Annotated in this window: 52 protein-coding genes and 3 tRNA genes; 41 read left to right on the plus strand and 14 right to left on the minus strand. The window is 60.4% G+C overall.

Annotated elements, in window-relative coordinates; all coding sequences use genetic code 11:
• The first annotated feature begins 163 nt into the window (after positions 1–163).
• Positions 164–1399, plus strand: a complete 1236-nt coding sequence (locus tag JJE47_01905; protein MBK5266166.1) for a histidine phosphatase family protein — start codon at positions 164–166, stop codon at positions 1397–1399.
• Here JJE47_01905 and JJE47_01910 read toward each other — a convergent pair.
• Positions 1396–1617, minus strand: coding sequence for a hypothetical protein (locus tag JJE47_01910; protein MBK5266167.1), 222 nt, complete (start codon positions 1615–1617; stop codon positions 1396–1398). The two genes, JJE47_01905 and JJE47_01910, sit on opposite strands and share 4 nt — an antisense overlap.
• Before the next feature lie 319 nt (positions 1618–1936).
• On the opposite strand from JJE47_01910, the gene JJE47_01915 reads away from it, so the two are divergent.
• The 3 genes from JJE47_01915 to JJE47_01925 are packed head-to-tail and all read left to right on the plus strand — an operon-like array spanning position 1937 to position 3681.
• Positions 1937–3247 carry a PhoH family protein gene (locus JJE47_01915; protein MBK5266168.1) on the plus strand — a complete coding sequence of 437 codons (1311 nt, stop codon included), beginning with the start codon at positions 1937–1939 and terminating at the stop codon, positions 3245–3247.
• Positions 3248–3293: 46 nt separating this feature from the next.
• Positions 3294–3473, plus strand: a complete 180-nt coding sequence (locus JJE47_01920; GenBank protein ID MBK5266169.1) for a hypothetical protein — start codon at positions 3294–3296, stop codon at positions 3471–3473.
• The gene (locus JJE47_01925) at positions 3418–3681 is read left to right on the plus strand and encodes a pentapeptide repeat-containing protein (GenBank protein ID MBK5266170.1); all 264 of its coding nucleotides are present in this window, start codon (positions 3418–3420) and stop codon (positions 3679–3681) included. Before JJE47_01920 ends, JJE47_01925 begins: the two co-directional genes overlap by 56 nt.
• 35 nt (positions 3682–3716) lie before the next feature.
• On the opposite strand, the gene JJE47_01930 is transcribed toward JJE47_01925, so the two are convergent.
• The 4 genes from JJE47_01930 to topA form a co-directional block, all read right to left on the minus strand.
• Positions 3717–4409: a hypothetical protein gene (locus tag JJE47_01930; protein MBK5266171.1), complete on the minus strand. Its 693-nt coding sequence runs from the start codon at positions 4407–4409 to the stop codon at positions 3717–3719.
• Between the two features lie 6 nt (positions 4410–4415).
• Positions 4416–5546, minus strand: a complete 1131-nt coding sequence (locus tag JJE47_01935) for a zf-HC2 domain-containing protein (GenBank protein MBK5266172.1) — start codon at positions 5544–5546, stop codon at positions 4416–4418.
• Positions 5543–6016 carry an RNA polymerase sigma factor gene (locus tag JJE47_01940; protein ID MBK5266173.1) on the minus strand — a complete coding sequence of 158 codons (474 nt, stop codon included), beginning with the start codon at positions 6014–6016 and terminating at the stop codon, positions 5543–5545. The genes JJE47_01935 and JJE47_01940 overlap by 4 nt, the downstream gene beginning before the upstream one ends.
• A gap of 132 nt (positions 6017–6148) precedes the next feature.
• A complete protein-coding gene (gene topA / locus JJE47_01945) occupies positions 6149–8683 on the minus strand; it encodes a type I DNA topoisomerase (GenBank protein MBK5266174.1) in 2535 nt (844 codons plus the stop codon).
• 120 nt (positions 8684–8803) lie between these two features.
• On the opposite strand from topA, the gene JJE47_01950 reads away from it, so the two are divergent.
• From JJE47_01950 to JJE47_01965, 4 genes are read left to right on the plus strand one after another with little or no spacing between them, the layout of a single operon-like run.
• Positions 8804–10105 (plus strand): MFS transporter, encoded by a 1302-nt coding sequence (locus tag JJE47_01950; protein ID MBK5266175.1) that lies wholly within the window; start codon positions 8804–8806, stop codon positions 10103–10105.
• Positions 10102–10692 (plus strand): dTMP kinase, encoded by a 591-nt coding sequence (gene tmk, locus JJE47_01955; protein MBK5266176.1) that lies wholly within the window; start codon positions 10102–10104, stop codon positions 10690–10692. The genes JJE47_01950 and tmk overlap by 4 nt, the downstream gene beginning before the upstream one ends.
• Positions 10689–11732, plus strand: a complete 1044-nt coding sequence (gene holB / locus JJE47_01960) for a DNA polymerase III subunit delta' (GenBank protein MBK5266177.1) — start codon at positions 10689–10691, stop codon at positions 11730–11732. Before tmk ends, holB begins: the two co-directional genes overlap by 4 nt.
• Positions 11725–12345 carry a 1-acyl-sn-glycerol-3-phosphate acyltransferase gene (locus JJE47_01965; protein ID MBK5266178.1) on the plus strand — a complete coding sequence of 207 codons (621 nt, stop codon included), beginning with the start codon at positions 11725–11727 and terminating at the stop codon, positions 12343–12345. The genes holB and JJE47_01965 overlap by 8 nt, the downstream gene beginning before the upstream one ends.
• A 32-nt stretch (positions 12346–12377) precedes the next feature.
• Here JJE47_01965 and JJE47_01970 read toward each other — a convergent pair.
• A tRNA-Thr gene (locus JJE47_01970) sits at positions 12378–12452 on the minus strand.
• 99 nt (positions 12453–12551) lie between these two features.
• Between JJE47_01970 and JJE47_01975 the strand changes: the two genes are divergently transcribed.
• From JJE47_01975 to lysS, 16 genes are all read left to right on the plus strand, one after another.
• Positions 12552–13124 carry a sigma-70 family RNA polymerase sigma factor gene (locus JJE47_01975; GenBank protein ID MBK5266179.1) on the plus strand — a complete coding sequence of 191 codons (573 nt, stop codon included), beginning with the start codon at positions 12552–12554 and terminating at the stop codon, positions 13122–13124.
• Entirely contained in the window at positions 13121–13360 is a 240-nt protein-coding gene (locus JJE47_01980) for a zf-HC2 domain-containing protein (protein MBK5266180.1), read from the plus strand. Before JJE47_01975 ends, JJE47_01980 begins: the two co-directional genes overlap by 4 nt.
• 41 nt (positions 13361–13401) lie before the next feature.
• Positions 13402–13692 (plus strand): hypothetical protein, encoded by a 291-nt coding sequence (locus tag JJE47_01985; protein ID MBK5266181.1) that lies wholly within the window; start codon positions 13402–13404, stop codon positions 13690–13692.
• Positions 13685–14707, plus strand: a complete 1023-nt coding sequence (locus JJE47_01990) for a zinc-dependent metalloprotease (GenBank protein MBK5266182.1) — start codon at positions 13685–13687, stop codon at positions 14705–14707. The genes JJE47_01985 and JJE47_01990 overlap by 8 nt, the downstream gene beginning before the upstream one ends.
• Before the next feature lie 26 nt (positions 14708–14733).
• The gene (gene tilS, locus JJE47_01995) at positions 14734–15972 is read left to right on the plus strand and encodes a tRNA lysidine(34) synthetase TilS (protein ID MBK5266183.1); all 1239 of its coding nucleotides are present in this window, start codon (positions 14734–14736) and stop codon (positions 15970–15972) included.
• A complete protein-coding gene (gene hpt, locus JJE47_02000; GenBank protein ID MBK5266184.1) occupies positions 15879–16496 on the plus strand; it encodes a hypoxanthine phosphoribosyltransferase in 618 nt (205 codons plus the stop codon). The genes tilS and hpt overlap by 94 nt, the downstream gene beginning before the upstream one ends.
• 106 nt (positions 16497–16602) lie before the next feature.
• Complete coding sequence (gene ftsH / locus JJE47_02005; protein ID MBK5266185.1) at positions 16603–18492, plus strand: ATP-dependent zinc metalloprotease FtsH; 1890 nt, start codon at positions 16603–16605, stop codon at positions 18490–18492.
• Positions 18493–18509: 17 nt separating this feature from the next.
• A complete protein-coding gene (folE, locus tag JJE47_02010) occupies positions 18510–19073 on the plus strand; it encodes a GTP cyclohydrolase I FolE (protein ID MBK5266186.1) in 564 nt (187 codons plus the stop codon).
• Positions 19070–19900, plus strand: a complete 831-nt coding sequence (gene folP, locus JJE47_02015; protein ID MBK5266187.1) for a dihydropteroate synthase — start codon at positions 19070–19072, stop codon at positions 19898–19900. Before folE ends, folP begins: the two co-directional genes overlap by 4 nt.
• Positions 19897–20379: a hypothetical protein gene (locus JJE47_02020; GenBank protein MBK5266188.1), complete on the plus strand. Its 483-nt coding sequence runs from the start codon at positions 19897–19899 to the stop codon at positions 20377–20379. Before folP ends, JJE47_02020 begins: the two co-directional genes overlap by 4 nt.
• Positions 20376–20735: a dihydroneopterin aldolase gene (folB, locus tag JJE47_02025; protein MBK5266189.1), complete on the plus strand. Its 360-nt coding sequence runs from the start codon at positions 20376–20378 to the stop codon at positions 20733–20735. Before JJE47_02020 ends, folB begins: the two co-directional genes overlap by 4 nt.
• Positions 20736–20744: 9 nt before the next feature.
• Complete coding sequence (gene folK / locus JJE47_02030) at positions 20745–21674, plus strand: 2-amino-4-hydroxy-6-hydroxymethyldihydropteridine diphosphokinase (protein ID MBK5266190.1); 930 nt, start codon at positions 20745–20747, stop codon at positions 21672–21674.
• Positions 21675–21746: 72 nt separating this feature from the next.
• Positions 21747–22529 (plus strand): DUF2520 domain-containing protein, encoded by a 783-nt coding sequence (locus JJE47_02035; protein ID MBK5266191.1) that lies wholly within the window; start codon positions 21747–21749, stop codon positions 22527–22529.
• Positions 22526–23407 carry a pantoate--beta-alanine ligase gene (locus tag JJE47_02040; protein MBK5266192.1) on the plus strand — a complete coding sequence of 294 codons (882 nt, stop codon included), beginning with the start codon at positions 22526–22528 and terminating at the stop codon, positions 23405–23407. Before JJE47_02035 ends, JJE47_02040 begins: the two co-directional genes overlap by 4 nt.
• Complete coding sequence (locus JJE47_02045; protein ID MBK5266193.1) at positions 23407–24159, plus strand: type III pantothenate kinase; 753 nt, start codon at positions 23407–23409, stop codon at positions 24157–24159. Before JJE47_02040 ends, JJE47_02045 begins: the two co-directional genes overlap by 1 nt.
• A 36-nt stretch (positions 24160–24195) precedes the next feature.
• On the plus strand, positions 24196–25713 hold the full coding sequence (gene lysS / locus JJE47_02050) for a lysine--tRNA ligase (protein MBK5266194.1): 1518 nt from the start codon (positions 24196–24198) through the stop codon (positions 25711–25713).
• A gap of 24 nt (positions 25714–25737) precedes the next feature.
• Here the strand turns inward: lysS and JJE47_02055 are convergent, their stop codons facing one another.
• Positions 25738–26733 carry a polyprenyl synthetase family protein gene (locus JJE47_02055; protein ID MBK5266195.1) on the minus strand — a complete coding sequence of 332 codons (996 nt, stop codon included), beginning with the start codon at positions 26731–26733 and terminating at the stop codon, positions 25738–25740.
• Between the two features lie 172 nt (positions 26734–26905).
• Between JJE47_02055 and JJE47_02060 the strand changes: the two genes are divergently transcribed.
• Together JJE47_02060 and JJE47_02065 are read left to right on the plus strand one after the other, a co-directional pair.
• Positions 26906–29404 carry an ATP-dependent Clp protease ATP-binding subunit gene (locus JJE47_02060; protein MBK5266196.1) on the plus strand — a complete coding sequence of 833 codons (2499 nt, stop codon included), beginning with the start codon at positions 26906–26908 and terminating at the stop codon, positions 29402–29404.
• A gap of 233 nt (positions 29405–29637) precedes the next feature.
• Complete coding sequence (locus tag JJE47_02065) at positions 29638–30270, plus strand: transglycosylase SLT domain-containing protein (protein MBK5266197.1); 633 nt, start codon at positions 29638–29640, stop codon at positions 30268–30270.
• 23 nt (positions 30271–30293) lie between these two features.
• Here JJE47_02065 and JJE47_02070 read toward each other — a convergent pair whose 3' ends face one another.
• A complete protein-coding gene (locus JJE47_02070) occupies positions 30294–30959 on the minus strand; it encodes a hypothetical protein (protein ID MBK5266198.1) in 666 nt (221 codons plus the stop codon).
• Between the two features lie 345 nt (positions 30960–31304).
• On the opposite strand from JJE47_02070, the gene radA reads away from it, so the two are divergent.
• The 12 genes from radA to JJE47_02130 all read left to right on the plus strand — a co-directional run bounded on the left by radA (position 31305) and on the right by JJE47_02130 (position 41441).
• Positions 31305–32600 (plus strand): DNA repair protein RadA, encoded by a 1296-nt coding sequence (gene radA / locus JJE47_02075; GenBank protein ID MBK5266199.1) that lies wholly within the window; start codon positions 31305–31307, stop codon positions 32598–32600.
• A gap of 51 nt (positions 32601–32651) precedes the next feature.
• Positions 32652–33725, plus strand: a complete 1074-nt coding sequence (gene disA, locus JJE47_02080) for a DNA integrity scanning protein DisA (GenBank protein ID MBK5266200.1) — start codon at positions 32652–32654, stop codon at positions 33723–33725.
• Positions 33726–33777: 52 nt separating this feature from the next.
• Positions 33778–34323, plus strand: a complete 546-nt coding sequence (locus JJE47_02085; protein MBK5266201.1) for a CarD family transcriptional regulator — start codon at positions 33778–33780, stop codon at positions 34321–34323.
• Between the two features lie 12 nt (positions 34324–34335).
• Positions 34336–35394, plus strand: coding sequence for a TRAM domain-containing protein (locus JJE47_02090; GenBank protein ID MBK5266202.1), 1059 nt, complete (start codon positions 34336–34338; stop codon positions 35392–35394).
• Positions 35391–35864, plus strand: a complete 474-nt coding sequence (ispF, locus tag JJE47_02095; protein MBK5266203.1) for a 2-C-methyl-D-erythritol 2,4-cyclodiphosphate synthase — start codon at positions 35391–35393, stop codon at positions 35862–35864. Before JJE47_02090 ends, ispF begins: the two co-directional genes overlap by 4 nt.
• A 48-nt stretch (positions 35865–35912) precedes the next feature.
• Positions 35913–37328 carry a cysteine--tRNA ligase gene (locus tag JJE47_02100; GenBank protein MBK5266204.1) on the plus strand — a complete coding sequence of 472 codons (1416 nt, stop codon included), beginning with the start codon at positions 35913–35915 and terminating at the stop codon, positions 37326–37328.
• Positions 37303–38025, plus strand: a complete 723-nt coding sequence (rlmB, locus tag JJE47_02105; GenBank protein ID MBK5266205.1) for a 23S rRNA (guanosine(2251)-2'-O)-methyltransferase RlmB — start codon at positions 37303–37305, stop codon at positions 38023–38025. The genes JJE47_02100 and rlmB overlap by 26 nt, the downstream gene beginning before the upstream one ends.
• A gap of 33 nt (positions 38026–38058) precedes the next feature.
• Positions 38059–38131: transfer RNA gene (locus JJE47_02110), tRNA-Thr, on the plus strand.
• A 105-nt stretch (positions 38132–38236) separates the two neighbouring features.
• Positions 38237–38479 (plus strand): DUF3263 domain-containing protein, encoded by a 243-nt coding sequence (locus JJE47_02115; protein ID MBK5266206.1) that lies wholly within the window; start codon positions 38237–38239, stop codon positions 38477–38479.
• The gene (locus JJE47_02120) at positions 38480–39109 is read left to right on the plus strand and encodes a LytR C-terminal domain-containing protein (GenBank protein MBK5266207.1); all 630 of its coding nucleotides are present in this window, start codon (positions 38480–38482) and stop codon (positions 39107–39109) included.
• Positions 39106–40218 carry a hypothetical protein gene (locus JJE47_02125; protein MBK5266208.1) on the plus strand — a complete coding sequence of 371 codons (1113 nt, stop codon included), beginning with the start codon at positions 39106–39108 and terminating at the stop codon, positions 40216–40218. Before JJE47_02120 ends, JJE47_02125 begins: the two co-directional genes overlap by 4 nt.
• A gap of 14 nt (positions 40219–40232) precedes the next feature.
• Entirely contained in the window at positions 40233–41441 is a 1209-nt protein-coding gene (locus tag JJE47_02130) for an AI-2E family transporter (GenBank protein MBK5266209.1), read from the plus strand.
• Here the strand turns inward: JJE47_02130 and JJE47_02135 are convergent, their stop codons facing one another.
• Positions 41442–41750 carry an AzlD domain-containing protein gene (locus tag JJE47_02135; GenBank protein MBK5266210.1) on the minus strand — a complete coding sequence of 103 codons (309 nt, stop codon included), beginning with the start codon at positions 41748–41750 and terminating at the stop codon, positions 41442–41444.
• Positions 41747–42394: an AzlC family ABC transporter permease gene (locus JJE47_02140; protein MBK5266211.1), complete on the minus strand. Its 648-nt coding sequence runs from the start codon at positions 42392–42394 to the stop codon at positions 41747–41749. The genes JJE47_02135 and JJE47_02140 overlap by 4 nt, the downstream gene beginning before the upstream one ends.
• A gap of 123 nt (positions 42395–42517) precedes the next feature.
• On the opposite strand from JJE47_02140, the gene JJE47_02145 reads away from it, so the two are divergent.
• The 3 genes from JJE47_02145 to JJE47_02155 are packed head-to-tail and all read left to right on the plus strand — an operon-like array spanning position 42518 to position 44610.
• A complete protein-coding gene (locus JJE47_02145) occupies positions 42518–43228 on the plus strand; it encodes an alanyl-tRNA editing protein (protein MBK5266212.1) in 711 nt (236 codons plus the stop codon).
• Positions 43229–44197: a CvpA family protein gene (locus JJE47_02150; GenBank protein MBK5266213.1), complete on the plus strand. Its 969-nt coding sequence runs from the start codon at positions 43229–43231 to the stop codon at positions 44195–44197.
• Positions 44194–44610 carry a hypothetical protein gene (locus tag JJE47_02155; GenBank protein ID MBK5266214.1) on the plus strand — a complete coding sequence of 139 codons (417 nt, stop codon included), beginning with the start codon at positions 44194–44196 and terminating at the stop codon, positions 44608–44610. The genes JJE47_02150 and JJE47_02155 overlap by 4 nt, the downstream gene beginning before the upstream one ends.
• On the opposite strand, the gene JJE47_02160 is transcribed toward JJE47_02155, so the two are convergent.
• The 4 genes from JJE47_02160 to JJE47_02175 all read right to left on the minus strand — a co-directional run bounded on the left by JJE47_02160 (position 44587) and on the right by JJE47_02175 (position 46798).
• On the minus strand, positions 44587–44832 hold the full coding sequence (locus tag JJE47_02160) for a DUF1298 domain-containing protein (protein MBK5266215.1): 246 nt from the start codon (positions 44830–44832) through the stop codon (positions 44587–44589). The two genes, JJE47_02155 and JJE47_02160, sit on opposite strands and share 24 nt — an antisense overlap.
• Positions 44769–45968, minus strand: a complete 1200-nt coding sequence (locus JJE47_02165) for a wax ester/triacylglycerol synthase family O-acyltransferase (GenBank protein ID MBK5266216.1) — start codon at positions 45966–45968, stop codon at positions 44769–44771. Before JJE47_02165 ends, JJE47_02160 begins: the two co-directional genes overlap by 64 nt.
• Positions 45969–46145: 177 nt before the next feature.
• Positions 46146–46218 (minus strand) — tRNA-Arg (locus tag JJE47_02170).
• 169 nt (positions 46219–46387) lie between these two features.
• Positions 46388–46798, minus strand: a complete 411-nt coding sequence (locus JJE47_02175; protein ID MBK5266217.1) for a hypothetical protein — start codon at positions 46796–46798, stop codon at positions 46388–46390.
• Positions 46799–46832: the final 34 nt, after the last annotated feature.

A 46832-nucleotide genomic window follows, 5' to 3' on the forward strand; every position in this document is an offset into this window, starting at 1 on the left:
ACACTTCGGGTCCGGCCATGAATATCGTTATCAAGGTTATGACAATTGTGAGCCTGATCTTCGCCTCGGCGTTCGTCTAACCGTTTACCAACAAGTGCATTGAGGGGTCGACCGGTTGGTCGGCCCCTTTTTGTTTGGTGAGGACGCGCGCTACTTTGGTCTGATGCGAATCACGCTCATGCGCCACGGCGAAACCGATCTGAACGCTTTGAACGTATGGCAGGGCCATTCCGTTGGTGAGCTATCGGATCTCGGGAAGGACCAGGTACGAAAGGCGGCGGATCGTATCGACCCGAGCGCCTATGACGTGGTGGTCGCATCGGACCTCACGCGGACGGTCCAATCAGCTGAGTTGCTTGGACTGCCGTTTGAAGTCGATCGTGCGTGGCGGGAGATCGACGTCGGCGAGTGGAGTGGGCGTACGTACCGCGAGATTGCCGAGTCTGAGCCCGAGGTGATGGCCGCGGTCATGCGTGGCGACGACGTGGTGATTGGTGGTGGGGAATCTTTTGGTCAACTGTCTGAGCGCGTCTTGGAAGCCTTTTCGAGTCTGGCGGCCCGGATCGGCGATGACGGTTCGGCCCTCGTGGTGACCCACGGAGGATCGATTCTGAGCCTGGTTGCCGATCACTGGAACATCTCAAGAGGATTCGACGCTCCAGTGATCGCCCCGACCAATACGTCCTTCACCACATTTGAACATGACTTTGGGTCGTGGAAGCTCAACCGTTACAACGATGGCAGCCATCTTGGGCTTCTCCATGGCCAAGCTGCCGACTATGCCAGAGGCGGGAGTTCCATTCTCACGTTCGTTCGCCATGGCGAAACTGAGGCGAACGTCAGACAAGTGTGGCAAGGGCAAGGTGACTGGGGTTTGAATGACCATGGACGATTGCAGGCGTCGGCTCTTGCGGTGCTCTTCTCGCCCACTGGCCCGATCTACGCCTCCCCTTCGGGTCGGGCTGCTCAAACGGCGGCGACGCTCGACGGCCACGGAGTTACCCATGTCGATGGTCTCATGGAGATAGCAATGGGCCGATGGGAAGGACTTGAGGTCGAGGCCGTCAAGGCGGGGTGGGCAGACCATTTTGAGCGCACGTTCGCGGGTGGCGAAGACCTCAAACGAGGAGAGACCGGGGAGAACGTGGCGGAACTCATGGTCCGGCTTCGGAACACGGTCGATGAAATCATGGCCGGCCATCCGTCCGAACACGTGACGTTTGTCTCACATGGCTCGGCGATTCGCTCGTTTGTCGTGTCGGTGTTGGGTGGAGCCAATCGCGAATTCCGTAACACGGGAATTGTCCCAAACACTGGTTTGACGCACGTGGTGCTGACCGACGGTCGGTATCGACTGGCCGATTACGGGGTTGCCCCTCATCTTGAGGCCCTGCGCTAACTGGTTCGTTTCTGGGCGTCTGTGGACGGGGCGCTGGTGGTGAGTGGTGAAGTCTCGTCAGCAATGGCATGGGCGACGGCATCGGCGGTCGCATTCACATTCTTGAGTGCCTTGCCGGCCCGGTGCGCCGTGATGTGGGTGATGGGCTTATGAAGCTTAAATGACTGCTCGTCGTAGATACGACTCTTGCGTAGCTTCCTAAGTGCTTCCCAGTCCATTGTTTTATTTACCTACTGTTGGCTGACGCCTCCGTCCAGATTCTCCAAGAGTCAATGGCCGGGAAACGCCTCGTTCGGTTCTGAACGACTGTCCACCGACAGTCGGTGGCACCAAGGAATATGTCGGCACTGAATGGCCGCTACTTGACGATTAGCTCGTGAGATGTGCCAAAAGTCCACGCTGCCCTTCCGGTATGCCCTGGCTCGATTTGGTCGCCGGAGCTCCCGTCTGACCACGCAGCCGAGCGAAATCCTTGGAGTTGCGCGCGCTGGGTCGTACTTTGGGGGAATACGTTGGCAATCAAAGAGGGTGAACGAGTTGACCCGCACCTATGTGCTTGACACCTGTGTCCTGTTAGCCGATGCTCATGCCTTGCTTCGATTCGACGAGCACCACGTTGTGCTGCCGCTCGTCGTCGTCGAAGAGCTCGATCGAAAGAAGACTCGATTCGACGAGGTAGGTGCGAACGCTCGCAAGGTCCTTCGACTGCTCGAGGAACTCGGGGCGTCTCGCTCCGGAGGCCTCCGGGAACCGGTGAATCTCCCCGGCGGTGGGACGTTGCGGATTGAACTGAACCGGGTCCGCTCGCCGAGACTCCCTGACATTCTCGACCCATCAACACCGGATCATCGGATACTGGCGTGTTGCCTCAATCTCGCCGACGATGGACTGGAAGCCGTGCTGGTTACCAAGGACACGGCCCTGCGCATCAAAGGGGCTCAACTTGAACTTGAGGTTGAGGATTACCGCGCCGACACCGCCCAGGTTGAGGAGCTCTACTCGGGTGTCGCTGAGATCAACGTCGAGCCAGGCCTCATCGACCGTCTCTTTGAGAAGGGGAAACTGACGCTGCCCGGCGTGCACCTGATGGTCAATCAGTTTGTGGTCCTCAAGTCGGGTACGTCCCAGTCGGGGATGGCCCGAGTCGTCCAACACGAACCGGAGGTGGTGGTGACGAGGGTTCCCGGAGCCAAGCATGCATTCGGCATCGAGTCGAAGAACGTGCGCCAGACGTTCGCGCTCGATCTCATGCTCGATCCGGACATTGCGTGTGTTTCCTTGATGGGGCTGGCGGGAGCCGGCAAAACGTTTCTTGCCCTGGCAGCCGCCTTGGAACAGGTAATCGAGCAAAACCGGTATCGGCGGGTGTCGGTGTATCGACCGATGATCGCGGTGGGGCGCCAGGAGATCGGCTATCTCCCCGGCGATCTCGACGAGAAACTATCGCCCTGGATGGCAGCTATCTATGACAACCTCTACGCGCTGTTCTCCGACTCGACTCCCGACGAAGCAAGGGCGGCGATCCAGGACCTCATCGATCACAACGAGATGGAGATGGCGGCCGTTACCTACCTGCGGGGCCGTTCGATCACCGGTGAAATCGTCATCATTGACGAGGCCCAGAACCTGGAACTGTCGACTCTGAAAACCATTCTCACTCGAATGAGCTCTGACTCGAAGGTGATTCTCTGCGGCGATCTCTCACAGGTAGATAACCCGTACATTTCGCCGTACGGTGGCGTGGCGGCCATGATCGAAAAACTCAAGGGCCAGCCCATGTTCGGACATGTCACCCTTGAACGGTCGCTCCGCAGCCCGCTCGCCGAGGTTGCCGCGACGATCTTGTAGATGCGTGTTGTCGGCCCGGTAGTTGCTACGACAGTACAGTCTCGGGATGCCCTGGATCGACCCGATCGAGCTCTACGCCAAACCTCCGCGCCATGAAGATCAACCTGCTCCGCTCGGAGACTGGTCACGTGAGATAGAGAGCGGACCCGATGGTGGCTTGATCGAGGGGTATTTCATTACCGGCGGCGTACTCGACGCGGTCGCCGCGGACGGGCTGCAAGCTTGAAGAGGCCGACTTCAATAGCGCAATACTGATCGATGTGACGTTTGAAGGTTCGGAGCTTCGTCTGGTCGACCTGGTCGGGGCCTCTTTCGAACGCGTCGATCTGCGACGCTCAGGTTCAGGAACTCGCTTACGGGTTGGCGCTGGGCGCCGGCGCTTCGATCGAACGGTCCTGAGCGGCGAAAAGTCTGAACGGCCGCGGCCCCGCTAGACGAGGGCCGCGACCGTTGGGCGAGGCGGTGTCGTCTAGGAGGCCGGGCTGGCTGGCTCGAACTTCAGACTTTCGGAGGTTGGCCAGCGCCTGGCGACCCCGACCACGGCCGCGCTGGCGGCTATCGACAGGAGAGCCTCCCACCAGACCACCGTGTTCGAGTCACAGTTCTCCGATACCGAGCCAGTGCCGCCCGGCGAAGAAGCGCTGCCGCTGCTAGTCGAATACGACGACCCGAATTGCCATCCGCTGGCAAATCCACCGCTTGTTCCGATCACCGTCTCGGTGTGACCATCGGCATACGTCGTCGTACACACCGGGTCGAGATGCATGAACAGGATGAATACGGGTACCGCCACCATCAGTGCCAACAGCGGCCGGCCCCAGGTCATCCAGCGGGCCTCGACGGCCGGCCGTGGGCGGTTGCGGGAAGCGAACCCCCACGCGATGGCAACGACGATCCACACCGGACTCAGCTCGATGACGGCGAAGCCGGCTACCAGAGCGGCCATCCAGGCCACGGTCAACAGCGACGGGCGCTGGTTCAGCGACAGTAGAGCCAACGTTGCCGGCAGGGTAAAGGCCACGGCCAGGGCGATGGCCTGGTAGACGCCGATGCCTCCCGAGCTGATACCGGCGACGAGGGCGAAGGCGGTGATGAGATAGACGGCTCCGGCGCCGATCATCACGATCCGACGGTTTCGTTTGATGGTTTCGAAAACGTTCATGATGGATTACCTCCCACAGATCGGAGTAGACCAGTTGTAGAAATCGACGCCGAGCAGTCCGGCTATGGGTACCCCGGCTTCTTTGAGAAAGCCGGCGAGTTCCACCGATGGTCCGGTGACGACCAGGCTGGTAACCCCCGGATCGTCGTCTGCCAGATAGTCCGCTGCGGCCCGGACTTGCTCCGATCCGTTCGGGCCGAACGTGGCGACATCGGAGACCGCCGGACTCGCCTCAAGATTGACCAAACTGCGTCGAACCTGATCAAGGGCACCCTGGATCGAAGCTGGTTCATTCATACCATTGCCGGAGAAGCTTGCAGATGTTGCTCCGAAAAAGTCTTCCTCCGGGAAACTGGTTCCGCAGGTTGCATAGCCGAGGATTCCCATGCCCAGACCATCCGCCTTTCCAGGGTCCGACCATCCGTCCGAGGTTGGAAACCCTGCCCAGATAACCCGGACGTCACTGGCTGGCGAATCGGCGAACTGCTGAGCCCTGGCCAGTGAAATGGGTTCGTCGAACCAGACTTGGACGGTGGCGACGGTGGCGTCGCCCAGGCGTAACAGTCCGGGAGAGTCAATCGTGGTGGAGCTGTCGCTATTGACGTACGGGAAGAAGCTATTTCCTGCCTCACCACCGAACCTGAACGCACCGATCCTGCTCGTGATCGTGCCGGCCGGTTCGGTCGAGGCTCCCACCGACATGGCGACTTCGGCGGTGACGAGGCGAGAAAGCCAGTTGGAGTCGATCTGGACATCGGTGATCGTTATGCCCGGGTTGAGCATGATCGCCATGTCGACCGTGGCACGGGCCGCGCTGGCGGCTCGCCCTGATCGGTTGACCACCAGCGGTTGAAGGAGGGCGGCACAGATGAACCAGACGACGATGAAGCCGGCGACCAGAACGAGGACGGCGTCGGCGATCGTGCGGCGCATTGCTTTGCGAACCGACCGTTTCAGTAGCTTCTCGTCGACGACGCCGCCAGACAATCCGCTGAGGTCGACTTCGGCGACGTCGTCGAGAATGGCCTGACATTCCGCACATCCGGCGATGTGCGATTCAACAAGCTTTCGAGTGGGACGATCGAGTGCGTCGTCCACATAGGCTTCGAGTAGATCCTGGATTTCTGAGTGCGTCATGCGCTCGTCTCCGTGTAGTGGGAACGGAACGAGATCCGTGCCCGGTGAATGAGGACTTTGGCGGCCGCCGGGGTGATGCTCATGGCATCGGCTACCTCGGCGTAACTGAGATCGGCCCGATCGCACAACAAGAGCGCGGTGCGCTGGCGTTCGGGGAGCTTGGCAAGGGCAGCTTCAATGGCGTCGACTTCGGCGACGTCGGGATCGGACACGCCCGCCTCGTCGATCGTATCGACCGGAGTGGGCCGCTTGCGGCGCACGTCGTCGATGAAAACTGATCGAGCGATGGTGAATAGCCAGGAGCGGGGGTTGCCGCCGTGATAGCCGATCATTGATCGGGTGGCTTTGACGAAGGTGTCCTGCATCAGATCCTCCGCCCAGACCCGATCACGGCACAACGAAACCAGGAAGGCGTAGACCGCCATCGAATGGTCCCGGTAAAACTCTTCAATCGTGGTTTGTGTAGCCACACGTGTCCCGTCCTCCACAGTAAAGGGAATGTTCTACCGGGGAGACGGATTTCGGAGTCGAAACGTTACGGTCGGTTTAGGAAACCTGATCGACCGGTTGAGCTGGGCGCAGCCGGTCGATTCGTATGCGGACTAGTCGCGGTCGCGACGCATCTGGAGCAGCTCGAAGGCTCTTTCCTGGGTGATGGTTTCGGGGTCGTCGTCCTTGCGGAGCGACCCATTCGTGATTCCATCGGTTACGTACGGACCGAACCGTCCATTCTTCAGCACGACAGGCTTGCCAGACACCGGGTCATCGCCGAGTTCTTTCAGGGGAGGGGCAGCCTGCTGGCCTCGCCGGCGCTTCGGTTCTTTGAAGATCGCGACCGCCTCGTCAAGGGTGATCGTCAAGAGCTGATCCTCGGACTCGATCGTCCGGCTATCGGAACCCTTCTTGATGTATGGGCCATACCGACCGTTGAGGGCCTGGATCTCCTGGTCATCCTCCGGATCGATGCCAACGACGCGGGGAATTTTGAGAAGCTCAATGGCCTGATCGAGCGTGACGTCATCCAGGCTCATGGTCTTGAACAATGAGGCGGTCTTGGGCTTCTTCTTGGAGCCTTCTTCGATCTCACCCAACTGGATGTATGGGCCATACCGACCGGCCCTGGCGAGGACGGTGAGTCCTGACTCGGGATCGGTTCCGAGGATCTTGTCTCCCGACGGAGCGTCAAGCAGTTCGGTGGCCCGTTCGACGGACAATTCGTCAGGTGGCAGTTCGTCTGGAAGCGACGCCCGGTCTTCGCCACGCTGGAGGTACGGGCCGTACTGTCCAACCCTGGCAACGATCTCCCGGCCAAGATCGTCCGTTCCGACGGTGAACGAATTAACAACGCGTGGGTCGATCTGTTCGAGTCGGTCCTCGGCAACGGAGGCTTTGAGCCCGTTGTCTCCAAAGTAGAAGTTGTGGAGCCACGGCTTGGGGTCCTCGGTACCGGTCGAGATTTCGTCAAGATCCGATTCCATCTTGGCGGTGAATTCGTAATCAACGAGGGTCGGAAAGTGATCCTCGAGCAGGCCGACGGTGGCAAAGGCAGTGAACGACGGAACGAGTGCCGAACCCTTCTTCCATACGTATCCGCGGTTTTGGATCGTGGACATGATCGAGGCGTAGGTGGACGGTCGGCCGACGCCGAGTTCCTCAAGGCGCCGGACTAGCGAGGCTTCCGTATAACGAGCGGGAGGTTTCGTTTCATGGCCTTTGGCCTCAAGCGAGTTGACGTCCACATCGTCGCCTTCGACGAGGTTTGGCAATGGCCGTTCCTGGTCATCAAGCTCGGCGTCTGGATCGTCCGATCCTTCGACGTAGGCGCGTAGGAATCCCGGGAAGTGGATAACTTTTCCGGAGGTCGCAAACTCGACATCGCGGCCATCGGTGGCGGTGGTTCCCAACCGGACTTGCACGCTCTCGCCGCGGGCATCTTTCATCTGCGAGGCGATCGTTCGCTTCCAGATGAGTTCGTAGAGCTTGGCTTCGTCGTCATTGACCTGGGCGGAAACGACGTCTGGAGTCTTGAAGGCGTCGCCGGCCGGGCGGATCGCTTCGTGGGCTTCCTGAGCTCCCTTGACCTTCTTTGAATATTCGCGGGGCTTGTCAGGCACGTTATCGGCTCCGTACATTTCCAGGATTTGAGCCCGGGCCGCGGCGACCGCTGTCTCGGACAGAGAGGTCGAGTCGGTTCGCATGTAGGTGATGAACCCGTTTTCGTAAAGCCTTTGAGCCGCGGACATGGTCCTGGCTGACGAGAAGTGCAGTTTGTGGCCGGCTTCCTGTTGAAGCGTTGAGGTGCGGAACGGGGCGTATGGCTTGCGGGTATACGGCTTGGCCTCGACCGACCGAACGGTCATCAAGGTTCCTGCCAACACGGCCACGAGCTCGTTGGCGTCGGACTCGGACAGTACGACTACGTCTTTCCGGGTGACTTCGCCAAGCGAAGAAAAATCCTTCCCGGAGGCGACCCGCGTCTGGTCGATGGAGACAAGTTTGGTTCCGAAGCTTTCTTCTTTCGAAAACTCGCCTTCCACGTCCCAGTAGCCCGCGCCCCGGAATGCGATGCGCTCGCGCTCGCGCTCGACGACGATTCTTGTGGCAACCGACTGGACTCGACCTGCCGATAGTTTCGGTTTGACTTTGCGCCACAGGACCGGCGAAACCTCGTAGCCATAGAGGCGGTCGAGGACCCGACGAGCTTCCTGGGCGTCGACGAGTTTGTCGTCTATCTGGCGAGGGTTGTCGATCGCTGCCTGGATCGCAGCGGGAGTGATCTCATGGAAGACCATCCTCTGGATTGGCACGGTGGGCTTGAGGACTTCGGTCAGGTGCCAGGCGATGGCTTCCCCTTCACGATCCTCATCAGTCGCCAGGTAAAGGGCGGAAGCGTCGCTAAGGAGTCGCTTCAGTTCTTTGACCGTCTCCCGCTTTTCCTTTGAGACGATATACAGGGGTTCGAACCCGTGATCGACGTCCACCGCGAGACGTGCCCACGGCTCGCCCTTGTATTTGGCGGGGATATCTGCGGCCTTCGACGGTAGGTCGCGGATATGACCGACGGACGAAGTGACGACATAGTCGGACCCGAGAAAACCGGCAATTGTTCGGGCTTTCGCGGGTGACTCAACGATGATGAGGGGTTTGGACACGAGACAAGTGATAACCGGGTTGGTAGCTCATTGTCAAGACGAGATCGTGGCATGGGTCGAAGCAATGGCTTCGCTGAACCTCCTGGCCACTAACGTTGGACGGGTATGCAAGACAAACAACCTCCCCGGACGCGGTCTCAGCTTTTGCGTCGTGGCGAGTTCGCCAAATTGTGGTGGGCGGGGACGATCTCCAGCTTTGGTGACTGGGTCTCCTTGTTCGCAACGCTCGCCCTCGGTGACCATATTGGCGGTGGGTTGGGTACCCTCGTTCCGCTGGTTGGCCGGTTTGTGCCTGCCATATTGTTCGGACCGATCGGTGGCGTCCTCGCTGACCGGGTGAACCGTAAGACGATCATGCTCGTAGCCGACATCGGCCGGGGGTTCCTGGTCCTCTCCTTGATCCTGGTCAAGACCCTTCCCCAGTTATTTGCGGTCTCATTCGTGATTGAGGTCCTGTCGTTGCTCCGGCAACCTGTTCGGGAGTCGGTGGTGCCAGAACTCGTGCGACAAGAGGAACTGATCACCGCCAACAGCCTGTCGGTGGTCGGGTCGTACGGCATCTTCCCGCTCGGGGCAATCGCCTGGTCGGCGATTTCCAAGTTTCCTCAGTGGGTTGGTTGGGACGTGGAGTCACCGTTCACGGCAGGCTTCACCCTCGACTTCTTAACCTTCATGATCTCGGCTGCCATTGTGGCGATTACCACAATCCCGATCCGGCCGCCGGTGGCAGGACGCGAGCAGTGGAACTGGAGGGCCCCGTTCGCCGACCTTGCAGAAGGGGTCCGGTTCGTCGTTGGGCATCGAGGGGTCCGGGTCGTCATCATCGGTATGTCATTTGCACTGTTCGGGAGCGGGGCCATCATCACACTCGGCCAGACCTTCGCTCGTTCCTTTATCTTCGGTGATGACTCCGGGTTTGCGCTGCTCGCGACCGCCATGGGGGGAGGCGGGGCGATCGGGGTCATTCTCGTCAACCGTATCGACCGGGTAGCGGTGCACCGGATGGTGGTGTTCTCTGCCGCGATCACGCTGACGGGGACCGCTCTGGCTGCCCTGGCTTTCTCGACCACTGTCATCATGGCAGCGACCTTTTCGTTCATGTTCGGGTTTTCCGCAGGGATCGGGTACGTAGTAGGAATCACCTATCTTCAGGTGGGTTCCACGGAGGAAGTTCGGGGGCGCACCTTTGCTGCCCTGTTCCTCGTCGGTCGATCGGCGCTGCTCGTGTCGATGACCGTGGCTGCCTTCGCAGCGACATTCCTGCATGGTCGTTTCCCTGATCCGCTCGACGACGGTGTGCGGCTGATTTTCGTTTTGGGCGGAGCGATCACGGTTCTTGCGGGGCTGGTCACGTTGTGGGTCGTGCGAGAAGTGTGGGTCCCCCGATTGGAACGAGACAGCGTTTGAGGTACATCGCTTTTGAAGGAGTTGAAGGGGCCGGGAAGAGCACCGTGGTGAGGGCACTGGCCGGGCGGCTGCGGGCGGCCGGGAACGAGGTGGTCGAGGTTCGCGAACCAGGCGGCACGGGGCTGGGCGACGCCATCCGGGGCTTGCTGCTCGACGGAGACAGTCCCATGGCTCCCTGGGCGGAGGCGGCTCTATTTGCCGCGGCGCGAGCCCAGTTGGCTGTCGAGGTCGTTCGCCCCGCACTGGACCGGGGCGCCTGGGTGCTTTCGGACCGAACCGTGTATTCGTCACTCGCCTACCAGGGGGGAGCGAGGCGGCTTGGAGTCGAAGAAGTTCGGACCCTCAACAGCTTGGCCCTCGACGGGACGTGGCCAGACTTGGTTGTCTGGCTCGATGTCGACGCCGAGGTTGGCCTGAAACGGCAGGAGAACGGGGACCGGATCGGCTCGGAAGACCTGTCGTTTCACCAGAGGGTTGCTGATACCTTCGCTGCACTTGCCGAGGTCGAATTGGACAGACTCGTCCGCATCGATGCCTCCGCCGATATCGAGGCCGTTGTCGACCAGGTCTGGGATCTTGTGACATGAACCGGGTTGGAGTCATCGGCCATCGGAGGGTGCTTGATCTTCTTGAACAAGAAGCGGGCTCGCCGGCCCATGCCTATTTGTTCGTCGGTCCTGAGGCCGTTGGCAAAGCGATGATCGCCTCGCGATTTGCCGCCGTCATTCTCTGTGATCGGTCAGGTAACCATGAAGGGCCGTGCTCGGTTTGTGACAGGGTTGCATCGGGGAACCACCCTGATGTCACGGTGATTCTGCCAGACGGTCGAGCCTCGATCGGGGTTGAGCAAGCCAGGGCAGCGGTTCATGCGGCATCGATGACGCCAGTCGAGGGAGATCGCAAGGTCATTCTCTTTGACGAGGCGTCAACCTTGACCGAGTCGGCGGCCAACGCTCTGCTCAAGACGATCGAGGAGCCGAGTGCTTCAACCGTATTCATCCTGGTGGCTGAGTCCGAAGATGATCTTCCACCGACCATCGGGTCCCGCTGTCGAACCGTGCACTTTGGTCGGGTCCGATCCGAAGATCTGGTGGCCGGTCTTGAAGCGCAGGGCGTCGATGGGGAACAAGCGCACCGGGTCGCCGTGATTGCCGGAGGCCGACCGGGTCTGGCCATACAACTTGCCACTGAAAAGGAAGTCGTCAAGTTTCGAGAATTCTGGCTTACCGTCCCCGAGCGGGTCACTCCCCATACCGGCAACTCGTTCCTGCTGGCCGATGCTGCGGAGCGAGCCGCTGCTCCGCTGATCAAGACACTGGGGGTGGCTCATCCCGACGAAACCGCTACCGAGCGGGACCGCCGGGAGCGGGCCACGAAACGGTCTGCCCAGGCACTGATGATCACCGGTCTTGAGATTCTGGCGTCCTGGTACACCGATGCAGCCGCCGCGCAGTTCGGGGTCGCGGTGAGAAATCCCGACGTCGATGTGACCCGACTGGCCCTGGTGACGCCGACTCAAGCCGCCCGGAATGCCGAGCGCGCCCTTGATGCCGTGACGGCCATTCGTCAAAACCAACGTGTTCCACTTGTCCTGGCGAACCTGTTCAACGACCTTGCCCGTGAGTGAGCCCTGGGAGCGAAGGTTCAAGGTTTCGGTCCCGGTGGGTCGGGTCCTGGCTGGACCACTGTTCAAGCTGAAAATAACCGGCAGTGAACATATTCCCGCCGGCCCGTATGTCGCTGGTATCAACCACGTCTCACACGTCGACGCGGCGTTTGCTGCGATGGCATTGGGCAAGCCGCTGCGCTTCATGGCGGCCGCCGACCTGATCGGGATCAATCGCGGGTTGGACTTCATCCTGCCGTTCTACGGGGCCATCTTGTTGCCACGGTCCTCGGTGCCGCTCGGGGCAATGCGCCAGGGTTTGGATCATCTGGCGGCCGGTGGCCGCGTGGCAGTTTTTCCCGAGGGGCGTCGAACCGAGCACTGGCGGGCTTCGGATTTCAAGCGGGGCGCGGCGTGGTTGGCCATCAGGGCGGGAGTTCCTCTCGTACCGGTGGCTCTCTCGGGTACCGAGGCCGTGATGGGTCTCGAGGAGCGCAAGGTGCGCAGGAGTCGGGTTGAGGTACACATCGGCAAACCGCTCGCTCCGAAAGGGGATCGGTTCTCGCTGACCGATGCTTGGGGCGAGGCCATGGATGATCTGCTGGCCGGGAGTAATCCGGGTGAAAACGAATAACCGGTCCGAACCGGGCTGATCGGGTGGGTTGATGGAGCCGAAGAGGGGATTTGAACCCCTGACCTGCTCATTACGAGTGAGCTGCTCTACCCCTGAGCTACTTCGGCTAGTTGGTCGACGACAGGATAGTCCATCGGTTTACCAGGACGGTCGGACCTTTTTCTGGTGCTGGTAATGTCCTGCCTCGGACACACGGAAGCCAACCGATGGCTGATCAGGCCACCTTTGAAGATGACGCCATGCAATTTGCGCCGCAGCTTTACTCTGCGGCGCTCCGTATGACTCGTAATCCTGCCGATGCCGAGGATGTCGTCCAGGAGACGTTCTTGAAGGCGTACCGGGCCTATTCCTCGTTTGAATCGGGTACCAACCTCAAGGCGTGGCTCTATCGAATTCTCACAAACACCTACATCAACCGGTATCGCAAGCAATCGAGGCGACCAGACGAAGTCGACCTCGGAGAGGTCGAGGACCTGTACCTGTATCGCAAGATCAGTGCCGCCAATACGCCAGACTCGCTCAGGTCCGCTGAAGAGGCGGTGCTTGAGGGCCTGGTCGATGACGATGTGAAAGCGGCCGTCGAGGCTCTCCCGGAACGTTTCCGGATGCCCGTGTTGCTGGCCGATGTCGAGGGGTTCTCCTATAAGGAGATTGCCGAAATCATGGACGTCCCGATCGGAACCGTCATGTCACGGCTCCATCGGGGAAGAAAACAGCTACAAACGGCGTTGTGGAAGTTCGCAGAGGAACGTGGATTGGCCGATCGGGAAGACGCATGACCAAGAAATCTTGTGACGATGCCATCACCAAGATCTACGGATATCTCGATGGTGAGATTTCCACGATCAAGCGGATGATGGTTCGGCTTCATTTGCGGCGATGTTCAGGATGTGAGGATGCCTTCATGTTCGAAAGTCGATTGAAGGTTGTCATCAGGGAGCGATGCCAGGAAGAGGTCCCGGCTGACGTACTGGCCAAGCTCCGATCGATCGTGGCCAACGAACAGAATCAATGAAGTTTCTGCGCTCGGCGCGGAACCGGTATATTGGTGGAGACATGATCAATACGATTCGCCGCTACCTCGCCCTTCTTGTTCTAGCCATCAGCTCCCTCACCATGGCAGCCCCGGCCGCCATGGCTGTAACGACGCCCCCGGTTGTCAATGAGGTCGCCGTGGCGCAACCCTATGTCGAGGTTCTGCCAGAAGAGGCTGCCCCCGATGAGCCGCAGTGGACCTACAAATATCTCATCCCGGCGGTCGTAGCCCTCACGGTTGTTCTCATTGGTGGGACCGTGGTCATGTATTTTGTGAAGGTCGTCCGCGGTCGCTACCGAGTCGTTGAATAACGGCCCGGTCCCCTGGACAGCAGCCGTCAAGGTTGCTGAACGACTGGCGGGCTCCTACCCACTGTATGACTCGTACCATCGTGCCGCCCTCATCGCCGAGGCCGAACCGCTGGTCGCCAGAGCTCAGGAACTAGTCGAGGCAGAGACGGGTCTCGGATCGGTCGGCGTGCCTACCGTCGAAGTAGTCGACAGGGGCCGCTGGATTGAACGGAACGTGGCGTTCTTTTCCAAGATCGTGGATGCAACACTGACCCAGCCACAGAGCCTGGTGAAGAGGATTGGCGGTCCGATCGTCGCGGCTGAGACAGGCGCCCTTCTCGGTGTGTTGGCGCGCCGGGTACTTGGTCAGTATGAACTTGTTTTGCCGTCCGAGGATGCCGGCGACACGATCTACCTGGTGGGTCCCAATATCCTGGCAATGGAGCGATCAAACCAATTTCGCCCCTCGGAGTTTCGAATGTGGATCGCTTTGCATGAATGTACTCATCGGCTTCAGTTCACCGCGGTTCCATGGATGCGTGACTATTTCTTTGATCTGGTCACATCCCTGGCAGCAGCTTCGCAGACCGACGAGCACCGCCTGGCCTCGCTCGGGTCGGAGTTGCGTAAGGCGTCTGACGAGGGTCGTCCGCTTATCGATGAATCGGGGCTTTTCGGATTGTTTGCGAATGAAGACCAGCGCCAGCAATTGGACAAGATTCAGGCGCTGATGTCGCTGCTCGAAGGTCACGGACACGTCATTATGGATCGGGTCGGGATGCGCATTCTCCGCACGCAAGCCCGGATGTCGAGCTTGCTCAAGGCCCGCCGGGCCGATCCGCGCATGGCGGCATTCATGCGCTTCACCGGCCTTGAGATGAAAATGCGCCAGTACGAACTCGGAGAGCAGTTTGTTCTCGGGGTTGAGCGGCTGGCCAACTTTGGCGCGCTGGACTTGGCCTGGACCGGACCTGAGGCACTTCCCACTCTGACCGAAATCGAATCGCCGGAACTGTGGCTTCGTCGGGTCAGTTAGATCCGTCACTGGAACGCGCCGGTTCAATGTTGGCAGGTCGATCCTGCGTCGTCGCGCTGTCAGGCGGCCCGGACTCGGCTGCCCTGGCCTGGCTCGCCGACCGCTTCTGCGACTCTGCACGCGCCGTGCACGTTAACCACGGGCAACCCGCCTCGGCTGCCCTGGCTGCGGCCGCCGGGCGAGTGGCGACCCAGATCGGGGTGGCCCTCCAGACGGTGAAAGTTGACGTACCGTCCGGGCCGTCTTTTGAGCAGCAGGCACGAACCGTCCGATATGAAGCGCTGGAGGCGGAGCTGCAAACGGGGGAGTTGCTCGTGACCGGGCACACGGCCGACGACAACGCAGAGACATTCCTCCTCAACGCGGCCAGGGGTGCTGGGATGACAGGGTTGGGCGGGATTCCGATCGAGCGCGGGCGGGTGTTGAGACCAATGCTCGATGTGTCACGAGAAGTCGTACGTGCCTTCGTCGCCGAAATAGGGCTCGACGCCATCGACGATCCAACCAATCTCGACCTGACGTATGCCCGCAACCGAATTCGCCACGAGGTCATGCCGCGACTCGGGTCGCCGCTGACGATCGCCAGGGCCGCCCGACTTGCCTCGCTTGATGACGAGGTGCTCGATGCCCAGGCCGAATCCGTCCCGATTCGAGTCGGGACGGGCCGCGTCACCATCCCGACCGCCCCGTTGAGAACACTGCCGGGTCCGGTCGCCAATCGGGTCATTCGAAGGGGTCTGCGACTTGTGAACCCTCCTTACCCGGGTACTTCCCAGATGGTCGATGCCATCTGGTCGGTGGTGAGACGAGTCACCCCCAGGGTGGAGTTGGGGCAAGGAGTGGTCAGCTATCTGTCAGAGGGTGGTGTGGTTCTCGAAACGGGTGGCTTCGACCCTCCATCCCCGGTGTCGTTGTCGACACCAGTTACGTCGTTCGGGGACTGGAGGCTGGCGGTAGCAGAGCAACCGGATCCGCTTCCGGCCTTTCCCCTGGGTCCCGGCTTTGCGGCCTTCGCCGATCCGCCAGAGTTGTTGGTTCGAGTCTCAGTACCCGGAGATCGGGTCCCCCTGAGAAATGGCGGGCACAAAGAAGTGGCGGACGTCTTCGCCGAGGCTCGCATCGCCCGGGAACGGCGCCGGACCTGGCCGGTCGTCGCCGCAGAGGATCTCGTATGGTGGGTACCGGGCGTCCGGCGAGGCTGGCTCGGTTGGGGACATCCCTCCTCAGGCCGCTACCTTGTTTCGAACATTCTCCAGGAGGGCTAGTGAACATCTCGAAAGTTTTGATCTCCGAAGAAGAGATCCGAACAAAATTGGCGGAGATGGGAAAGCAGATCACGGCCGACTATGCCGGCAAAGACCTGCTCATGGTCGGGGTCTTGAAAGGCGCGTTCATCGTGATGGCAGATCTGGCCCGTCATATCGACGTGCCGGTCGAGTTCGACTTCATGGCGGTTTCCTCGTACGGAGCTGCCACGCAAACGTCAGGAGTCGTTCGTATCCTCAAGGATCTTGACCAGGAGATTGCCGGGCGTGATGTCCTGATTGTCGAAGACATCATCGATTCCGGTCTGACATTGAGTTATCTGCTCAAGTCGCTGCGGGTTCGTCGGCCGGCCTCTTTGGAGTTGGCCGCCCTCCTCGTAAAGAAGGGGATTCAGAGCGTTCCGGTTGATGTGAAGTACACCGGCTTCGAGATTGGACCCGAGTTTGTGGTGGGCTACGGCCTTGATTATGCGGGCAAGTTCCGCAATTTGCCATACGTCGGAGTCATGGAAGAACCCTCCTAGGTGGGCATATCTCGCGAATGGCAATAGCATGGCCCCACGAACCTGATGGTTTGATGAGCAACGACACACATTTCGGAGGACCTCGGTGAACCGCACCGTTCGTACGATTCTTATCTATTTCGCCGTAGTTACGGTGTTGTGGCTGGCTTTTTCGGCCTGGTTCGATGCAGCCAACGCGCCAGAACAAATTGACTTCACCCGTTTGGATGAGCTCGTTGCTGATGGCGAGGTTGGAACCGTTCGCTTCTTCCCGGATGCCAACAAGGTTGAAGTCCGCAGCCCCGGCACCACACTCGAGGATCCAGCCGAGTATTCGATTTCCTACCCGGACCAGTTCGAAGACGAACTGCTGATTGAACTCCAGGCGAGTGGTGTCGAGGTTTCGGTCGATCCGGAACCGACGTCGATCACGACCGTGCTTCTCTCGTTGCTTCCCTGGCTATTCATCCTCGGATTCATGTTCATCATCTTCACGCAGATGCAGGGTGGCGGGAATCGGGTGATGCAATTCGGCAAGTCCAAGGCCAAGCAGATGACCAAGGACCAGCCCAAGGTTACGTTCAATGATGTGGCCGGCCTCGAAGAGGCAATTGAGGAACTCGAAGAGATCAAAGACTTTCTGCAAAACCCGGCCAAGTTCCGCGCCATGGGGGCCAAGATTCCTCGTGGTGTTTTGTTGTTTGGCCCTCCCGGAACCGGTAAGACCCTGCTGGCCAGGGCGGTCGCCGGTGAGGCGGGTGTGCCGTTCTTCTCGATCTCCGGTTCTGACTTCGTGGAAATGTTTGTTGGAGTCGGGGCGTCCCGGGTTCGTGACCTCTTCGAGCAGGCCAAGGCGCAAGGCCCGGCCATCGTTTTCATTGATGAAATCGACGCCGTTGGCCGCCATCGTGGCGCCGGCCTCGGAGGCGGACACGACGAACGTGAACAAACGCTGAACCAGTTGCTCGTTGAGCTTGACGGATTTGAGGCTCAGACCGGCGTCATTGTCATCGCCGCCACCAACCGACCCGACATTCTCGATCCGGCATTGCTACGTCCAGGTCGATTCGATCGTCAGATCACGGTTGGTCGGCCGGCTTTCAAAGGGCGCGCCGCCATCCTGGCAGTGCATGCCAAGGGCAAGCCGTTCGCTCCAGACGTCGATCTCAACGTCATTGCTCGCCAGACTCCCGGCTTCACCGGCGCCGACCTTGCCAACCTCATCAACGAAGCTGCGCTGTTGGCCGCCCGGCACGACAAGAAGCTCATCTCGACCGAAGAGATAGAAGAAGCAACCATTCGGGTCATTGCCGGTCCCGAGCGCAAGAGCCTCGTGATAACCGAGGACGAAAAGAAGATCACGGCCTACCACGAAGTCGGGCATGCTCTGGTCGGTTGGGTATTACCCAACGCTGATCCGGTCCACAAGGTAACCATCATTCCCCGTGGCAGCGCCGCCGGTCACACTCAGTCAATGCCGTCGGAGGATCGCCTGTATCGGCGCCGCAGCGAGTTGATCGATCAACTCGCCATGGCACTTGGCGGTCGCACTGCCGAGGAGATTATGTTCGGAGATCCAACTACCGGCGCCTCGAACGACATCGAGCAGGCGACCAAGATTGCTCGTCAGATGGTGATGGAATACGGGATGAGCGACAAGCTCGGGCCGATGAAGTACGGCCACGCCGATGGCGAGGTATTCCTCGGTCGTGACTACTCGCGCCAGGCCGACTACTCCGACGATATGGCGGCAACCATCGATAGCGAGGTGCGCAAGCTCATCGGCCAAGCGCACGATGAGGCCAGGGCGATCCTGACGACCCACCGCAGCGACATGGATAGGATGGCAGCCGCTCTGCTCGACGAGGAGACACTCGACTCGAAGCGAATCGCCGAACTTCTGGCTGACGTACCCAAGTGGCAACACTCGCTGAATGGCTCCATGAGAATTGAGATTCCGAACGGCCTGCCGACTCCACCCAAAGATGGCGTTGCCGCTTCCCAGGCAGGCGCCTGACCCCTACGCTGTTACGTATGAATGTTGACGAGCCAGCGATCGCCGATGCGGTGCGCTCCATCCTGATCGCCATAGGCGAGGATCCGGATCGTGAGGGCCTTGCCGAAACCCCGACCCGGGTTGCCCGCATGTACGCCGAACTCTTCGAAGGGATGCATCAGGATCCGTATGAGATCGTGAAATCGGTATTCACCGAAGATGCTCATCGGGAAATTGTCATGGTCCGAGACATTTCGTTCTACTCGATGTGTGAACATCATCTCGTTCCCTTTCACGGCAAAGCCCATGTGGCGTACTTGCCTGATGGGGTCCTGACCGGACTATCCAAGTTGGCTCGACTGGTGGAAGCGTATGCCAAGCGGCCCCAGATGCAGGAGCGACTGACGTCGCAGATAGCGGACACCCTGATGGAGGCTGTCAAGCCGCTCGGGGTCCTCGTGGTCATCGAAGCCGAACACATGTGCATGAGTATGCGGGGGGTCCGTAAGCCGGGTGCCTCGACGACCACTTCGGCGGTTCGCGGGATCTTCGCCAGTCGGGCGACGACCAGAGCCGAAGCCTTTGCTCTCCTGAATCGATGATCTGGCAGGTTCGAACCAAGGCGTTGTCGATCGAGCAGCCGCTCATCATGGGCATCGTCAATGTCACCCCGGACTCGTTCTCTGACGGTGGACAGTTCCAGGGTGTTGAGGAGGCGGTCGATCACGGGTTACGCCTTGTCGCAGACGGAGCCGACCTGGTCGACGTCGGTGGTGAATCAACCAGGCCGGGGGCGGTCGACGTGTCCATCGAGGAGGAACTCAAGCGGGTGGTCCCGGTCGTCGAGGCTCTGAGTGCTCGGGGGGTGATCGTTTCCGTAGACACATCCAAGCCCGCCGTGGCGGTCGCCGCCATGGAAGCCGGTGCAGAGATTGTCAACGACGTGACCGGATTTCGAAATCCGGAGATGCAGCGGGTCGTCGTCGAGCGAAAGCCAGGCGTGGTCGTCATGCACATGGCTGGTTCCCCACGCACCATGCAAGACAATCCGCAATACCACGATGTGGTTGCTGAGATCGGGGAGTATCTCACCGGTCAAGCTGCCCTGTTGGAACATGCCGGCCTCGATGCCAACCGGATCTGCATCGATCCAGGAATAGGATTCGGCAAGACGACCGAACACAACCTGGCAGTTCTCGCCAACACCAGGGTGCTGGCTGGACTCGGCTATCCGTTGATGGTCGGGGCTTCCCGCAAGCGTTTCATAGGTGCAGTAGTGGACGTCGAATCAGTGGAGGATCGTGATAGGGCGACGGCTGTTTTGTCCGGTCTTGTTACATTCCTGGGAGCCAGCGTGGTCCGGGTCCATAATGTTGTCTACTCTCGGCAGGCCATGTTGCTCAGTGCGGCTATCGTTGCGCGCACATGACAGGTCTTAAACCACGTGATTTCGTTTGGGTTATTGCCGGACGCCTGGCAGTCAGCCAGCGAATCGGCGGCTATGGGTTCCAGCATCGTCGGGTCAGGCGCGAGGAAGAAATCATCTGGCTACGCGATAACGCCAAGATCAACACTCTCGTTTCGCTTCTGACCGGTAACCAGAATATTTCCGCCTATGAAGAGGCCGGTTTCGCCGTTACCCACGAACCCCTCGCCACCGAACTCAAAGTCGCGTCTGACGTTCCGAGGGTTCTCAAGGCGATCAGCGCGGCCCTTGCCCCGAGTAACGCCGTGGTTCTTATTCACCGTGATCTGGTCGATGAGACCCTGGCCGGTCTATTGGCCGCCTACCTGATTTCAAGTGGCATGGTTGGGGATCCGATCAAGGCCGCCGCGGTCATCCAGGAGATTCTCGGCCGACCACTTGGCCCCGAGGCTCGGACGATGATGAGCGTCGCGGTCCGGTGACCGATCAGATTTCTCTGAGAGGGCTTGAGGTATTTGGCTATCACGGCGTTCAACCTCACGAGGCCATCACCGGTCAAATCTTCGGTATCGACATAGATCTGTTTCTAGATACCACCGCGGCTGCCGCAGCTGACGATCTGGCGCTCACGGTGGATTACGGTCGGCTGGCGGATCAGGTGGTCGAAGCCGTGACAGCTGAGCGACATGACCTCATCGAGACCCTGGCGCATCGCATCGCCGGTGTCTGTATGGAACTCGACCTGGTGACAGGCTGCGAGATCACCGTTCACAAACCGGCCGCCCCGATCCGGCATCCTTTTCAGGATGTTTCGGTGACGGTCCGGTATCCCCGATAGGGCTGGATTATGCAGGTGGCAATCGGACTCGGGTCCAACCTCGGTGATCGGCTGAACTTGCTTCGGCAGGCCATCGACCAGCTTGGACAGCATGGAGAGATCGTGGCCGTGTCGAGTCTGTATCGGTCCGATCCGGTCGGGGGTCCCGAACAGGCGGATTTTCTCAATGCAGTGATCGTGATCGAAACAAACCTGGACCTCCCAACTCTGCTGGCAACGTGTCGGCAGATCGAGGCGTCGGCCGACCGGGTGCGTGACCAACGATGGGGGCCCCGGACGCTCGACCTCGACATCCTGACTGCTGCGACCCCACCATATGTGTCCGAGACGCTGACGGTCCCCCATGAGCGACTGGCTGAACGTCGGTTTGCCGTCGAGCCGTTGGCGGAGGTCTGGCCCGATGCGGCGACCGGTTCCGGGACAGCCCGTTCGAAGCTGGACGACGTTCGTGATCAGTCGGTTGATCGTCTGGCGGGGTCGGGGTGGCAAGTGGCTCTGTCGAAGGGTGCCTGGTGGGTGACGGCTCAGGTTGTTTTGTTGATCCTGGTGGCGGGGGCGGCCTTTCGATACTCGGGTTCGTTCGACGCCCGGTGGATCGGTGTGCCACTCTTTCTGGGGGGTGTGACCCTGGCCGCTCGAGCCATGCAGGTCCTCGGTTCGAGCCTTACGCCGTTTCCGCAACCGTTGGAGGGGTCGGCCATGATCTCGTCTGGTCCGTACGGTCTCGTGAGACATCCGATTTATGGGGGCCTCATTCTCTCGCTGGCCGGATTGGCTCTGTTTATGGGCTCCTGGATCGCACTGGGAGGGTCGGTAGCAGTCGGTGGGTTCTTCTGGCTCAAGTCGTCCTTCGAGGAACGCCGATTACTCGTTGCTCACAGTCGATACCGTCGGTATATGGACGAGGTGCCCAAGCGTCTCGTCCCGTTCATCGTCTAGGCTCGATGCTGGTCTGGTACCGCATGCCCGTCTGGAACTGCATTGTGGATCGGAACCGAAAGGACTGACTTCATGGCTCGAATTGTCATTGTTGGCCCGGGACGCGCCGGAATGTCCGTCGGGCTGGCGGCCAGGACCGCCGGGCACGAAGTTGTCGCTCTCGCTGCTCGCCGCCCCATCGAGACCGATCTGGCCAGGTCGATTCCCCTCACATCGTCGCTTCCCGATGCCGAGTTCGTGATTGTGGCCGTTTCTGACGATTCCATCGCCGAAGTCGCCACACAACTGCACCCGCCAGGTGGTTCCGTAATCGCCCACCTGTCTGGCCGGACCTCGGTCGATGTTCTCTCTCCGCTTGGAAACAAGATTGGATCAATGCATCCGCTCATGACGCTGCCTTCTGGGGAGATCGGAGCGGCCGCATTGGTAGGGGCCAGTGCCGCGATTACCAGTCGATCCGAAGCGGTGGCCGGCGCGTTGTCAGTTTTTGCTACTTCGCTTGGAATGCGACCATTCCGACTCCCGGATGCTGCCAAAGCCGCCTATCATGCCGGAGCGACCGCCGCTTCCAACTATGTCGTGGCCGCCCTGGCCGTCGCAGAACAACTCCTCGACGCCGCCGGGGTGCCCTTATCGGTCGCTGAGCCGCTTGTGGCGGCGTCGGTTTCCAACGCCGGCCGCCTCGGTAGCCTGGCGGCCCTGACCGGGCCCATCGTTCGTGGCGACATAGGCACTGTGCGTGCTCAGCGGGACGCGGCCAGGGAGGCGGGCGTCGAGGGCCCCTTCGTTGCGATGGGGACCGCTACGGCTCTCCTGGTGGGCAACTGGGAGGTCATGCGGGAGGTTCTGTCATGAAGGTGATCGAAACCTTCGCCGAGTGTCGTTCGCTGGCAAAAGGTTCGATAGGGCTCGTACCGACTCTTGGCTACCTCCACGAAGGTCATCTGGATCTCATGTCGCAAGCCCGGGTCGGGAATGATCAGGTGATGGCCAGCCTCTTCGTAAACCCGCTTCAGTTTGATGAGGTGGCTGACTTTGACGCCTACCCCCGTCAGTTCGACCGTGACGCCAGACTGATGGAGCAGGCGGAGGTCGACATTCTCTTTGCGCCCTCCGTCGAGGAGATGTATCCGATCGAACCCGTCACGAGAGTCGTGGTTGGCGGCCTCACCGAATCGATGGAGGGTGCTCACCGACCAGGGCATTTTGCCGGGGTTGCGACGGTCGTGACCAAACTTCTGGCAGGGCTACAGCCGGATCGTGCCTACTTTGGCAAGAAGGATGCGCAGCAACTGGCGATGGTTATGCGGTTGACGGTCGACCTGTCGCTCCCCGTCGAAATCGTGCCATGTTCAACCGTTCGGGAGTCTGATGGTCTCGCGTTGTCGAGCCGAAATGTGCAGATTCCAGCCGGCGACCGGGACCAGGCGACCAGGGTGTCGGAAGGGCTATTCGCCGCCGCCGATCTCGCCGCTTCGGGTGAACGCGACGGACAGGTTTTGGAGCGGGCCGTGTCAGCGCATCTCATCGGTATTTACGTCGAGTATGTGGCCCTGGCCGAGCGGGCGACCGCCCGTCCTCTCGCAACGCTTGACCGGCCGGCATTCTTGGCCACCGCGGTCCGGATCGGTGGTATTCGACTGATCGACAACGTCTGGCTGGAACCGGATGGGACCTCCGACCGGGGGACCCTTCTGCGATCTACCAGCATTCTCTATGCGGGGGTGAACTGATGCTGCTGGCTCTCAATGTTGGCAACAGCCAAACCGACATCGGGGTTCTGAACGGGGACGTCCTTATTCATCACTGGCGGGTTTCGACGGCGGTCGATCGAACGCCGGACGAATACGCATTACTCCTGCGAGGACTGCTCAACCCGGTTGCTGCCCACGTTACGTCGGCCGCCCTCGCGTCGGTCGTGCCCGCGGTGGCCATGTCCCTTGGGATAGCCCTGGCGGACATGGTCGATACCCTGCTCACCGTCGGCCCCGGAGTAAAGACCGGGATGCCAATGTCGGTCGATAATCCCCGCGAAGTCGGTGCCGATCGGGTGGCAAGCGCAGTGGCCGCCAAGGCGTTCTACGGGTATCCGGTCGTCGTCGTCGGGTTTGGCACCGCCATCACCGTCGATGTGGTCGGACCCGACGGTGCCTTTGTAGGCGGGGCCATCGCCAGTGGTCTGGATATCTCGCTCGATGCGTTGGTCGATTCGACGGCGGCCCTGCGTAGGGTTGCACTGACCCCTCCCGAACACGTAATCGGTCGCAATACGGTCGAAGCGATCCAGTCCGGAATGGTGTACGGCTATGCGGGATTGGTCGATGGCCTCGTTACTCGCGCCCTCACCGAGCTCGGTTCCGACGCGGTTTTGGTGGCAACCGGCGGCGGTGCTGGCACCCTTGTGCCGCTCCTCGGCAGGGAGTACGCGGTTGATGACGTCCTCGTTTTGCGTGGACTCGGGCTGCTGAGCGAGCGAAATCGATGACCGATCGCCCCTCCCGGGCCGGTAAGGTGACGCCCTATGTCAGATGAGACCACCCCCGAAGAACAACTCGATGATCGCGCCGGCTTGGCCGATCATCCACTCACGGCCGTTCGGTTGGCCAAGCTCGAGGAGCTCAGGTCGCGCGATATCAACCCCTATCCGCACACGTTCAAACCAGATGCGGTTGCCGCCGAGATTCATGCGCTTTATGTCGGCCTCGAACCGGGCGCGGAGACCGGGACGTCGGTGACGGTGGCCGGGCGACTTCTGAATGTACGGTCCTTTGGCAAACTGCGGTTCGGGGTATTGCAGGACCGTTCGGGTCAGATTCAATTGTTTGTTTCCAAAGCGGTTCTCGGCGACGATGCGTTCGAGATATTCGACCTCATCGACAACGGCGACTGGGTTGGAGCACACGGCGAGGTCATCACGACGAAAAAGGGCGAGTTGAGCATCCGGGTCGATCGCTTCGAGATTCTCTCCAAGGCGTTGCGTCCGTTTCCTGACAAATGGCACGGCCTTCAGGACCAGGAGCGCCGCTATCGACAGCGGTATCTCGATCTGACCGTCAACGAGGAAGCCCGGGCCACGGCCAGGGCCCGGATCGCCACGGTTCGGTCTCTTCGCCGGTCATTTGAGGAGCGGGGATTTCTCGAAGTCGAGACCCCGATGCTCCAGGCGAAGCCCGGCGGAGCCCTCGCCCGGCCGTTCATAACCCATCACACGGCGCTTGACATGGACATGTACCTGCGGATTGCTCCGGAGCTGTACTTGAAGCGTCTGATAGTCGGGGGGATGCACAAAGTCTTCGAGATAAACCGCAACTTCCGCAATGAAGGCATGGATACCTCCCACAACCCCGAGTTCACGATGCTCGAATCGTATGAGGCGTTCGCCGACTACGAAGACGTTATGGAGTTGACCGAGGAAGTTGTAGCGGCTGCGGCCCTTGATGTGACGGGAGCGACGACTGTGATGTATCAGGATCGGGAACTCGATCTCGCCCCTCCGTTTCGTCGGTTGCCCATGCTTGAGGCCGTCAATGAGCAGCTCGACCTCAACATCAGTTACGACATGCCCGTCGACGAACTGCGCAAGCTGGCCGGAGATCTACAGATCAAGGTCGAGCCGTCCTGGGGTGTCGGGAAACTGGTTACTGCGTTGTTTGAAGCGACCATCGAAGATCGGTTGTGGGAGCCGACGTTCGTGATCGACTACCCGGTTGAGGTATCACCACTTTCCAAGCGCCATCGGTCGAATCCTCAGGTGACGGAGCGGTTCGAGTTGATAGTCGCCGGTCGCGAACTGGCCAATGCCTTTACCGAGTTGAACGACCCGGCCGAGCAAAGGCGCCGGTTTGAGGAGCAGGCGGCCGCCAGGGTGGCCGGCGATGATGAGGCGCACCCGATCGATGAGGATTATGTTCGAGCACTCGAATATGGTCTTCCCCCGACGGCTGGTCTCGGGCTGGGGGTCGACCGCCTGGTAATGATCCTCACCAACCATGCCAGCATCAGGGAAGTCGTGCTGTTCCCGCATCTCCGTCCCGAGTAGACGACTTCGAGCGTGCTCTGACCGTTAACCGGAGCGGGCGGCGGTCACCTGGTCCAGGAGGAATTGGGCAAGGCTTGAAAGCACGGCCCTGGTTGGAATGTCAGGAAGGGTGGCGACCGCCGCGTCTGCCGTTGCGATGCGTCGCTCCGCTTCCTGGAGAGACTGCTCGACGTATCCGCCGGCCCGGACGATGGAGATCACCTCATTGACGCGGGCGTCGTCGTACGGCGGCTTCCCGAGCGCATCTCGAATTCTGCCGCCGTCGGACCCGGCGGCAGCCAGGAGCACCGGCAGAGTCATCTTTCCCTCTCGAATATCTGATCCGGCCGGCTTGCCGAGAAACGACTCGGTTGCGACCAGGTCGAGGGCGTCGTCGGCGATCTGAAACACGAGGCCAAGCTCCCATGCCCACGACGACAAGGCTTCGACGGTCGCGTCATCGGCGTCGGCGGCCATGGCTCCCAGACGGGCCGACGTGCGAATCAACGCGGCGGTCTTGCCACCGATGACCTGGAAGTAGGCCTCCGGATCGTGGTCGAGATCGAAATCGAGTTGGAGTTCGCGGGTCTGACCCTCGACAAGTTCGGCGTAGGTGCTTGCCAGAAGGCGAACCGATTCCTGCCCGAGGTGGGTGGCAGCGACCTCCGAGGCGCGCGCCATCAGGAAGTCGCCAGCCAGTATCGCAACCGTGTTGTCCCAGTTGGCGTTGGCCGAATCGGCCCCCCGTCGGATGGTGGCTTCGTCGATCACATCGTCGTGATAGAGGCTCCCGACGTGGATGAGTTCAACCGCCACGCCGGCTTCGATGGGTCGGTCATCGTTGGCTGGCCCGAAGTCGGCAGCGATCAGAGCGAGCAACGGCCGGAACCGCTTGCCGCCGGCGGCCAGGAGGTGTTGGGCGACCTTCGTGAGGAAAGGGTCGCGCGATTCCGAGGCGTCCATGAGGCGCGTTTCGGTACGTTCGATCTGCTCCCAAACGTGGGGGAGCGGAACCATATCTTGAATACTCGGTACGTCCATCGCTTCCCATGGTACCGGTCTCTGCGGGTGTCAGTAGTTCGTCTTTTGGTGGTGTCGTAAAAGGACGAAGAAGTTTTGCCAGGTCAAGACCGCAGGAGTATGTGGTCCTGGGGGCTATAATCGCATCGCACGGTCTCTTATCCAGGGGTCCTAGTTCAGAGAGGCGGTAGCCGTGTTCGAACGATTTACAGACCGAGCCCGTCGGGTAGTGGTGCTTGCCCAAGAAGAAGCGCGCCTGTTGAACCACAACTACATCGGGACCGAGCACATCTTGCTCGGATTGATCCATGAGGGCGAAGGTGTTGCTGCGAAAGCCCTTGAGTCACTTTCGATCAACCTCGAATCGGTTCGCCAGCAGGTCGTCGAGATCATCGGTCAGGGCCAGCAAGCCCCGAGCGGTCACATCCCGTTTACGCCCCGCGCCAAGAAGGTGCTGGAGCTGTCGCTGCGCGAGGCTCTACAACTCGGCCACAACTACATCGGAACCGAACACATCTTGCTCGGACTGATTCGCGAAGGCGAAGGCGTTGCTGCCCAGGTCCTTCAGAAGCTGGGAGCCGACCTGCCGAAGGTTCGTCAGACGGTCATCCAGCTCGTCAACGGCCCGCAACGTGATGAGCCGTCTCCGTCTAGTGGGTCGAGCGGATCATCAGGTCGGGGTTCGTCGGAACCGGCTTCTTCGGGTTCAACGGTTCTCGATCAATTTGGCAGGAACCTGACCCAGGCGGCCCGTGATCACAAGCTCGATCCGGTCATCGGTCGACATCGTGAGATCGAGCGCGTGATGCAGGTTCTGTCACGACGCACCAAGAACAATCCGGTTCTGGTCGGTGAACCAGGCGTTGGCAAGACGGCCATCGTTGAAGGACTTGCTCAGAACATCGTATCCGGTGATGTTCCCGAAACGCTGACCGGTAAGCAGTTGTACACGTTGGACCTCGGGTCTCTGGTGGCAGGCTCCCGGTATCGCGGTGACTTCGAGGAGCGCCTGAAGAAGGTACTCAAGGAGATCCGCACCCGGGGAGACATCATTCTCTTCATCGATGAGATTCACACGCTTGTCGGTGCCGGTGCTGCCGAAGGTGCCATCGATGCGGCCTCGATCCTCAAGCCGATGCTGGCGAGGGGGGAGCTCCAGACTGTGGGAGCGACGACGCTCGAAGAGTATCGGAAGTACCTTGAAAAGGATTCGGCGCTCGAGCGACGGTTCCAGCCGGTGCAGGTCGACGAACCGACCGTGGCAGACACGATTCTTATTCTCAACGGTTTGAAGGACAAGTACGAGGCTCATCATCAGGTTCGTTACACGGAACAGGCACTCGTCAACGCCGCCAACCTGGCCGACCGGTATCTGGCCGACCGATTCCTACCGGACAAGGCGATCGACCTGATCGACGAGGCCGGTTCCCGTATGCGGATTCGGCGCAAGGCTCCGGATCCGGGAATCGCCGAGGTCGATGGCCAGATTCTCCAGGTTCGGTCTGACAAAGAGGACGCCGTACGAGCTCAGCAATTTGAGCGGGCCGCCCAACTGCGTGATCAAGAACGCGGTCTGGTGGCCGACCGGACGGCCAAAGAAGCAGAGTTGCGAGAGGCCGGCGAATCGATCAGCTGGGTCATCGACGAGGAAGAGATTGCTGAGGTACTTGCTCAGTGGACCGGGATTCCCGTTCATCGTCTCACCGAAGAGGAGACCGCCCGTCTTGTCAACATGGAGGCTGAACTCCACAAGCGCATCATCGGTCAGAAAGATGCCATTTCGGCGGTCTCGCGGGCTATCCGCAGGACGAGGGCCGGGTTGAAAGACCCGAAGCGTCCAGCCGGATCGTTCATCTTCCTCGGCCCGTCAGGCGTTGGAAAAACCGAGACGGCCAAGACGTTGGCGGAGTTCTTGTTCGGTGACGAAAACTCGCTCATCCAACTGGACATGTCGGAGTACATGGACAAACACACGGTCAGCCGACTGGTCGGCTCGCCTCCCGGGTATGTCGGCTATGACGAAGGTGGCCAGCTCACCGAGGCTGTGCGGCGCAAGCCGTTCTCCGTGGTCTTGTTCGACGAAGTCGAGAAGGCTCATCCAGACGTGTTCAATACCCTGCTCCAGATTCTGGAGGATGGCCGGTTGACCGACGCCCAGGGACGGACCGTCGACTTCAAGAACACCGTCATCATCATGACGTCCAACCTTGGTACGCGTGATCTCCGCAAGCGTTCGATCGGCTTTAGCGCCGACTCGGATGAGGTGACATACGAAAAGATGAAGTCGAAGGTCACCGAGGATTTGAAGAAGCATTTCCGTCCGGAGTTCTTGAACCGTATCGACGAGGTCATCGTCTACCACGAATTGACCTTGGAAGAGGTCAAGGAAATCGTCGATCTCATGCTCGCCAGGGTGATCAATCAGCTCGGATCTCAGAGCCTGGATCTGGTCCTTTCCGACGCAGCCAAGAGTTTCCTGGCAACGACCGGTTATGACCCAGAGCTGGGTGCTCGACCGCTTCGGCGGGCGATTCAGCAGCGCCTCGAGGATCCGTTGTCCGAGAAGGTTCTGTTGGCCGAGTTTGTGGCGGGGTCGACGATCGTGGTCGATCTTGACGAAGAGAACCAGGAACTGACATTCGAGTCGTTCTCGTCGCCCGATGTTCCACCGGTGGAGATGGCCGACAGCTAGTCCTGGTAGGAGTTGACGTTGAGAAGGGGGCAGGAGGACACTCCTGCCCCCTTCTTGTTGTCTTGGCCGGCTGGCTGGATGGAACTGGTGCCAGCCTTCGGCTGGATAATTCTTCCATTCTCGATTTGTGTACGGTTTCCAGTTCGTTAGCCTTAGAGGGTTGCAGTCAGATGATGCTTAGGAGGCTTCGCTCCTGACCCGCACAAAAACCCCCTAACAAGGAACAATTCAACATGCGTGTTCGCGCGTTATCCCTTCTTCTCATGGTCGGCATGCTGGTGCCGTCCGTGGGGTCGGCATCCGAAACCGGTACCGTCCCCATTGACACGACGTCGACTACCACAACAGACCAGGTCCGCCCGCCCGCAAGGGGTACCACAGCTGTATCAACCGATTCCGTCGGTCCTGCCCCCCTGGCCGTGGCATCCCAGACCGGGGCAACTCAGGAACCGGATCCGGTGGTGCCGATCGGCCGTTGGTTTGGTTGTCAGCCACCGTTTGGCGGTTTGTGTGTCCAAGACCGCGAGGCCGCCAAGACCGTGAACGAATTGATGCTCGAGTGGTCAGGTTCGATCGATGATTGGCGTCCCTTGGTCGAGGCGTTCTTCGCCCCCGGTGACGTATCTCGTGCCATGTCGGTCATCGGTTGTGAATCCGGCGGCGACCCCAATGCCAAGAATCGGTACTCAACGGCTTCGGGGCTCTTTCAGCATCTCGCGTCGTACTGGGGTGACCGAGCCGTGCTGGCTGGCTACTCCGGGTCCGATGTCTTCGACCCTCTCGCCAATGTGGCGGTGGCCGCCTGGTTGGTATACGACGGCGGCGGCTGGACGCATTGGGCTGCCAGCGGTCGCTGTTGGGGATAGATTGGCGCGGAACCCGCTGCTTTCTAGTTGCCTGTTCGCCTGCCGTAGAACTCGAGCTCGGCGATCACCAGCTCCGAGAAGCGAGCGAGTTCCTCACCGCTCACTTCATCGATGACAGCTTCGGCCTGATGGGTCGTCTGTACCTCAATCGTGATCTCGGTCGTCCCGATCGTCGAGAACGTAATGGTGTGAGGTCCCGGGGTGTCAGGCAGAAGGCTTACGGTACCCCTCGGATTGTCGTCGGAGATGACCTTCACCGAAGCGACCCGGAAGTTTCTCGTGAACCGAACCGGGTCATCCTGGATGTTTGTTATCACGATCGACTGAACCTGGTAGGTGGCCGGGAAACGAACAGTGATCGAGGCGCCAACGCCAGAAAGCGATGCATCGTTCCACACGGTGGCGAGATCGGCGTCGAACATGTTCGTGCACGGCCAGTTGGGAAGTTCAGACGAACACTCCGATGAGGCGATTGGAATGAGTTCTATTTCGGCCAACGGGACGGAGGTCGACGTCGAAGTCGGTATTGAGCTCGACGTGGTGGTCGTTCCACCGTCGCCCCGGATCCAGTTGAACAACAAGGCGGCCAGGACCACTGCCACGAGGAGTCCTCCGATGGCCAGAGCGGCGCGAACGCCGGGCGTAGTAGAAAGGATTGGCTGGGGGGCGACCGGGAGAGCCCCTTGCATCAGCCGTGCTCCACACTCTTCACAATGGCGATTGGTCGTTGGGTTTGCCGCTCCACACGACGGGCAGGCAACGGTGTTGTATGGCACCTGAGTCAGCGGGACTGAGCTGCCCAGCTCGAACTCTTCAAAACCTTCTGTTTGGAGCCATTCTCCACATACCGGGCAGAATTCTTCGCCCTCGGACTGAGCTCCGCAGTTTGTGCATTCAACGACGGACAAGCCGATTACCTTTCGTTAGCCGGCGACATTCTGCCACGTTGGTGCCGTGAGGCGCCATCCAGGTCACAGAAACCACCACACCGGCAGGCACAATTTTCTGTCTGCCCCCCACGATAGGATCTTTCCATGACATATCGGTGTTCATCGTGTGGTTACCAGTCGAGCAAGTGGATGGGGTTCTGCCCTCAATGCAAGGTGTCGGACGCACTCGCCGAGGTCACAGGGTCATCCAAAAGGACGACGACGGCTGCCCTGGTGCCACTCTCGAAGGTGGGCGAGTCCCCACCGCCACGCCTTCAAATCGGTATTTCGGAGTTCGACCGTGTATTGGGAGGCGGTTTGGTCCCTGGTGGCGTCATTCTGGTCGGCGGTGAGCCCGGGGTTGGCAAGTCGACGTTGCTCTCTCAAGTGGCCGGCAGCCTGGCGGTTCACGGTGCGAAGGTTCTCATCGCCACAGCCGAGGAATCTGCCGATCAGGTCGGACTGCGGGCCGAGCGACTCGGCATCAAGTCCGACGACATCCTGCTGCTCGCCGATGGCGATGTCGACGTGATTATCGCCGCAGCCGAGCAAATCCGGCCCGACCTTCTCATTGTTGATTCGATCCAGGCATTGGCAGCACAAGAGGTTGCGGCCGCCTCCGGTTCGGTCGGACAGGTGCGTGAGTGTTCGGCGCGGCTCATCCGATTTGCCAAGGAGACTGGAACTGCCACCGTCGTCGTTGGTCATATCACCAAGGACGGGGCAATCGCCGGCCCCAAGCTGCTTGAGCACATGGTCGACGTCGTGCTGTATCTCGAAGGCGAAACCGATCGCGGGTATCGAACGCTCCACAGCCTGAAAAACCGGTTTGGAGCGACTCATCTTGTTGGGCTCTTCGAAATGGATGAGGAAGGGATGGTGGAGGTCGCCGATCCGTCGGCCGCGTTTGTGGCTGACTGGCAAGGAAGCGTGGCAGGGACGGTCGTATTCCCGGCCATCAGTGGAAAACGAGCCCTGCTCGTCGAGGTTCAAGCACTGGTCGGTAAACCGGTCGTGACTCCTCAACAGCTCCGTCGTTCCGTGCGAGGGGTCGAGGCAGCCCGGGTGCACCAGCTACTGGCCGTTCTAGAACGGCACGCCATGCTCCGGTTTTCAGATCGAGAGGTATACGTGTCGGTGGTGGGCGGTATGCGACTGACGGAGCCGGCTGCCGACCTCGCTATTGCACTGGCGCTGGCTTCTTCCTTGACCAATCGCCCGCTCGGTCGAACCGCCGCTTGGGGTGAAGTCGGGTTGACCGGAGAGCTGCGCAGTGTGTCCCACGATGGGCGTCGGTCTGAAGAAGCCTCCCGTTTGGGGCTGACCAGGACCATTCATGCCGACCTTGTTTCACGGCGCATCGAGTCGGCCCTGGCCGCCGCTGGCGTCTTCGATGATTAGGAGCCCTGTGTTGGGCCTACCGCCAGAGCGTGTAGTAGCCTCGCCCGAGTGGTGAACAAAGCCGATACCCGCCTAGAAGTTCTCAAGAGAGTCGCCCCCGGGACCAGACTGCGGGACGCGTTTGAGCGCATCATGCAGCAGAAGATGGGAGCGCTGATCGTTCTCGGGGCCGGGCCGCGGGTCGATGCCGTGTGCTCTGGCGGCTTCGACCTCAGTGAAGCCCCGTTTACGGTCGCCAGGCTTGCCGAAGTTGCCAAGATGGACGGGGCCATCGTTCTTTCCGACAACAGCGATGCAATTCTTCGAGCGAACGTTCATCTCATTCCCGATCCAGCCATGCCCACCGACGAGACCGGTTCGCGGCATCGGACTGCCGAGCGTACCGCCAAACAGACGGGGAAGCCGGTCGTGTCCATATCGGAGGATCGCGCCGTGGCGACGTTGTTCTTTGGAGACACCAAGCAAGAACTGGAAAGCCCGGCAGTCATAACCGACAAGATCAATCAGTCGCTGTCGTCGCTCGATCGATTCCGCACTCGCCTCGATCAGGCCGAGGAGCGGATGACCAGGCTTGAGGTGGCCGACTTCATGACCAACTATTGGGCCGTGACCGTTCTCCAGCGAGCCGAACTGGTGCTTCGCCTTGGCGATTCGGTCGAGGTGTTAAGCCTGGCCCTGGGTGGGGAGCGTCAGTTGGTGCAGCTTCAATTGGCCGATCTCACCCACGGCATCAGAGAATTACGGCGCCTGGTGGTACGCGATTACATCGGTCGACTTTCGGCGCGTTCCACGCAGGCTGCTTTGAACGAGCTAGCCGACATTCCGACCGCCGAGTTATCGGATCGCCAGGCGATCGCCGGCGCCATGGGATTCGAGGCCGAAGACATCGAAGCGTCTCCGAGAGGCTTGCGGCTGCTCAGCCAGGTTCCCCATCTTCCGGAATCGGTGCAGGAGGCCGCTGCCAAACACTTCGGAGACTTCCGTAAACTCCTCCATGCTTCCGTCGAGGAACTTGACGATGTGCCAGGAGTTGGTCACACCAGGGCCGTGCAGATCCGCGCCTGGCTGGATCGGGCCATCGATAGCGCCGGTTTTTGGGGTCCAACCGGCGGGCATGTCGCCTGAGTGTCACCGGCAGCTACACTAGGCCGTCGCCGAACGATAGACACCACCCTTTATGGCCAAAAAACCTGAAGTAGCAGAGGTTCCCAAACCGCGCCGAAAGTCATCTTTTGCAGTGGGTGACAAAGTTGTTCACCCCCACCATGGTGCCGCAATCATCATCAAAAAGGTGAAGCAGAAAATCGCTGGCGAAAATCGTGAGTACTTCCAGTTGGAAATCGCTACCGATCAGCTCACGGTCTATGTGCCGGTTGAGAACATCGAAGATACGATTCGCCCGGTCATCTCGAAGACGCAGGCTCGTAAGGTCTTTGCGACCCTGAAAGACGAACCGCAGGAAGCGGGATCCAACTGGAGTCGTTGGTACAAGATCCTCAACGAGAAGATGACCTCAGGTGACATCTTCCAGGTGGCCGAAGTGGTGAGGGACCTCACGGTTGCCCAACAGTTGAAGGGCATCTCGCCTGCGTTGAAGCGCATGCTTTCGAGAGCTCGAACGACCCTGGTGAGTGAGATGCAATTCGCCCTCGACGTCAACGAAGAGGAAGCGACCAAGAAGCTCGACCGGGCACTCCCGAAACCCGAGGATCTCGACGAATAGAACGGTTCGCTCATGATGGTTGAGGCCCTTCGCCTGCTGGTCACCTTGTTGCTGACCGCACTTGGCTACACACTCGGTAGTCGGATCAACCCGGCCGTGGTGGACGCAGATCCCAGCACCATCCGATTGGTCGGCGCGCTGATCGGTGCCGGCGTTGGCTACGTGAGTGGCGGGCTGTTCGGGAGAGGGTTCCGTCAGCGCCTCGATGTGCTCCCCCAGCGGTTCTTGCCGCAGGCGGACGGTCAGGAATTATTTGCCGGTGCTTTCGGCCTCATCGTTGGTGTCGTGTTGGGCGGGGCCGTGAGCGCTCCCTTGATCGCGCTGCTACCGGGGGCAATCGCCTGGCCGCTTGCCGCACTCATTATTCTTTCCCTGGCGCTGATCGGTGCGAGGTTGTTTGCCATGCGGTCGCACGATCTGTTAACGGTGGCCGGTCTGCGACCCCGGGCTCCGCTCGTGGCCCGTCGCTTGAGCGACCAAGAGCCGTCCTATCTCATCGACTCGTCGGCGGCCATCGACGGTCGTATTCTGGAGCTGGCCCGAATCGGTCTCATCGAGGGACGCCTCTGGTTGCCAGGGTTTGTGATCGACGAGTTGCAAGGGCTGGCCGACTCGGCAGAGAAGAGTCGACATCGGCGAGGCCGTCGCGGCTTGGAAATCCTCGACGCGCTGCGATCGACGGCCCATGTCGACGTCGTGGTACTCGATGATGAGATCCCTGAGGTCGAAGATGTCGACGCCAAGCTCATCGTTGTTGCCGAGCGAAGTGGCGCTCAGATCGTGACCACCGACACCCATCTCGCCAAAGCAGCCGAGCTGCGGGGTGTCCGGGTCCTCAACCCTGCCGGGCTCGGCGAAAAACTGAAGACGTCCGTGGCCGTTGGCGAGATCGTGTCTGTGCCGGTTTCCAAGGTTGGAAGTGGTGAAGGACAGGGAGTTGGGTATCTCGACGACGGGACCATGGTGGTTATCGACGGAGCCTCGGAGCGAGTCGGCGAAGAGATTTCGGTTGAGGTCACCGCCACGACGCGTACGGCGATAGGCCGGATGTTGTTCGGTCGCCCGGCGTGAGGGTTGGGTTCGGTTTTGATGCCCACCGTTTCGGGGGTACATGGCCGGTCCGGCTCGGTGGGGTGGTGGTTGATTCTGCGAGGTTGGTAGAGGCCACCTCCGATGGCGATGTTGCCTGCCATGCCGTGGTTGATGGCCTGTTTGGTGCTGCCGGATTGGGTGATCTCGGAACCCATTATCCGTCTACGGATGAGCGCTGGCAGGGCGTATCGAGTCTCGATCTGGTCCGGGACGCCATTACCAAACTCTCCGAAGCCGGTTGGAAGGTTTCGCAGGTAGACGTCACTGTTATCGCCCAATCCGTCAAGGTCGCCCCCCACCGTGAGGCCATCCGGGCGGGTTTGGCCGGGGCCCTCAACCTTGATCCCACCGATGTGTCCGTAAAGGCGACAACGACGGACTTCATGGGTTCGATCGGCCGGGACGAAGGTTTGGCGGCGGCCGCGGTTGCCGTAATCGAACCGCGCTGACGAAGCACAGGGTTCTTGGCTCTCCTACCCGGAGCTACGATTACGGCCATGGAAGTTCTCAACACGCTTGGCCGCGTCCGGATCCCGTTCGTGCCGGAGCACGATGGGTCGGTCGGCATCTATGTCTGCGGCCCGACCGTGCAGGCCAACCCGCATGTGGGTCACGGTCGGTCGGCGGTCGCGTTCGACGTCATTCGCCGATACCTGATGTATCGCGGGTATGCCGTCACGTACGTGCGAAACATCACCGACATTGACGACAAGATCATCGCCGCAGCCAATGAGCAGGGCGTTTCGATAGAAGACGTTGCAGCTCGGGCTGCTGAGTGGTTCGAAGCGACGCAAGACGCGCTGGGAGTCCTCCGACCCGATATCGAACCGAGGGCAACCGATCATATCGCAGAGATCATCGACATGATCGGTGATCTGATCGTTAAGGATCATGCGTACGCGGCCGGCGGCGATGTCTACTTTGCGGTCCGCTCGTTCGCTCACTATGCCCGACTTTCCAACCGGAACCTCGATGAAATGCTCGCCGGAGCTCGTATCGCCACCGGTGACATCAAGCGCGATCCGCTGGACTTTGCTCTTTGGAAGGCAGCCAAGCCGGGGGAGCCGCAGTGGCCTTCGCCGTGGGGCCTCGGTCGGCCTGGATGGCACATCGAGTGCTCGGCGATGGCCCGCCGATACCTGGGCGACACGCTTGACATACATGGTGGCGGAACGGATCTCATCTTTCCCCATCATGAAAACGAAATCGCCCAGTCCGAGGCAGTCACCGGTCGGCCGTTCGTCAACGTTTGGTTACACAACGGCATGGTCACCCTCTCGGGTGAAAAGATGTCGAAGTCGACGGGGCATTTTGTCGATCTTGCGTCGTTGCTGGCCGACCATCCGCCGCTGGCCATCAGGCTGTTCTACCTGCGGGCGCACTACCGATCCAATGTCGAGTTTTCGCCTGATCTGATCGCTGACGCGGACGCCTCCTTTGAACGTTTGCAGTCGTTTCGCCGTCGACATGCCGACCTGGAAGTGACGGTGCCTGACGCTGGCATCGTCGCAGCGTTTGAAACGGCCATGGATGACGACTTCAACACCCCGGTAGCGCTTGGTGTGTTGTTCGACGCAGTGCGCGAAGGTAATCGGCTGTCGGACGAGGGAGGCGACGCCGCCGGAGTGGCCGCGGCGGTCGAACGGATACTTGAGGTGCTTGGCCTCATTCCGGAAGCGACCGGCTCGGATGGGCTGGACGGTTTGGCCCCCGATCTTGAGCGCCTGGCAGCCGAACTGGGACTGGAGCCCGGTCATGGGGCCGAGGAGACGCTCGAGAGGGTTATCGACCACCGGACCGAAGCGAGGGCTGGTAAGGATTGGTCAACGTCGGACAAAATCCGTGATGGTCTGGCGTCGATCGGGATCGTCATCGAGGATGGGGCTGATGGCGTCGCCTGGCATCGGAAGTAAGGTCGAGGGAATCCATGCGGTCCGAGCGGCGCTTGACGCCGGGAGGGTCAAGAAACTGTTGATAGAGACCTCTCGTAAGAAACGACTCGGCGAGTTGCTAGAAGCAGCCGGCCCGACGGTTCAAGTCGAGTATGTCGCCGATGTTCGGTTACAGGCCGAGACGACCGCCCCGCAAGGCGTCGTTGCTCTCTGCCATCCGGTTCGAACTGTCTCGCTGGAATATCTGGCTGACGTCGACCGGCCCGCCATCCTGGTCCTCGATCATCTCGAAGACCCTCACAATGTCGGCGCTATCGCGCGGTCCGCTCTGGCCGCCGGTATGTCAGGTTTGGTCGTTTCGTCGGTGCGATCTGCGCCGTTGGGATCTACGGCTTTCAAGGCTTCGGTCGGGGCACTTGAGAAGCTTCCAGTTGCCGTCGTGTCGTCGGTTGCCAGCGCTCTTTCCCGGCTTCGTCAGCTAGGTGTTTGGGTGGTGGGCCTCGATGCTCACGGCACTGAACCCCTGTTTGGCTTGGGGTTGGCATCAGAACCGATCGCGATCGTTATCGGGGGAGAGGGGGCCGGGCTCGCCCAACTCGTCACTGAAAGGTGTGATCTGGTCGTTTCGATTCCAATGAGCGACCAGTCGGAGAGTCTCAACGCCTCGGTGGCGGCTGCGCTGGCCGCTTTTGAGATCCGCCGGGCCCGCCAGGACTGAGACTTAGTCTCGATCCGGTACACTGCCCACCTTGCTGGCGTAGCTCAGTTGGCAGAGCAGCCGCCTTGTAAGCGGCAGGTCGTGGGTTCGAATCCCGCCGCCAGCTCCCGTGATCACCACACCAGCGGTGTTTGTCTGGAGCGGTCATCAGATTGCGAGTCGTAATGAAATCCCCAGTGAGTGGTGGCAGCAGCGATAACCTTGCGGGATCATGCTGTCCGAACAAGATAAGGCTGTGCTCGATTTCGAGCGGTCAGCTTGGCTCATCCCTGGTCCGAAGTCAGAGGCTATTCAGGAGCAGCTTGCCATGAGTCCAACCAAGTATTACCAGATGCTCCGTTCGCTGGCTGACGATCCGCACGCCTCCGAGTACGACCCGATGACGGTACGGAGACTTCAGGCTACGTCTCGCAGAGAGAAACTCAGGCGTTCGCAGGCGTCCGGGGACGCGTAAATGTCCGGGAAACATGAAGCCCCGGGGACGGGCGAATTTTGGGCCGGGCTCGTCCGTCATGTCATCATGTGGGTTTTCGGCATCGCCATCGTTCTGGCGTTGGTATTTGCCGTTGTCAAGCTCTTGCCAGAATGGTTCCCGGGCGACGACGCCGGGTTATCCACGACGGCCGGGATTCCCATCGCGAACGACACGACCTCGACCATCACGGAGCCCGGCGTGCAACCGGTCCGAACTACCTCGACCCAGGCTGGTGCCCCGCCGGCGTCGACTACGACGGTGGCCACCACCACACCCACGACGGCTACCACGGTTGCCACGACGACGACCACCACGGCGCCGGTTGAACGCAGCCCCAGTGAGGTAACGGTCAAAGTGCTGAATTCCACAACCATCAAGGGCCTGGCGGCGGGAATCACGGCTGATCTTGCTGCGCTCGGGTACCAGATGGAAGAACAAGACAATTACCGGCCGACGCTCCAGGAGAGTTTTGTTTACTACGCCCCCGGTTTTCAGGCCGAGGCGTTCACGCTCGCCAAACTGGTGCCCGGGGCCACAGTAGGGGCGAATCCGGCAGCTGCCGCGTCAGCTGATCTGCTTGTGATTCTCGGTACGAGTTACTCGGGGTGAGCGATTCGCCCGATTCCGCCGATCCGGGAAGCGGGCAGGGTGGGGAACCAGAAGCCGACGATCTTCACGCCCAGCCGGAGCCGCTGGTTATCGATGAGATCGTGGGCGATGGCACCGACCCGGAGGCCGGTGATGTGACTGAGGACGCCGGCCCCGCTGATGATGGTCAGCAGCCGTCTCCTGGTGATTCGAGCGAGGACGTTGCAGAGTCGTTCGCAGTCACCGATCCGGCGCCCGCAGCCGAAACCACACAAGTAAAGGTCATCTCCATCTGGCCGATCTGGGCGTGGACCATGGTGGCGGTCGTAACGGTCGTCGTCGCACTGGGGATCGGTGCGGGCGTCCTTTCGAAGACGCTCCTACTTGACGTCGTCTCCTTTTGGCCGGCGTTCGTGGTCATCGCTCTGATCTTTGCTGCACTTATTCCCAGGCTCAGAAAAGGTGCCCCCCGCCTGTCTGCCGTGTTGCCTCTGCTGCTGTTGACCTACCTCGGAGTGACGGTGGCGCTGCATGTGGCCCGGTGGGACGAACTTCCCTCCACGTCTGCCGATGTTCCGGGTCCGGAGGTCGCCGGTGTCACGGACGGTCGAATCGAGTTGGACCTCGTAGGCGAGTTGGTCGTCCGGCCGGCCGACCAGCCAGAGCTGTACCGAATCCTCATGCTTAACCGGGGTGGCAACACCGGAGTCCCGAGCGCGCTCGAAATCATCACAGAACCAGATGCCTCGATCAGCGTTGGACAGCGGGAAAACTCCGGCTGGTTCCAGAGCGCCGGGTGGGATGTCAAACTCTCATTGGCCGTCACTTGGGAAGTGGAAGCCCGGGCAGATCAGGTGGATATCAATCTCGCTGCGGTGAGCTCTGGCGGGTTAACAGTCAAGGGTGACGGCGAGGTGGTGGTCGGATTTGTGCGCCCTGGCTCGGTCATAGAATTAGATGGCACGATCGATCTCGTCGTGCGTGTTGGTGATCATATTGACCTGGTTGGGAAGGCTGAGGTTCCCGACGGCTGGTCGACGACCGGGCTCGGGCGGTCTACGCCAGGTCCCTCAGACCCGTTCACCGTCATCGTCATAGAAGGCGCGATAGTCACGATCACAGAGCGCTAGATAGACTTGCACCAATGATCGATCCACATGAGCGGTTGCGGAGGTTTGGCATAAGTGCCTGGGCGCTTGTGGGCGGATTTCTCGTCATTGGGATTCTCGGTTGGCTTCTAGCCCAGGTTCGGATCCTGTGGGGACCGGTTCTGGCGGCAACCGCCATTATCTACATCTTGAACCCGTTGGTTACCGGCCTCAGGAATCGCGGGGTCCATCGGGGCTTTGGAACGATCGTTGCGTATCTGCTCGGTGTAACGGTGATCATGATCGTCTTCGCGGTGGTCGTCCCGCTCGTCGCTGAACAGGCGAATGCTCTCGGTTCTGAACTTCCGATCATCTATGACGACTCGATATCGCGAATCGCCGACACCGCCGCCCGGATTGGGATTCCTGATCTGTCCCTAATGAGTTACGACGAACTCGTCGCCCAGATGGCGACCCCCGACGCCGCATTCCAGGCGGGGTTACAGGTATTCCTCGGGCAGGCGTTCACCCTGGCGTTAAGTGTCGTGGAGTTGGTGGCGTTGCTATTCCTGACTCCGGTCATCGCCTTCTACATGCTGGTTGATCTTCCGAGAGTCCTGGAACACACCCGGGAGCTAATTCCCGAGGGCATGCGCGACGAGGCCGAAGCGCTCGGAACGAGTCTGGGCACGGCGTTGGGTGGGTTTGTACGGGGCCAGATGATGGTGGCGCTCTTGGTCGCCACCATCAGTTCGTTCGGACTGTGGGCGCTTGGTATGAACCTCTGGTTGATTCTGGGCATTGTGGCCGGTCTCTTCAACCTCATTCCGTTTATCGGGCCCTGGTTCTCGGGGACACTGGCCGTCGTTGTTGCCCTCGTCCTTGAGGACTTCCGTCTGGCGATCTTTGTTGCCCTGCTGTTCCTCGGCGTGCAACAACTCGACAATCATGTGATTTCTCCCCTGGTGCTGCGAGCCACCGTCAAGCTGCACCCATCCCTGATCATCCTGGCTCTGTTGCTTGGCAGTTCGTTGGCCGGAATCCTGGGATTGATTCTTGCGGTGCCGATTACTGCATTTCTCAGAGTCATCGTCTCGCACTATTGGCGGACGCGGATCCTGGGTGAATCTTGGGAACAGGCATCGGCAGCCTTCACCGTTGAATACGAGCCACCCAGCCCTGAGAGCCTGGCGGGCCGCCTACGGCGGATCGGTCGAATGGAGCTGACCCGCCCGGCAATGCATCACACCGACAGCGATGAGTAGCTAGCTCAGAGCCCTGATTGCTCCGGTCACAACCATGGCCGCCAGGACCACGATCAGGAAGGGCGCCTTGCGCCAGGCTGCGATTCCGGCGACGGTGACCCCGGCCAGGCGAGCATCGATCGTGATGTGCTGTCCGTCGGTGACGGTGGTGATGACCACCAGTGCTGCAAACAGGGCGATTGGGAGCAACCGGGCCAGATCTGCCAAAGGCTCCGGTAGTCGTGCAAGGTCCAGGACGGTGAAACCGACGAGCTTGAGCAGGTAGGCGCCCACTGTCAGCACCCCGATACCGATCCAGACGGCGGTCATCTGGATATTCCCCGGCCTGCCAAAATCCCCAGGGAGGCCAACAGAATCGGGATGCCCGCCGGAACGAAGGGTACGGCCGCAACGGCGACGACCACGGCGGTCACCGCCACCAGGATGATGCGTCGGCTACGCAGTAATGGGATGAGCATTGCCAGGAAGGCGGCCGGGAACGCCGCGTCGAGTCCGAGGGCAGCCGGATCACCGAGTTGTGACGCTCCGACGTGGCCCAACAGGGTGCCGATATTCCACAGGCTGTAAAGCCAGATGGCCGTCCACCAGAATGAGCGCCTCGGCTGTTGAGGATGAGCCAACGTCATGGCGGTCGTCTCATCGATGATGAACTGTGCCGTCACGAACCGCCGCCAACCGCGCACCGGTAAGTAGTCCGTGAGTGCCGGCCCGTACAGCGAGTTGCGCATGGCGAGAGTTAGGGCGCCGAGCGTGGCTGCGATGGCCGTTCCGTGCGCCGCAATCACCGTGACGAACGCGAACTGCGATGCGCCCGTGAAGGTCAGGCCGGACAGCGCCATGGCTTGCAGCAGTGACAGGCCGCTCGTCGAGGCGAACACCCCGAAGGTCACGCCGACCACACCGACCGCGGCGGACAATGCGAAACCATCGCGACGGTAGGAGGTATCGGGCATGACGCTGGAGTGTACCGAACGTCCGCCAGGGGCTGTCAATACCGAGGCTATGGGCCTCGGCCGACAGTAGCTGTCGAGCCCGCATGAGCGGTTTGGCTCGGTTAGCCCACTACGCTGGCGCCCATGGTTACCCAGGAAATTGCCGCAACCGACTCCTACGCTTCCTCGATCGACGCCACGGTTGTGGCAGTGCTCGATGAAGGCATCGTGCTCGATTCGACCGTTTTCTACGCGAGAGGTGGCGGCCAGCCGGGTGATTCAGGGGTGTTGGCCGGCGACTTCGGTGAACTCGCCATCACTGACACGTTCCGGATGAAAGGCGACCCCGTCCATCAGTTCGAAGGAAAGCCGCCGAAGGTTGGTGAACGGGTTACCGCCTCGATCGATTGGGATCGCCGGTATCTCTTGATGCGCACCCATACGGCGCTTCACGCTCTCACGGCAGTGATCTACCGGGACTTTGGTGCCAAGGTCACCGGCGGTGACATGAAGCCGGGTATTGCCAGGATGGACTTCGAGTTGGCCTCGATGTCCCGCGAGTTCGCCGAAGACATCGCCCGCAAACTCAACGAAGAGTTGCACCGTGGTTATGACACGGAAATCCGGTTTCTTGAGCGAGATGTGGCCCTGGCCGATCCCGACCTGATTCGGACCAAAGTCAACCTGCTCCCCGACTCCCTCAAGACCATCCGGGTGGTCGACATCGTTGGTTTGGACAGGCAGGCCGACGGGGGGACGCATGTGCGGTCGACGTTGGAGGTTGGCTCGATCCAGGTGATCAAGACCGAGTCAAAAGGCAAGGCCAACAAACGTATGCGGATCGAGATCATCTAGATGGTCGACTTCGCCCTGGGCGTTTACTTCACGGGTCTGTTCGTGCGCGGCTGGCTGCGTGGGTTTGTCAAGGAAGCCATGGATCTCGTTGGCCTGCTGATCGGGGCTTTCGTAGCGTTTCGGTACAGCCGATCCCTCGGCGAGGTCCTCGAATCCATGTCCCAGACAGGGCCGACGGTCGCCCGCTATGTCGCCGGAATCATCTTGTTTCTTCTGGTGGGATCGTTGGCGGCCGTGGCTGCCCATTACCTCGGAAAGGTGGCCTATCGGCCAGGGTTCAAGACTTCAAACCGGGTGTTCGGTGCCTTGGCCGCTACATCATGGGGATGGCTGCTCGCCACCGTGATCATCATGTTGACCACGGTACTCCCGTTGCGGGGCACATTCGACGCGGCATTTCAGGACTCGGTGATTGTCGGTGCGATTACCAATCCCGAAGGGATGACTCAGAGGGTTGTTCGCACCGTGGCTGGGGATCGGCTCTTTTCGCAGGTCATCGCACTTGAAGACTTGTTTGGAGATCAACAGGTCATCCTCAAAGAAGGTGAATCGATACCGCTCGACCCGGTCCCCGCCGAAGACTTGTCGGTCGACGATGCGGCCGAGCAACGCATATTTGACCTACTGAACGGTGCGCGCATCGAGGCCGGTCTGGCCCCTCTGGTGTGGTCTGAAGCGCTTGCCTCGGTTGGTCGTGCCCACGGCGAGGACATGTATGTGACGGGTTACTTTTCACACGTATCGCCGATCACCGGGACCATCGGCGATCGCGTGTCTTCGGCAGGGATCTCCTATGTGATCGTTGGGGAGAACCTGGCACTGGCGGCCGATGCCGTGCAGGTCCATGAGGGTCTCATGGACAGTCCGTCGCACCGTGAGAACATTCTCAGACCTCAATTCCGTCGGGTCGGGATCGGGGTCATTGACGGTCCAACCGGCCTGATGGTCGTGCAAGTGTTCAGCGGATGATCGACGAGGCGTCTGCGACTCTCGCGGCCGCGTTGGTTGCCACTTACGGGGCGTTTGTTGCAGCTGGAACCGGGAAGTACGGGGTGGATCTCTCTCCGGCCATATCGGCTGGTGAGTCGTGGCTGCGGGCCGAGTTGGACGCCGAACTGTCAGCTCCGTACCACAAACAGCGGCGTGGACCGCTTGAGATCTTCCAGGCAGCCATGACCTTTCCGACGGAGGCACTGGTCGATGCGGGCGCGCCAGAACCAGTCCGCGACCTCATGGCGGTCCGGGCGCTACCGGGGGATCGTTTTGATCTCGCTCCAGCGTCGTCGCGTGAAATAAGCGAGGACGTGTGGTCTGCCCACCTTGTGTGGGGTGTGACCAAAGCAAGAGCGCTGCGGGACCTAAGTGGAGCCGAGGGCGCTTAGTTCGTCGAAGGCGCTCTCGATGCAACCGACGAAGTCTTCGATGTCGGGAAGCAGATCCCACTCACCATTGACTCCCCAGGTGAGTTCCCCGTTGTAGGAGAAGAGCGCCAGCCCGTAGGCCTGGTTCTGCCACAGCGGGACGAGTGGATACTGGTGAACTAGTTGTCGAGCATGAACACGGGAAACTGCGGGCCCGGCACGTTCGTGACAGTGGCTGCGAATGGTCGCCGACCAGCGGCGAGACGAGCTCCGAGCGACAGGAGAGTACCTGGCGTGCCAGAAGACATCTGGACGATCGTCGATGCGCCAAGCGCCTGATCAGTTGATTTGAGTTTCTGGGTGGCGGCGGCCACTTTTTCGTACCGGCTTCGTGGGTCGGGGTCCGAAATGGGCAGGTCAACCAGCCACATGGCAACCTGGTTGCCGAGATTGCCGCGCTGATTGGTCGGCCGGACCGACACCGGCGCCATGATTCGGTACTCCATGTCGGCTACGTCGGTTTCACGATGGTCTTGGAGAAAGCTCCGTACTGCCCCGGCGACGGTGGTGAGGACCACGTCGTTGAGCGAACCGCCCAGGTGGTTCTTGACGGCTTTGACGTCGCCGAGTGGCATGGTGGTCCAACTGAACCGGCGATTGGGTCCGATGGGCTGGTTGAGCGGGGTCGGGGCGCCTTTGCGCAACCAGCCTGAAGTGAGAGATGCCCCCACCGCCGACGCCTTGTGAACCAGGTCGGTAACCGTCTCTTCAGTGCGTTCCGGGCGGTTTCGGACCCGGTCCAATGTGGAGCGGAGCCGCCGGCCAAGGTCGCCTGCCGCCAATTCGGCTCCGGTCGGGGTTGGGGCAGGATGCCATGGCTGAGGCTGTCCGGGGTCTGATTCAGGCCCGAATCCGTACATGACGGCCATTAGATCGACACTGGAGATGCCATCGATCATCGAATGGTGAATCTTCGAGATAAGCGCAAACCGATTCCCCGGGAGGCCATCGACCAACCAGAACTCCCAGAGCGGTTTGGCCCTGTCGAGTGGTTGGGCCATGAGTCTCCCGGCCAGGTCCCTGAGCTGCTGTTCGGTTCCCGGAGGCGGGAGCGACGTGTGACGGATGTGGAAGTCGAGATTGAAGTCCTCATCGTCGATCCACACGGGATACTTTTCGAGGGGGATCCACGCAATTTTTTGACGATATCGGTTGACCAAATGAAGCCGCGAGGAGATGAACTGCCGAAATCGATCGATGCTCATCTCTTCGCCGGAATTCTCAAAGATGGCCACTGATCCGACGTGCATGTGGGTTACCGGCGATTCGAGCGCCAGAAAGGAAGCGTCAAGAAAAGAAAGTCGTTCGAGTTGTTTCACAAACCGTGCCTCCGTGATAACCACCTAGATCGTATCAACAAAACCATACGCTCGACCCCACGAGATTTCGTACGCCAACCAGGTCGTGAAGAATCGATCGCTGCTGGCTTTGGACGAGGCGAATGCACTTTGGGCTTGGCCAAAAGTGCATTCGCTTTTTTTGGCCAAGCAAAAAAGCGCCCGCGGCAGGATTCGAACCTGCGACCTACTGCTTAGGAGGCAGTCGCTCTATCCCCTGAGCTACGCGGGCGGGATCGGTTGGAAACGCGGTTGGAAACTCCGATTGGTGTTTCTTGATGCGTCGCCTGTGAGTGTAATGCGACCTGGTACGAGGACAATGTTGGGTTGAATGCCCCATGGCGCCCGTTTGGGCAGCGGCGGACCCGGTCTTTGGGTGTCGTGGCGTGTGGGGTGGCCGGTCAGGCGGTCTGTTGGAGTCGAATCAGGTCGACGGCTTGGGGCGTGGCGAAGACGTGTTCGGTTTGGGCGTTTCGGTAGGCCTGCCAGGCGAGCATGCTGAGATTGTTCTTTTCGAATCCGTAGTGGTGGAGTCGTTCTCTGGGGTGGTGGTCGTCGATGACCCGGTTGGCCGATTCTGCCGAGGCGCGCAGCTGATGCTGTACGTTTCCGAAGAGCTGGTCGGTTTCGGGGAACGCTCTGAGGTGTTCTGGCCGGTTGTAGCCGGTGAGTTTGTCTTCGGTGGTTTGGTCGAGGCGGATCCTCACGTACCCGTCGACCGTTCCGTCGTCGCCGGTGACGTCGTATTCGGCCGACAGGCGAACGGACCCGTCTTTCTTGTTGACCCGTTTGTTGATTTTGCGTCTTCGCAATGGTTGGAGGTGTTGGTTGCCGTCGACGTCGAAG

This window comes from Acidimicrobiia bacterium, from assembly GCA_016650365.1.
In the GTDB taxonomy this organism is placed as follows: domain Bacteria; phylum Actinomycetota; class Acidimicrobiia; order Spongiisociales; family JAENVV01; genus JAENVV01.

Coding starts and splice junctions, on each gene's coding strand:
- JJE47_01905 (MBK5266166.1), top strand. CDS start 164: ATGCGAATCACGCTCATGCGCCACGGCGAAACCGATCTGAACGCTTTG.
- JJE47_01910 (MBK5266167.1), bottom strand. CDS start 1,617: ATGGACTGGGAAGCACTTAGGAAGCTACGCAAGAGTCGTATCTACGAC.
- JJE47_01920 (MBK5266169.1), top strand. CDS start 3,294: ATGCCCTGGATCGACCCGATCGAGCTCTACGCCAAACCTCCGCGCCAT.
- JJE47_01930 (MBK5266171.1), bottom strand. CDS start 4,409: ATGAACGTTTTCGAAACCATCAAACGAAACCGTCGGATCGTGATGATC.
- JJE47_01935 (MBK5266172.1), bottom strand. CDS start 5,546: ATGACGCACTCAGAAATCCAGGATCTACTCGAAGCCTATGTGGACGAC.
- JJE47_01950 (MBK5266175.1), top strand. CDS start 8,804: ATGCAAGACAAACAACCTCCCCGGACGCGGTCTCAGCTTTTGCGTCGT.
- holB (MBK5266177.1), top strand. CDS start 10,689: ATGAACCGGGTTGGAGTCATCGGCCATCGGAGGGTGCTTGATCTTCTT.
- JJE47_01975 (MBK5266179.1), top strand. CDS start 12,552: ATGGCTGATCAGGCCACCTTTGAAGATGACGCCATGCAATTTGCGCCG.
- JJE47_01980 (MBK5266180.1), top strand. CDS start 13,121: ATGACCAAGAAATCTTGTGACGATGCCATCACCAAGATCTACGGATAT.
- JJE47_01985 (MBK5266181.1), top strand. CDS start 13,402: ATGATCAATACGATTCGCCGCTACCTCGCCCTTCTTGTTCTAGCCATC.
- tilS (MBK5266183.1), top strand. CDS start 14,734: ATGTTGGCAGGTCGATCCTGCGTCGTCGCGCTGTCAGGCGGCCCGGAC.
- hpt (MBK5266184.1), top strand. CDS start 15,879: ATGGTGGGTACCGGGCGTCCGGCGAGGCTGGCTCGGTTGGGGACATCC.
- folE (MBK5266186.1), top strand. CDS start 18,510: ATGAATGTTGACGAGCCAGCGATCGCCGATGCGGTGCGCTCCATCCTG.
- folP (MBK5266187.1), top strand. CDS start 19,070: ATGATCTGGCAGGTTCGAACCAAGGCGTTGTCGATCGAGCAGCCGCTC.
- JJE47_02020 (MBK5266188.1), top strand. CDS start 19,897: ATGACAGGTCTTAAACCACGTGATTTCGTTTGGGTTATTGCCGGACGC.
- folK (MBK5266190.1), top strand. CDS start 20,745: ATGCAGGTGGCAATCGGACTCGGGTCCAACCTCGGTGATCGGCTGAAC.
- JJE47_02035 (MBK5266191.1), top strand. CDS start 21,747: ATGGCTCGAATTGTCATTGTTGGCCCGGGACGCGCCGGAATGTCCGTC.
- JJE47_02040 (MBK5266192.1), top strand. CDS start 22,526: ATGAAGGTGATCGAAACCTTCGCCGAGTGTCGTTCGCTGGCAAAAGGT.
- JJE47_02045 (MBK5266193.1), top strand. CDS start 23,407: ATGCTGCTGGCTCTCAATGTTGGCAACAGCCAAACCGACATCGGGGTT.
- lysS (MBK5266194.1), top strand. CDS start 24,196: ATGTCAGATGAGACCACCCCCGAAGAACAACTCGATGATCGCGCCGGC.
- JJE47_02055 (MBK5266195.1), bottom strand. CDS start 26,733: ATGGACGTACCGAGTATTCAAGATATGGTTCCGCTCCCCCACGTTTGG.
- JJE47_02065 (MBK5266197.1), top strand. CDS start 29,638: ATGCGTGTTCGCGCGTTATCCCTTCTTCTCATGGTCGGCATGCTGGTG.
- JJE47_02070 (MBK5266198.1), bottom strand. CDS start 30,959: ATGCAAGGGGCTCTCCCGGTCGCCCCCCAGCCAATCCTTTCTACTACG.
- radA (MBK5266199.1), top strand. CDS start 31,305: ATGACATATCGGTGTTCATCGTGTGGTTACCAGTCGAGCAAGTGGATG.
- JJE47_02085 (MBK5266201.1), top strand. CDS start 33,778: ATGGCCAAAAAACCTGAAGTAGCAGAGGTTCCCAAACCGCGCCGAAAG.
- JJE47_02090 (MBK5266202.1), top strand. CDS start 34,336: ATGATGGTTGAGGCCCTTCGCCTGCTGGTCACCTTGTTGCTGACCGCA.
- JJE47_02100 (MBK5266204.1), top strand. CDS start 35,913: ATGGAAGTTCTCAACACGCTTGGCCGCGTCCGGATCCCGTTCGTGCCG.
- rlmB (MBK5266205.1), top strand. CDS start 37,303: ATGGCGTCGCCTGGCATCGGAAGTAAGGTCGAGGGAATCCATGCGGTC.
- JJE47_02115 (MBK5266206.1), top strand. CDS start 38,237: ATGCTGTCCGAACAAGATAAGGCTGTGCTCGATTTCGAGCGGTCAGCT.
- JJE47_02120 (MBK5266207.1), top strand. CDS start 38,480: ATGTCCGGGAAACATGAAGCCCCGGGGACGGGCGAATTTTGGGCCGGG.
- JJE47_02130 (MBK5266209.1), top strand. CDS start 40,233: ATGATCGATCCACATGAGCGGTTGCGGAGGTTTGGCATAAGTGCCTGG.
- JJE47_02135 (MBK5266210.1), bottom strand. CDS start 41,750: ATGACCGCCGTCTGGATCGGTATCGGGGTGCTGACAGTGGGCGCCTAC.
- JJE47_02140 (MBK5266211.1), bottom strand. CDS start 42,394: ATGCCCGATACCTCCTACCGTCGCGATGGTTTCGCATTGTCCGCCGCG.
- JJE47_02145 (MBK5266212.1), top strand. CDS start 42,518: ATGGTTACCCAGGAAATTGCCGCAACCGACTCCTACGCTTCCTCGATC.
- JJE47_02150 (MBK5266213.1), top strand. CDS start 43,229: ATGGTCGACTTCGCCCTGGGCGTTTACTTCACGGGTCTGTTCGTGCGC.
- JJE47_02155 (MBK5266214.1), top strand. CDS start 44,194: ATGATCGACGAGGCGTCTGCGACTCTCGCGGCCGCGTTGGTTGCCACT.